The 55030-nt window shown below is 36.2% G+C and carries 73 protein-coding genes and 3 pseudogenes (2 of these 76 running past the window's edge); 27 read left to right on the top strand and 49 right to left on the bottom strand.

Annotation, left to right across the window (positions count from 1 at the left end):
- The 3 genes from A2J09_RS05860 to A2J09_RS05850 form a co-directional block, all read right to left on the bottom strand.
- Nucleotides 1–16: the start of a BrxA/BrxB family bacilliredoxin gene (locus tag A2J09_RS05860; RefSeq protein WP_012294187.1), read on the bottom strand. 416 nt of this gene lie to the left of the window's left edge; only the first 16 of its 432 coding nucleotides appear in the window; its start codon is at nt 14–16; the stop codon falls past the left edge of the window.
- Between the two features lie 611 nt (nt 17–627).
- The gene (locus tag A2J09_RS05855; RefSeq protein ID WP_012294185.1) at nt 628–828 is read right to left on the bottom strand and encodes a DUF6366 family protein; all 201 of its coding nucleotides are present in this window, start codon (nt 826–828) and stop codon (nt 628–630) included.
- Nucleotides 829–1106: 278 nt separating this feature from the next.
- Nucleotides 1107–1436, bottom strand: a complete 330-nt coding sequence (locus A2J09_RS05850) for a hypothetical protein (protein ID WP_036161453.1) — start codon at nt 1434–1436, stop codon at nt 1107–1109.
- 88 nt (nt 1437–1524) lie between these two features.
- On the opposite strand from A2J09_RS05850, the gene A2J09_RS05845 reads away from it, so the two are divergent.
- Nucleotides 1525–1755, top strand: coding sequence for a hypothetical protein (locus A2J09_RS05845; protein WP_036161452.1), 231 nt, complete (start codon nt 1525–1527; stop codon nt 1753–1755).
- A 139-nt stretch (nt 1756–1894) separates the two neighbouring features.
- Here A2J09_RS05845 and A2J09_RS23900 read toward each other — a convergent pair whose 3' ends face one another.
- The 3 genes from A2J09_RS23900 to A2J09_RS05835 form a co-directional block, all read right to left on the bottom strand.
- Nucleotides 1895–2041 carry a hypothetical protein gene (locus A2J09_RS23900; RefSeq protein ID WP_171821088.1) on the bottom strand — a complete coding sequence of 49 codons (147 nt, stop codon included), beginning with the start codon at nt 2039–2041 and terminating at the stop codon, nt 1895–1897.
- Between the two features lie 878 nt (nt 2042–2919).
- Nucleotides 2920–3150 (bottom strand): hypothetical protein, encoded by a 231-nt coding sequence (locus A2J09_RS05840; RefSeq protein ID WP_036161447.1) that lies wholly within the window; start codon nt 3148–3150, stop codon nt 2920–2922.
- 713 nt (nt 3151–3863) lie between these two features.
- Complete coding sequence (locus A2J09_RS05835; protein ID WP_012294178.1) at nt 3864–4910, bottom strand: Ig-like domain-containing protein; 1047 nt, start codon at nt 4908–4910, stop codon at nt 3864–3866.
- A 335-nt stretch (nt 4911–5245) separates the two neighbouring features.
- Here A2J09_RS05835 and A2J09_RS22805 point away from each other — a divergent pair, with 335 nt between their 5' ends.
- Entirely contained in the window at nt 5246–5368 is a 123-nt protein-coding gene (locus A2J09_RS22805) for a YjcZ family sporulation protein (RefSeq protein ID WP_080695187.1), read from the top strand.
- A gap of 238 nt (nt 5369–5606) precedes the next feature.
- On the opposite strand, the gene A2J09_RS05830 is transcribed toward A2J09_RS22805, so the two are convergent.
- The 5 genes and pseudogenes from A2J09_RS05830 to A2J09_RS05815 all read right to left on the bottom strand — a co-directional run bounded on the left by A2J09_RS05830 (nt 5607) and on the right by A2J09_RS05815 (nt 8913).
- Nucleotides 5607–5834 (bottom strand): hypothetical protein, encoded by a 228-nt coding sequence (locus tag A2J09_RS05830; RefSeq protein ID WP_012294177.1) that lies wholly within the window; start codon nt 5832–5834, stop codon nt 5607–5609.
- Nucleotides 5835–6028: 194 nt separating this feature from the next.
- The gene (locus A2J09_RS05825) at nt 6029–6229 is read right to left on the bottom strand and encodes a cold-shock protein (protein ID WP_008175097.1); all 201 of its coding nucleotides are present in this window, start codon (nt 6227–6229) and stop codon (nt 6029–6031) included.
- A 310-nt stretch (nt 6230–6539) separates the two neighbouring features.
- On the bottom strand, nt 6540–7100 hold the full coding sequence (locus A2J09_RS05820; protein WP_012294175.1) for a DUF4256 domain-containing protein: 561 nt from the start codon (nt 7098–7100) through the stop codon (nt 6540–6542).
- A 1-nt stretch (nt 7101) separates the two neighbouring features.
- Nucleotides 7102–7403 (bottom strand): annotated as a pseudogene (locus tag A2J09_RS22800) (RNA polymerase alpha subunit C-terminal domain-containing protein).
- 79 nt (nt 7404–7482) lie between these two features.
- A complete protein-coding gene (locus tag A2J09_RS05815) occupies nt 7483–8913 on the bottom strand; it encodes a DUF4238 domain-containing protein (RefSeq protein WP_012294174.1) in 1431 nt (476 codons plus the stop codon).
- A 366-nt stretch (nt 8914–9279) separates the two neighbouring features.
- Between A2J09_RS05815 and A2J09_RS23895 the strand changes: the two genes are divergently transcribed.
- Entirely contained in the window at nt 9280–9444 is a 165-nt protein-coding gene (locus tag A2J09_RS23895; RefSeq protein WP_193403144.1) for a hypothetical protein, read from the top strand.
- Nucleotides 9445–9578: 134 nt separating this feature from the next.
- Nucleotides 9579–9773: pseudogene (locus tag A2J09_RS24075) on the top strand (oxidoreductase); the annotation flags it as partial.
- Nucleotides 9774–9950: 177 nt separating this feature from the next.
- Here A2J09_RS24075 and A2J09_RS05805 read toward each other — a convergent pair.
- Nucleotides 9951–13169: a collagenase gene (locus tag A2J09_RS05805; protein WP_012294172.1), complete on the bottom strand. Its 3219-nt coding sequence runs from the start codon at nt 13167–13169 to the stop codon at nt 9951–9953.
- A gap of 376 nt (nt 13170–13545) precedes the next feature.
- Here A2J09_RS05805 and A2J09_RS24610 point away from each other — a divergent pair, with 376 nt between their 5' ends.
- Nucleotides 13546–13710 carry a YjcZ family sporulation protein gene (locus A2J09_RS24610; protein WP_012294171.1) on the top strand — a complete coding sequence of 55 codons (165 nt, stop codon included), beginning with the start codon at nt 13546–13548 and terminating at the stop codon, nt 13708–13710.
- An 894-nt stretch (nt 13711–14604) separates the two neighbouring features.
- Here the strand turns inward: A2J09_RS24610 and A2J09_RS05800 are convergent.
- Both A2J09_RS05800 and A2J09_RS22780 read right to left on the bottom strand, forming a co-directional pair.
- Nucleotides 14605–14802 carry a hypothetical protein gene (locus A2J09_RS05800; RefSeq protein WP_012294170.1) on the bottom strand — a complete coding sequence of 66 codons (198 nt, stop codon included), beginning with the start codon at nt 14800–14802 and terminating at the stop codon, nt 14605–14607.
- A 9-nt stretch (nt 14803–14811) separates the two neighbouring features.
- Nucleotides 14812–15507, bottom strand: a complete 696-nt coding sequence (locus A2J09_RS22780; protein ID WP_012294169.1) for a hypothetical protein — start codon at nt 15505–15507, stop codon at nt 14812–14814.
- 955 nt (nt 15508–16462) lie between these two features.
- Here A2J09_RS22780 and A2J09_RS05790 point away from each other — a divergent pair.
- On the top strand, nt 16463–16933 hold the full coding sequence (locus tag A2J09_RS05790; protein ID WP_012294167.1) for a DinB family protein: 471 nt from the start codon (nt 16463–16465) through the stop codon (nt 16931–16933).
- A 38-nt stretch (nt 16934–16971) separates the two neighbouring features.
- Here the strand turns inward: A2J09_RS05790 and A2J09_RS05785 are convergent, their stop codons facing one another.
- Both A2J09_RS05785 and A2J09_RS05780 read right to left on the bottom strand, forming a co-directional pair.
- On the bottom strand, nt 16972–17592 hold the full coding sequence (locus tag A2J09_RS05785; RefSeq protein ID WP_036161444.1) for an HAD family hydrolase: 621 nt from the start codon (nt 17590–17592) through the stop codon (nt 16972–16974).
- A 20-nt stretch (nt 17593–17612) separates the two neighbouring features.
- Nucleotides 17613–18008: a pyrimidine dimer DNA glycosylase/endonuclease V gene (locus tag A2J09_RS05780; RefSeq protein ID WP_031419957.1), complete on the bottom strand. Its 396-nt coding sequence runs from the start codon at nt 18006–18008 to the stop codon at nt 17613–17615.
- A 78-nt stretch (nt 18009–18086) separates the two neighbouring features.
- Here A2J09_RS05780 and A2J09_RS05775 point away from each other — a divergent pair, with 78 nt between their 5' ends.
- The gene (locus A2J09_RS05775) at nt 18087–18548 is read left to right on the top strand and encodes a GNAT family N-acetyltransferase (RefSeq protein ID WP_036161441.1); all 462 of its coding nucleotides are present in this window, start codon (nt 18087–18089) and stop codon (nt 18546–18548) included.
- Between the two features lie 370 nt (nt 18549–18918).
- Here A2J09_RS05775 and A2J09_RS05770 read toward each other — a convergent pair whose 3' ends face one another.
- Together A2J09_RS05770 and A2J09_RS05765 are read right to left on the bottom strand one after the other, a co-directional pair.
- Nucleotides 18919–20691, bottom strand: coding sequence for an oleate hydratase (locus tag A2J09_RS05770; RefSeq protein ID WP_012294163.1), 1773 nt, complete (start codon nt 20689–20691; stop codon nt 18919–18921).
- Nucleotides 20692–20993: 302 nt separating this feature from the next.
- Nucleotides 20994–21248, bottom strand: a complete 255-nt coding sequence (locus tag A2J09_RS05765) for a hypothetical protein (RefSeq protein ID WP_012294162.1) — start codon at nt 21246–21248, stop codon at nt 20994–20996.
- A 150-nt stretch (nt 21249–21398) separates the two neighbouring features.
- Here A2J09_RS05765 and A2J09_RS24505 point away from each other — a divergent pair, with 150 nt between their 5' ends.
- The 3 genes from A2J09_RS24505 to A2J09_RS24070 all read left to right on the top strand — a co-directional run bounded on the left by A2J09_RS24505 (nt 21399) and on the right by A2J09_RS24070 (nt 23042).
- Entirely contained in the window at nt 21399–21851 is a 453-nt protein-coding gene (locus A2J09_RS24505) for a CBO0543 family protein (protein WP_031419950.1), read from the top strand.
- A 387-nt stretch (nt 21852–22238) separates the two neighbouring features.
- A complete protein-coding gene (locus A2J09_RS05755; RefSeq protein ID WP_031419947.1) occupies nt 22239–22433 on the top strand; it encodes a hypothetical protein in 195 nt (64 codons plus the stop codon).
- A gap of 393 nt (nt 22434–22826) precedes the next feature.
- On the top strand, nt 22827–23042 hold the full coding sequence (locus A2J09_RS24070) for a hypothetical protein (RefSeq protein ID WP_031419946.1): 216 nt from the start codon (nt 22827–22829) through the stop codon (nt 23040–23042).
- Between the two features lie 462 nt (nt 23043–23504).
- Here A2J09_RS24070 and A2J09_RS05745 read toward each other — a convergent pair whose 3' ends face one another.
- Entirely contained in the window at nt 23505–23933 is a 429-nt protein-coding gene (locus A2J09_RS05745; protein ID WP_012294160.1) for a HEAT repeat domain-containing protein, read from the bottom strand.
- Nucleotides 23934–24150: 217 nt separating this feature from the next.
- Between A2J09_RS05745 and A2J09_RS05740 the strand changes: the two genes are divergently transcribed.
- From A2J09_RS05740 to A2J09_RS05720, 5 genes are all read left to right on the top strand, one after another.
- Nucleotides 24151–25110, top strand: coding sequence for a bile acid:sodium symporter family protein (locus A2J09_RS05740; protein ID WP_012294159.1), 960 nt, complete (start codon nt 24151–24153; stop codon nt 25108–25110).
- A gap of 184 nt (nt 25111–25294) precedes the next feature.
- Nucleotides 25295–25483: a hypothetical protein gene (locus tag A2J09_RS05735; protein ID WP_031419943.1), complete on the top strand. Its 189-nt coding sequence runs from the start codon at nt 25295–25297 to the stop codon at nt 25481–25483.
- Between the two features lie 203 nt (nt 25484–25686).
- Nucleotides 25687–26559, top strand: coding sequence for a DMT family transporter (locus tag A2J09_RS05730; protein WP_012294158.1), 873 nt, complete (start codon nt 25687–25689; stop codon nt 26557–26559).
- A 133-nt stretch (nt 26560–26692) separates the two neighbouring features.
- Nucleotides 26693–26890, top strand: a complete 198-nt coding sequence (locus tag A2J09_RS05725) for a hypothetical protein (protein WP_227256804.1) — start codon at nt 26693–26695, stop codon at nt 26888–26890.
- A 74-nt stretch (nt 26891–26964) separates the two neighbouring features.
- Nucleotides 26965–27468, top strand: coding sequence for a DinB family protein (locus A2J09_RS05720; protein WP_012294157.1), 504 nt, complete (start codon nt 26965–26967; stop codon nt 27466–27468).
- Nucleotides 27469–27523: 55 nt separating this feature from the next.
- Here A2J09_RS05720 and A2J09_RS05715 read toward each other — a convergent pair whose 3' ends face one another.
- A complete protein-coding gene (locus tag A2J09_RS05715) occupies nt 27524–28327 on the bottom strand; it encodes an SDR family NAD(P)-dependent oxidoreductase (protein ID WP_012294156.1) in 804 nt (267 codons plus the stop codon).
- Nucleotides 28328–28491: 164 nt separating this feature from the next.
- On the opposite strand from A2J09_RS05715, the gene A2J09_RS05710 reads away from it, so the two are divergent.
- The gene (locus A2J09_RS05710) at nt 28492–28692 is read left to right on the top strand and encodes a hypothetical protein (RefSeq protein ID WP_012294155.1); all 201 of its coding nucleotides are present in this window, start codon (nt 28492–28494) and stop codon (nt 28690–28692) included.
- A gap of 463 nt (nt 28693–29155) precedes the next feature.
- Here the strand turns inward: A2J09_RS05710 and A2J09_RS05705 are convergent, their stop codons facing one another.
- The 6 genes from A2J09_RS05705 to A2J09_RS24605 all read right to left on the bottom strand — a co-directional run bounded on the left by A2J09_RS05705 (nt 29156) and on the right by A2J09_RS24605 (nt 32839).
- Nucleotides 29156–29707 carry a DUF1697 domain-containing protein gene (locus A2J09_RS05705; protein ID WP_012294154.1) on the bottom strand — a complete coding sequence of 184 codons (552 nt, stop codon included), beginning with the start codon at nt 29705–29707 and terminating at the stop codon, nt 29156–29158.
- Nucleotides 29708–29801: 94 nt separating this feature from the next.
- Nucleotides 29802–30839 (bottom strand): threonine aldolase family protein, encoded by a 1038-nt coding sequence (locus tag A2J09_RS05700; RefSeq protein WP_036161437.1) that lies wholly within the window; start codon nt 30837–30839, stop codon nt 29802–29804.
- Between the two features lie 342 nt (nt 30840–31181).
- Entirely contained in the window at nt 31182–31397 is a 216-nt protein-coding gene (locus tag A2J09_RS23640) for a hypothetical protein (RefSeq protein WP_051563229.1), read from the bottom strand.
- 241 nt (nt 31398–31638) lie between these two features.
- Nucleotides 31639–31806, bottom strand: coding sequence for a hypothetical protein (locus A2J09_RS23890; protein ID WP_171821087.1), 168 nt, complete (start codon nt 31804–31806; stop codon nt 31639–31641).
- Nucleotides 31807–31887: 81 nt separating this feature from the next.
- A complete protein-coding gene (locus A2J09_RS05690; RefSeq protein ID WP_036161435.1) occupies nt 31888–32445 on the bottom strand; it encodes a hypothetical protein in 558 nt (185 codons plus the stop codon).
- Between the two features lie 190 nt (nt 32446–32635).
- On the bottom strand, nt 32636–32839 hold the full coding sequence (locus A2J09_RS24605) for a KGG domain-containing protein (RefSeq protein WP_036161432.1): 204 nt from the start codon (nt 32837–32839) through the stop codon (nt 32636–32638).
- 225 nt (nt 32840–33064) lie between these two features.
- Between A2J09_RS24605 and A2J09_RS05680 the strand changes: the two genes are divergently transcribed.
- The 3 genes from A2J09_RS05680 to A2J09_RS05670 all read left to right on the top strand — a co-directional run bounded on the left by A2J09_RS05680 (nt 33065) and on the right by A2J09_RS05670 (nt 35614).
- Entirely contained in the window at nt 33065–33685 is a 621-nt protein-coding gene (locus A2J09_RS05680) for a hypothetical protein (protein ID WP_012294147.1), read from the top strand.
- A gap of 149 nt (nt 33686–33834) precedes the next feature.
- The gene (locus A2J09_RS05675) at nt 33835–34542 is read left to right on the top strand and encodes a DNA alkylation repair protein (RefSeq protein WP_036161430.1); all 708 of its coding nucleotides are present in this window, start codon (nt 33835–33837) and stop codon (nt 34540–34542) included.
- A 469-nt stretch (nt 34543–35011) separates the two neighbouring features.
- Nucleotides 35012–35614, top strand: a complete 603-nt coding sequence (locus tag A2J09_RS05670) for a copper amine oxidase N-terminal domain-containing protein (RefSeq protein ID WP_012294145.1) — start codon at nt 35012–35014, stop codon at nt 35612–35614.
- Between the two features lie 42 nt (nt 35615–35656).
- Here the strand turns inward: A2J09_RS05670 and A2J09_RS05665 are convergent, their stop codons facing one another.
- Together A2J09_RS05665 and A2J09_RS05660 are read right to left on the bottom strand one after the other, a co-directional pair.
- The gene (locus tag A2J09_RS05665; RefSeq protein WP_012294144.1) at nt 35657–35941 is read right to left on the bottom strand and encodes a hypothetical protein; all 285 of its coding nucleotides are present in this window, start codon (nt 35939–35941) and stop codon (nt 35657–35659) included.
- A gap of 113 nt (nt 35942–36054) precedes the next feature.
- The gene (locus tag A2J09_RS05660) at nt 36055–36834 is read right to left on the bottom strand and encodes an N-acetylmuramoyl-L-alanine amidase (protein ID WP_036161427.1); all 780 of its coding nucleotides are present in this window, start codon (nt 36832–36834) and stop codon (nt 36055–36057) included.
- Between the two features lie 380 nt (nt 36835–37214).
- Between A2J09_RS05660 and A2J09_RS05655 the strand changes: the two genes are divergently transcribed.
- Nucleotides 37215–38132: a phosphotransferase family protein gene (locus tag A2J09_RS05655; RefSeq protein WP_230586165.1), complete on the top strand. Its 918-nt coding sequence runs from the start codon at nt 37215–37217 to the stop codon at nt 38130–38132.
- Here A2J09_RS05655 and A2J09_RS05650 read toward each other — a convergent pair.
- From A2J09_RS05650 to A2J09_RS05630, 5 genes are all read right to left on the bottom strand, one after another.
- Nucleotides 38129–38926 (bottom strand): DnaD domain protein, encoded by a 798-nt coding sequence (locus A2J09_RS05650; protein ID WP_036161424.1) that lies wholly within the window; start codon nt 38924–38926, stop codon nt 38129–38131. The two genes, A2J09_RS05655 and A2J09_RS05650, sit on opposite strands and share 4 nt — an antisense overlap.
- A 213-nt stretch (nt 38927–39139) precedes the next feature.
- Nucleotides 39140–39559, bottom strand: a complete 420-nt coding sequence (locus A2J09_RS05645) for a hypothetical protein (protein ID WP_031419921.1) — start codon at nt 39557–39559, stop codon at nt 39140–39142.
- A 108-nt stretch (nt 39560–39667) separates the two neighbouring features.
- On the bottom strand, nt 39668–39976 hold the full coding sequence (locus tag A2J09_RS05640) for a hypothetical protein (protein WP_012294139.1): 309 nt from the start codon (nt 39974–39976) through the stop codon (nt 39668–39670).
- 103 nt (nt 39977–40079) lie between these two features.
- A complete protein-coding gene (locus A2J09_RS05635) occupies nt 40080–40289 on the bottom strand; it encodes a hypothetical protein (protein ID WP_231112957.1) in 210 nt (69 codons plus the stop codon).
- A gap of 34 nt (nt 40290–40323) precedes the next feature.
- Entirely contained in the window at nt 40324–40608 is a 285-nt protein-coding gene (locus A2J09_RS05630; RefSeq protein WP_031419919.1) for a DUF5316 domain-containing protein, read from the bottom strand.
- 178 nt (nt 40609–40786) lie between these two features.
- On the opposite strand from A2J09_RS05630, the gene A2J09_RS05625 reads away from it, so the two are divergent.
- The 3 genes from A2J09_RS05625 (at nt 40787) to csaA (ending at nt 42224) form a co-directional block, all read left to right on the top strand.
- On the top strand, nt 40787–41503 hold the full coding sequence (locus A2J09_RS05625; protein ID WP_012294136.1) for a hypothetical protein: 717 nt from the start codon (nt 40787–40789) through the stop codon (nt 41501–41503).
- A gap of 114 nt (nt 41504–41617) precedes the next feature.
- A complete protein-coding gene (locus A2J09_RS05620; RefSeq protein ID WP_008179752.1) occupies nt 41618–41794 on the top strand; it encodes a hypothetical protein in 177 nt (58 codons plus the stop codon).
- A gap of 97 nt (nt 41795–41891) precedes the next feature.
- Nucleotides 41892–42224 (top strand): chaperone CsaA, encoded by a 333-nt coding sequence (gene csaA / locus A2J09_RS05615; protein ID WP_012294135.1) that lies wholly within the window; start codon nt 41892–41894, stop codon nt 42222–42224.
- Between the two features lie 11 nt (nt 42225–42235).
- Here the strand turns inward: csaA and A2J09_RS05610 are convergent, their stop codons facing one another.
- From A2J09_RS05610 to A2J09_RS24060, 3 genes and pseudogenes are all read right to left on the bottom strand, one after another.
- Nucleotides 42236–43123, bottom strand: coding sequence for an AraC family transcriptional regulator (locus A2J09_RS05610; protein ID WP_031419916.1), 888 nt, complete (start codon nt 43121–43123; stop codon nt 42236–42238).
- Nucleotides 43124–43530: 407 nt separating this feature from the next.
- The gene (locus A2J09_RS05605) at nt 43531–44088 is read right to left on the bottom strand and encodes an isochorismatase family protein (protein ID WP_036161419.1); all 558 of its coding nucleotides are present in this window, start codon (nt 44086–44088) and stop codon (nt 43531–43533) included.
- A gap of 102 nt (nt 44089–44190) precedes the next feature.
- Nucleotides 44191–44476: pseudogene (locus A2J09_RS24060) on the bottom strand (O-methyltransferase); the annotation flags it as partial.
- Nucleotides 44477–44565: 89 nt separating this feature from the next.
- On the opposite strand from A2J09_RS24060, the gene A2J09_RS05600 reads away from it, so the two are divergent.
- Nucleotides 44566–44766, top strand: coding sequence for a hypothetical protein (locus tag A2J09_RS05600; protein ID WP_036161417.1), 201 nt, complete (start codon nt 44566–44568; stop codon nt 44764–44766).
- 245 nt (nt 44767–45011) lie between these two features.
- Here the strand turns inward: A2J09_RS05600 and A2J09_RS05595 are convergent, their stop codons facing one another.
- From A2J09_RS05595 to A2J09_RS05580, 6 genes are all read right to left on the bottom strand, one after another.
- Nucleotides 45012–45548, bottom strand: a complete 537-nt coding sequence (locus A2J09_RS05595; protein ID WP_051563225.1) for a CueP family metal-binding protein — start codon at nt 45546–45548, stop codon at nt 45012–45014.
- 265 nt (nt 45549–45813) lie between these two features.
- The gene (locus tag A2J09_RS05590; RefSeq protein WP_012294130.1) at nt 45814–46647 is read right to left on the bottom strand and encodes a GNAT family N-acetyltransferase; all 834 of its coding nucleotides are present in this window, start codon (nt 46645–46647) and stop codon (nt 45814–45816) included.
- A 406-nt stretch (nt 46648–47053) separates the two neighbouring features.
- Nucleotides 47054–47209, bottom strand: coding sequence for a hypothetical protein (locus tag A2J09_RS23885; protein WP_012294129.1), 156 nt, complete (start codon nt 47207–47209; stop codon nt 47054–47056).
- Nucleotides 47210–47366: 157 nt separating this feature from the next.
- Entirely contained in the window at nt 47367–47537 is a 171-nt protein-coding gene (locus A2J09_RS23880; RefSeq protein WP_171821086.1) for a hypothetical protein, read from the bottom strand.
- Between the two features lie 14 nt (nt 47538–47551).
- Entirely contained in the window at nt 47552–48172 is a 621-nt protein-coding gene (locus A2J09_RS05585) for an NAD(P)-dependent oxidoreductase (RefSeq protein ID WP_036161414.1), read from the bottom strand.
- Nucleotides 48173–48252: 80 nt separating this feature from the next.
- A complete protein-coding gene (locus tag A2J09_RS05580) occupies nt 48253–48639 on the bottom strand; it encodes a hypothetical protein (protein ID WP_036161410.1) in 387 nt (128 codons plus the stop codon).
- 199 nt (nt 48640–48838) lie between these two features.
- Between A2J09_RS05580 and A2J09_RS05575 the strand changes: the two genes are divergently transcribed.
- A complete protein-coding gene (locus A2J09_RS05575; RefSeq protein WP_031419906.1) occupies nt 48839–49207 on the top strand; it encodes a hypothetical protein in 369 nt (122 codons plus the stop codon).
- Between the two features lie 89 nt (nt 49208–49296).
- Here the strand turns inward: A2J09_RS05575 and A2J09_RS05570 are convergent, their stop codons facing one another.
- A complete protein-coding gene (locus tag A2J09_RS05570; RefSeq protein WP_012294124.1) occupies nt 49297–49596 on the bottom strand; it encodes a hypothetical protein in 300 nt (99 codons plus the stop codon).
- A gap of 161 nt (nt 49597–49757) precedes the next feature.
- On the bottom strand, nt 49758–49958 hold the full coding sequence (locus tag A2J09_RS05565) for a hypothetical protein (protein ID WP_012294123.1): 201 nt from the start codon (nt 49956–49958) through the stop codon (nt 49758–49760).
- A 75-nt stretch (nt 49959–50033) separates the two neighbouring features.
- Between A2J09_RS05565 and A2J09_RS05560 the strand changes: the two genes are divergently transcribed.
- Complete coding sequence (locus A2J09_RS05560; RefSeq protein WP_031419903.1) at nt 50034–50330, top strand: hypothetical protein; 297 nt, start codon at nt 50034–50036, stop codon at nt 50328–50330.
- Between the two features lie 6 nt (nt 50331–50336).
- Here the strand turns inward: A2J09_RS05560 and A2J09_RS05555 are convergent, their stop codons facing one another.
- Genes A2J09_RS05555 through A2J09_RS05545 form a run of 3 tightly spaced genes read right to left on the bottom strand, consistent with a single transcriptional unit; the run spans nt 50337 to nt 52206 of the window.
- Complete coding sequence (locus A2J09_RS05555; RefSeq protein WP_012294121.1) at nt 50337–51020, bottom strand: DUF1963 domain-containing protein; 684 nt, start codon at nt 51018–51020, stop codon at nt 50337–50339.
- Nucleotides 51010–51585: a DNA-3-methyladenine glycosylase I gene (locus A2J09_RS05550; RefSeq protein WP_031419900.1), complete on the bottom strand. Its 576-nt coding sequence runs from the start codon at nt 51583–51585 to the stop codon at nt 51010–51012. The genes A2J09_RS05555 and A2J09_RS05550 overlap by 11 nt, the downstream gene beginning before the upstream one ends.
- Nucleotides 51586–51609: 24 nt before the next feature.
- The gene (locus tag A2J09_RS05545) at nt 51610–52206 is read right to left on the bottom strand and encodes a class I SAM-dependent methyltransferase (RefSeq protein ID WP_012294119.1); all 597 of its coding nucleotides are present in this window, start codon (nt 52204–52206) and stop codon (nt 51610–51612) included.
- Between the two features lie 167 nt (nt 52207–52373).
- On the opposite strand from A2J09_RS05545, the gene aac(6') reads away from it, so the two are divergent.
- Nucleotides 52374–52808 carry an aminoglycoside 6'-N-acetyltransferase gene (aac(6'), locus tag A2J09_RS05540; protein ID WP_012294118.1) on the top strand — a complete coding sequence of 145 codons (435 nt, stop codon included), beginning with the start codon at nt 52374–52376 and terminating at the stop codon, nt 52806–52808.
- 68 nt (nt 52809–52876) lie between these two features.
- Here the strand turns inward: aac(6') and A2J09_RS05535 are convergent, their stop codons facing one another.
- Entirely contained in the window at nt 52877–53068 is a 192-nt protein-coding gene (locus A2J09_RS05535) for a hypothetical protein (protein ID WP_012294117.1), read from the bottom strand.
- A gap of 451 nt (nt 53069–53519) precedes the next feature.
- Nucleotides 53520–55030: the 3' portion of a right-handed parallel beta-helix repeat-containing protein gene (locus tag A2J09_RS05530; RefSeq protein WP_012294116.1), read on the bottom strand. It continues 49 nt past the right edge of the window; 1511 of the gene's 1560 nt are visible here — the last part of the coding sequence; its start codon lies off the right edge, out of view — the gene reads right to left on this strand; the stop codon is at nt 53520–53522.

Genomic DNA, 55030 nt, shown 5'->3' with positions numbered 1-55030 from the left:
CATCATAAGCGTTCATGCTTTTACCCTCTTTCCTATGTATTCGCAAACCTTATTATAGCAAGGTTTTGTATGAATGTACAAAGACATGCTTTTTGTTTGATTTCGGGGGTTTTCGGGGGGAATGTGACTTTTTGTGTAACGAGGGTTGGTTTGTTAATCGCTTGTTACAACCCCAAAAACGGAATTTATGGGTGGGATTTTAGTTATTGCGGCCATCACTCTAATTTTGAGAGGATTTTATAAGGTACTCACTTTCAATTGAAAAACTATCATTTTCACGATATGTTGCATCGTATCCGTTTCATACATAAAGCGATTAACAAAGATGATACATTGTCAGAACTAAAAGATTTAGCCTTCCGATTATTCTTCAAAATTTTCGGGCCTAAAAATTTTGTTTCGCCTGTTTAATCATTAGTAATACTAACTTTAACGTAAGCTTAAACATTATCTAACTTAGAGCTTAATAAATCCTCACTTGCATGACTTGTACCCGTTGACAAAAATCCGAAAATAGCTAGTGCAAAAATAGAATTTAAGATTTTTTTGAACATATTATTATCACCCTTTCTTTATTTTTTCCATATCAACACATAACAGACTGAAAATAGATAATTTCCTGAAATTTTAACTAAAAAATAATTTATATATGATATATCCGACAAATATCAACAAAATTAACGTAATCGATTCTTTCCAACCCATACCAGTTAAATTCCCGCCAATTCCTCTATTAATGCCATCATTTAAAGAACCAGTAGGATTCTTTTTAAGTTCACTTTGTCTTAAACGTTCTCTTTTTTCTTCTGGTGTTTCCTTTGGATCCATGTGATAAACCTCCTAAAAAATTTTAATTTACTTATTTATAACACATATGGTTTTAATATTTATCAATTGGTCAACTATGGTATTTAATCACCTTTTATGAAATGTTAGATATCCAAAATATATTTTAAAATATATCCAGTATGGATCACCCTGAAGTTAAAACTGAAAATCTCACTATAATGTCCATCGGTGTTATAAATTCACAAAATTCCAACTTTTGTTTCACTAAGGGTGAAACAAAAATAACCTTAAAAAAGCCTTGGTCAATCATTATAATTTTATAAAAAAATAAAAATGTACAATTTGATAGAAAAATATACAGTACAAGCTATGGATACACTGAACATAGCTACTTTTTTTCCAAATGTGAAATCTATTTTTTTCTTAAATAGTAAATACAGTAAAAATGTAAAAATGAATAAAGATACTAGTAATGACGAAGGGAAAAAAATTTGGTAAGCCATTTTTTGTGTAGCTGTTATATCTCCTGGAAAATTTGAGGCTGCATAGCTTCGACTAAGGTCTATATAAACTTGACTTCCTAAAAACCAAAGATAAGTAATACCAACAGATAAAATAGTTAAAACTCCAATCAATATAAAAAACATTTACTATCTCCTACTTTAATTTATCTTATTATCTGAAAATTCATTAACCGATCAGCACTCTATATGTTACAAAAGGATGAATTTTACAATGAAAAAATATCATTTTTCTATGCTATTCATTTTATTGATCAGTGAAGGTACAGTCTTTGCTTTAGATAATTCTTTATCTATCGACGAAGAATTTATAACAAAAAATCCTGCCACAGGGGGTATTCCAAAGATTGGTCTTACTTTGATACTCCAGAAAATTTCTAATTACAAAGAGATGTTCAAAATTATTTGTCTTCTATCCAAGCAATTAGTTTACATGATACTATAGAAATTCAATTAAGTTACATACAAATGATAGATTGTGGATGATTTAAATGAAAGTATAGACGCATTTATAAGTAAATAGATGATGCTGAGTTAGCTGGACATAATTCTATAGCTATTACTCCATTCCATTATGAAGCACCCTAAAATTGATTCTGCAGCAACAAAAATAGTAGAGCAACATCCTCTGTTACTACCTTATAATCCTTGTTTGTTAATTGTAAGCTTGATAAATCTATAATTGGTACATTGTCAGGCTCACGTTTGAATACTATTACTTCACAGTTCATAATACCTACTCCTTTTTACAGATATTTCTACATAATAGGTTAAATACCCTTCTATCTAATTCAATTACCGATTTTTATTTCAATGTACAAAACATGTTAATTTGCCTAAAATGGTAAATGGTGGATAGATATATTGCGGTGGAAATGAATGAATAATTGTCCTAATTGTTTAGCCAATAATTCTTTTACGAAAGTATACAAAGATGGTTTAGTATTAATAAAGTGTGAGTACTGTAATACAGTTATAGAAGATAAAAAAATACCAGAAGATTGTTAATTCAGAAGTCCAGGATGAATTTGAAAATGAATATGGAGGCAATGTTAATGAGGGATATACTCATATTAACGGATGCTTATTTTTGGTACTCTCAGCTATAAGTGTATTTTCGTACATGATTTCTTTAGATAACATCGAAATTATACACTGGCTTATTATGTTTATGATTGGAATAGTAATTCTACCTTTCGTTATTTTTTCCTTTTTTAAGCAATAATTTGTGAAAAAATACCCATTACCAATTTAGGTAACAGGCATTTGTTTTATCGTTGGGAGATTATAATTTTTAATCCCTCAAAATCACCACTTGTCATCGTACCTTGGTCGAATTTATCAAGTAAATGGCAATTTATCATCATCCTTTAGTTGTATTGGCTTGGTATTTCCTATTAGTTGGAATAATTATTTGACCTTCAATTCTGTACCCCTTCGGCATAATCCAAATTGGCTTAACCACAAAATGGGGATGATCAATATTACCTGTCCAATCTTCACCCCATGCCTAGCTTACGTGCAATAGCAACTACTCGACTTACAATTGCATCTGCAACTTATTTGGAAGAAATAACTTTAATAGGAACAAAAAAAATCTCTTTGTTTTTTATTTTTTAGGAAAACTATAAACTAGTGTAATTATTCCTAAAACAAAAAAAAGTGGAACAAATAAATTGTCGGTAAACGAACTCATTTTAATATCCGGAACTTCTCCGGACATATTACCTGCAAAAAATCCAGCTTGAACAATGCTAGTTGATAGCATGGTAAAAGCACGCTCTATTGTGTAAATCAATCCAGCCATAATTAAAAGCGCAACTCCAACTATTCTCAACATAGACACCCCCAATACTTTTTGTGAATATATTACAATTTTTTCTAACAGGACATACTTATTAATTTTACCAAAAAATTATAAAAATACTATTTTACGGTTGCTTTTGATTTGTTTTTCACGCAAAGTATTCAATGTCACTGCTCTTTATTTCCGTTTTTAGCCCCTTCTATTTTAGCTAACCACGTCTTTCCACCTTAAACGACTAAGATGGTTTCCGTACCTTTTCATCAAACATCTTCATTCTTCGAGAGATAGGAAGATTTAAACCAAACACGGCTCAATCTTTGTCTGCTAGACGAATTTCTCAATTAAAATTTGGATAGAGATCTAATGTATGAGTTCAAAAATCAGACGTTGAGCTGTTCATAATAAACGCCCGCCATACGTGATTGTACCGGAAATTCATTATGTCCCATTTCATTTAAGGTGATTTGTTTAGCTTCTGACATGATTATGTAACTACCATAGTACGCATATATAGAGTCTTGAGGATTAAAAGTTGCCGCACAGTTTTGGCAATTTAAAGCTTTAACCATCGTTTCGTTTCATCGCTCGCCATGAATAGTTATGGAATAGCCATCATCCAATTTCATCCTCTGATTTTTTAGACATCACAATTTCAGAAAAAAAATCAGGTACTCCATTAATAATGAGCACCTGTTATTTACAATATCCAACTAAAATTCTATAAATGACTTATTGCAAGTACTATACTATTTATAATTATCAACTGTAAAACTCACAATTTTGTCATACATAATATACTCTGTTCTTGAAATAATATTTCCAGTCGTTACATTTAATTTAAATTTATAGTACGGTTTCCCTTGTCCAACTTCACGACCATCTAACCAATTCATAAACTGATCAATTTCTGATAAAGATAAATCATACTCATGAATATCTTTATTAGTCGTAGTAAGTCTTAAAATGGCTCTATTGCCAATTTCTCCTGTTTCAGCTTCTTTTACTGTAACCATGGCTGTTGCTGTTAAGTTACTTCCATCTGTAGTCGTGGCAGTTATCGTTACTTTACCAGCTTTCTTCCCTATTACATTGCCGTTATCATCCACTGAAGCAATCTCTGAATCGCTGCTTGTCCATATAACGTTTTTGTTTATTGCATTCTCTGGTTCAATCATTGCTATTAAAGTTTCACTAGAACCTATTGTTAGTTCCAGTGTTTCTTTGTTTAGTTTTAAAGATTCAGCAACCACTTCTGTATCTGGGTGAATAAGTGTACCATCAGCATCAAGGTCTATAGCATCCAAACCGAATAAAGACCATCCACTTCTTCCTCCTTTGAAATTATCAATAACTACTTCATGAACTTTGTCATCTAAACCTAATTTCTCGTATGATAGGTTCATATATTGGTTGTTTAATACCATCGAGAAAGATTCTGTAATCCCATCTATAGTAATGTCCACACTACTTGCTCTATAGTCTGGCGCCCCTGTAGGTGTAATAATTCTAAGGTTTTTACCTTTAAATTTAAATCGTACCTCTCCTTGAGTTGAGTAGTTGGCGTTAAAGCTTGTAGTTCCTTTGTAAGCCTGGCTTACTTTGTAACCCAGATGTGGAAAATTGGTATATTTAATTGCAGAATGTGTGTCATCAAATCTCTGCCAGCCTGACTCAGGTTCTTTTAATTGTTCTCCAATAGACGCTGCTTTAGCTTTGTTTCCGTCGATATCGAGAAGTGAGAAACTGAATAATATAGCCATAGCAGCTGATATTATCATTAAAATCTTTTTCATAGTAATCCTCCAATTGAATTTTTAATAGGTTTATAATCCTGTAAAAAAATGAAATAACAGGTATAATTATCATATATATAATGACAAAATACAACAATTTTTTAATCTATTAGACTTTTTTATTCCACAAGTTTTCTTTTATTTGATTTTGATACTAATTAACAATAAGTCCTATCCACACGGCAAAAACTTTGAAGGCTCCCCGCTGATAATACCCATCCTTCTTTTGTAAATCCTAGTGTAAATAAATTTTTTTCTGATGTTCCTATGACATTTATCGCTAATCAACTTGTTAGGCATACATATTATAAAATTACGAAAGGAGGTTTATCATTATGTCTGGATACTATGGTGGTAACGGTGGAGGCTACGGGAATGGTGCAGGATTTGCACTTCTTGTTGTTCTATTCATTCTTCTCATAATCGTTGGAGCTGCTTTCCTGTATAATTCATATTAATATTTTTACAAGGGTTCAACCCATTAATCCGTCCCGTGAAAGCAATAAATCCTCCAATACTGGGAATAACAATCATCCATACACTTATCTTTTTTAGAGTCACTTTCCTTGGGTGACTCTTTTTAATTTTTTCTTCCTTGTCATTAGAGCCAACGACATGATAAAAACCCCCGTAAAAGTTAGATTGATGTCTAACTTTTACGGGGCAGTTCAAAACAGATGTGGCTTTCGTCATACATTAATCAAATTGTATAGTATGTTGTACGATGGATACCTTATAAACATCTTTCGTATTAATTAATATCGATTGAAAATGTTCAGTTTCTGTAAAGGTATACCAAGGTTTCTCGTTGAACCCATTAAACATTTCTTCTGTAAATGTTTCTTGGCCGATATTAGTTTTGATTTTATATTCCTCTTCACGACTTTCGTTGAAGTGGAACTTCACTGTATATTCATAATCCATGAACCAACACCCCCCATCTATCTTTATCATGGGAAAAATGGTGTGGAAGTAATCAAAAGAAATATAAATGTCATAAAACCCCATGCCATTATAAGTGTTCTTATGTAATCATAGAAAACAAACCAGGTACTCATTATAAATGAGCGCCTGGTTTTTTATTAGTACCCGATATGGGTATTGAAAGCATGCAAATATTAAAGTTTTACGATGTTTGCAGCTTGTGGTCCACGTTGACCATCTTCGATTGTGAATTCTACTTTTTGGCCTTCTTCAAGTGATTTGAAACCTTCACCTTGGATAGCTGAGAAGTGTGCGAATACGTCTTGTCCGCCTTCTACTTCGATGAATCCAAAACCTTTTTCTGAGTTAAACCATTTTACTGTACCTTGTGTCATTTGAATGACCTCCATTAATTGTATTAAATAAAATCTTACATCTCTAAAGAAAAAATTCACATATTGCAAAAAGTATCCAAAAAACACGATTACTCTTTGTAATATGTGAATTCATTGTTTCTTTACGACTACGACCGATTTTATTAATATCATTGTATAATAAAAAACCATATTTGTCTAGTACTAAGTAAAAAAATCCATTATCAATTTTTTTTGCTCGTTACATGTTTGCATGTACTTATAAAAAAATCTCAGGCAATCAAGTAATTTGATTACCTAGAGATCATTGTTTTTTCATTATCATTTTTGCTTAAACCTTTAGTGATCCTCGAAAACCTCTAGCAGCATAGTAAGAATCTGCCCCATTATGATATACGAAGATGGTGTCGTAGCGACGATCACAGAAGATGGCACCGCCCAGCTTACGGATTTTTTCAGGGGTTTGAATCCAGCTAGATGTTTTTAGATCGAATTTACCTAGTTGCTGTAACTCCCGATATTGCTCTTCCGTTAAAAGCTCTATTCCCATTTCTGTAGCCATATTCATGGCGGTCGTTTCTGGTTTATGATTTTTTCTTGCTTCCCATGCTTCTCGGTCATAACATACACTTCTGCGACCTTTTGGACTTTCTGCCGAACAATCATAAAAGATATATTCATCTGTCTCTGGATGATAGTGCACGACATCCGGTTCTCCCCCAGTTGCTTCCATTTCATGAAGCGACCACAGTTTGTCCAAATTAGCCTCCAGTTTAGCCTGGACATTTGTCCACTCAAGGTCTTCGTGACGATTCATATTTTTTTCAAATCGAGCTTGCAATGTTTGCAATAGTTCCTCGCGTTGTTCAACGGATAATTCTTTATTTGTCATTTTAGTTTTCTCCCTCACTCGTAAATGATAATCCCTCTTCTTTCAATGAAGCTCTCAACATAGGTACAGACGCTGGTCCAATTCCATGAATTTTTAATAGGTCTTTTTCGGTGTATTTGGATAGTTCATGTAAGGGATCAATCCCCTCGTGAACTAAGGCATTTCTTGCAGGAGCACTCAGCTTTGAAAGGAAGCCACTCGTAGGCTTATTTTCTTATCACAGGTCGGGCAGCTGGGACAGTCCGTGCTTTTGTAAAAACTATGTCCTTTTTCGCAAAACCGTAAACGTTTTTCTGCTTTCACTATCATCCCTCCAGCATACATGCTATTAGTTTATAGTATCATATTTCACTTGTCGGAATGATAAGAAGAACCGTACTATTTAAAACGTTTGTAATTGGTTATCGGTTAAATTTTGTGCTCCCATATATTGAATTTTGGGTTCTCCATCCACATATTTAACTAACGCATATCTTTGTATATCTGGCTTTAGCCATACCCGAGCATCCATTGGCCAACTTGCAATGTCCTTCTTAAACATATCCTCAGAAGTGACCATTACATCTTTTGTTAAGGAGTATTCTAAGTCATTAAATTCAGAGTCAAGAAAGGTTACATAATAGACATCTTTAGATACTTGATAGACATCTTGATAATTACGATGAATGGAATCGAAATAAAAGCCAGTTGGATAGATATAAAACTTACCCAACTCATAAGTTACAATGTCTTGGCTATCTCTCGATGGAAAGTTCATACTATCTATAGCAAGTTTAACACCGAATGCTTCTTTATATTTCGCTTGAACGATAGCTCCATCATAAACCATTTCGCCATTGTCCGAATACTCATGATCAATATTGTACTTCTGGACAACGTCTAACACTAAAGACATGACAATTTTCGGGTCATGATGATTAATGCTTCTCATACTACTAAATTCATCTAATGCTTTAACAATCTCTTTCTTTTTATCCTTCTCAAGTAATTTTTCTTTGCCTACAATAGTATTTACACTCGGTGAAAGAGTTGCAAGGGTTTTTCCAACAATAGTGGCTGGACTAGAAGAATCAAAACCGTAATTTTTCTCAGCAAAATTGCTAATCAGTATGGGACGCTCCTCTCCATCATATCGTGCTAATTCTTCTTCGAACGTAATTCGATCTGTTTCCTCATCATTTAATGTATAAAAGAGATCACCCTCATTATTATGACCGAAATTACCGGACACAACTAATTCCATCTCTGATTTTTTGGAATCCTTTGCGTATACCCATATTTTGTTATTTGCAATACCTTGACTCATTTGATGGGAAAACATTTTAAGGAAAGTACGCCCATCCTTCCCCTTTACTAAAGAAACATTCATGTCACAAGCCGAACATACCAATTTATCAATTTCACTTGAAAAAGATAGCAACGCATTTTCTCCATTTGCATGTCCTGTCCAAATTTCTTGTATATAATTATCTTTATTACGATGAGGATAAGCGGATAGTGGGTAGTCAGCTCCTTTCATGAATGTATAAACCTCGTTAACACCATCATTATCAAAATCGACTAATTCCGCATATAAAACTCCTCGATCATGCTCATTGTCTGCAAAAGTATGCATGTCATATGTAAAACCTAAAGTTTCCACTGCTTCAGATAGTTTTTCATATAATTGACGATTGACCACTTGCTTCTCTTGATCATTTGTTACTATTTTTTCAGCATCCTTAGCTGTAACAGTAGGTGTCTCCTTTACTCCATTAGAACATCCATACATTAATACAACTAAAAATAATAATAATAAATAATTTTTCTTCATTTAAAGCTACAACCTTTCAATACCTTAATAATATCTATATCAATTTCCTATATTTACTACTTTATACCAATATAACGAAGCTGTATCTAGTAAAATTTTGATTTTACTTAAACACTATAAGAAAATAACCAAAAGGATGTTTATAGAAAAGAATGTATGATATAGCCCAATCCTTTCTGATTCATTTATAAAGTACCGTTATTTTGCAAAGTAATGCACACGTTTTAATTCTAAAAATTTGGCGCAATGAGCAAGTTGGTAGTCAGTGTTTGCTAGTTACGTGGCGCGATGAAAAAGATACTATATACTGTTCCGTTTAAACGTAACATCATCTACACAATAAAATGAATAAAGGAGCCTGTTACGTTGATGTTACGTACGTCCACTCGTATGAAAATGCCGTTAGGATTTTGGGAGGGGCTCCGTCAATTAGGGGTAGCCCCTCACGATGTTATTCGAAAAGCACAACTACCTATCGCATTGATGACTGAACCAACTGTTTCTTTAGCACAATATTACGGAATTTGGTAGGCTTTTGCTGATCTTATTGACAACATGGCCGAAGGAATCATTAAACTGGCAACTAGCTTTGATAGCAATCATTTCCCGCCTACTGTTTTAACGGCCTACCATGCTCGTGATTATCGTGATGCTCTTAAGAGAATGCTAATTTAGAGATGAGCTTTCCAGAGAAAGAAAAAAAATTTATGACGACTAATCTCCCTCAATCGGAAATACAGAGATTTATCAAACCAATTGAAATCGGGAGAATTACTACATTTATTTGTAGTCCCTATGCTTCCGCATTCAAAGGCTCTCCAATTCGTATGGATGGAGAGATGATACCGACAATCTTTTAACATTTAGAGCTCGTAAACGTAAGGCCGATGATTGCCACTACAGCGAGTCGAACTGCTTTCCATCTACTTTACCTATCATATTGATAAAAGCCATCAAGAGTGAATCCTCTCGATGGCTATTGTCTACCGCTGAACGGGCATATTTTCTATACTACTATTTGCATTTCCTTCCCTTCATTACTGCACTTGTACTGTATATGTTCCGTTCTCATTCTCAAATTTATAAACATATAAATAGTACTTTCCTGGCTCTGCATGTAATTTACCGTTTATCATGTTTCCCTCTTCCTGTCCAAAAGATGCATAATTTTGACTATCTGATTCATGATAAAGCACCCATGTCATACCAATTCGGTTTTCATTTAAAACAGATATATCTAGTTCTTTTGGAGATGTAACATTGAATTCGTAAACATCCGTATGATCATCATCCATTAATCGACCTTTTAATGGTGTATTAAATGGAAGTATAGTGGCTTCTTCTGGACGATTGTTTGGTTCTATCTCAGCTTTTGTATCATTTTGTACTTGAACGGTATATGTCCCATTTTTATTATCAAATTTATAAACATATAAATAATACTTTCCTGGCTCCGCATTAAACTTACCTTTGATTGTATCTCCATCTTCCTGTCCATATGCTACATAGTTTTGCATATCAGATTCATGATAGAGCACCCATGTCATACCAATTTGATTTTCATTTACAACAGAAATATCTAGTTCTTCTGGAGACGTAATGTCAAATTGATAGACATTTGTATCATTATCAATCAAACTACCTTTTAGTGGTTTATTAAATGGAATGATTGTTGCTTGTTCTTGCTCTGTCTGTCCTCCCTTTCGAACAGTTGCAATTGTTTGCCCCTTACTTGCTAGTCCCTTATTATTTTTCACTGTTAATGTCACATTGTAAGTTCCTTCTTTTTCGTATACATGAGTAGGGTTTGCCACTTCACTTGTTGTGCCATCCCCAAAATTCCAAAGATAAGAAACTATTTCTCCATCCTTATCTTTTGTCCCATCACTTTTAAACTGAATACTTTCATGGGTCATGCCTGTATATGGACCATTTATATTTACAATTGGTGCTTGCGTTTCGCCTTCATCTGTAGAAACGCCGTGGAAAACCACATCATACTCAAACTGGTTAGCCGCATTTACACGATAATTGACAAAATACGCTGTCATTGTTTTATAGCCGCTCCACTCTTTTTTAGATAATTGGTCCAGCACTTGGTTTACTTGCTTACTCATCGTTTTCCAATCCTGAGACTCACCCTGTGTGGCACTACCTACGTATGTCCCTTCGAGTGTAAATGTATTAAAAAATTGAGACTGATGCTTGGTCATTTTTGCATCCTGCAATTGTGCCATATCGACAATTTCTTGCTGAACCTCGTTTAATGCTTTTGGTTCATGCTGCATTAAATAATCCTCTGCTACTTGTGGCACCTCATATTTTTCTTGGTTATCGATCAATTGCTGCATATACGCTTGGAATTCCATATTAAGCTGTGAATCTTTACTTAACGACTCACGATAGTCATCATAATTTTTCACATCGTTCGCGCGAATTAAATCTTGAATTCTATCAAACATATCAAATTGATGAGTATACATATAAGACTGTAATGCAAATGAATAGTTATAGAATTCCCAGGAACCATATTTTGCAAACATTGTTTGTTCAGCTGTATAGCGTTGTGACGGATCATGTGACAGCCCACTAATTATGCTCTTACGTGGCACAACATCATTTGTACGTGTTGACCCAGCAAAAAACTCTGCATTTCCTTCCTGGAACCATGTTAATCGCTCATTTTGGTACATATCACCTGTCCCGAATAGACCAGGCACCTCAAATCTTCCTTGTAAAAAGTGCGTATATTCATGTCGGAACAGTTCTTCCAAACTATAAATGCTTTGCTCAGGTGTACGTTCATATGTAAAGAACGTTCCAGTCTCTTCAATATAAATACCACCATTGTTTGTTTCATATCCGTACAATTGACGGTTTAATCGATATTGATCGGGAGAGTTATAAATGACAACTGTTAAGACATCGTCAGCATTACCAGGCTCCAGTGCTTTATCATTCCCGATTACACGATGATACTGTGCTTTTACCTCTTTTGCAGCCCAGTATAATCTTTGAATTTTATCTTCCGTTACTTGATCTCCCGTTTTGAATACAATCGATCCATCATCAAATGTATATGTTTTCGGTAGATACTGTTTTTTTCCTTCTTCACGTACTTTTTGTAAATCCACCGTATTACCATGTAAGTCACGTCCACCATAATTGGTCGTAATTTGCTCTACTGCCACAAAATAAGCTTCACTTAAATAGGGATACATATGCATCGCCTGTGTCACAACTTCTAAACCTTTATCCGGTTTACTATGGAACTGCCCTAAACGCCCTGCATAATAAATGCCATTATTGATTAACCAACTATTGTTATCCGTCACATTATGTATAAGCGCAATGTTATTAACTTCCTCAATAAAGCCATCAATCTTTCCATACCACATCGTTGTATTAGCCTCTTTACGAGTATCATATAAGTACGACTGTAAATCATAATCAATACCCTGTATTAAATCGTAAATAGCTTGTCCTTTTGAATTTTCGGCTTCATATGTAGAAAGATTGTCGTTATATTGTTTTAAAATTTTCGTAGCATATTGAACGGTTTCCACATCACTAGAAGCATTACTTATTAATTTTCCATAAGAAGATACTACTTTATCCTGCTCATCTGTACCAAGTTTAAAGTTCGGATTATTGGCTATTGCTTTTAATGCTGGTAAACACTTATCATGGAAACTTCTCTCATTTAAATAACCTAGTTCATTATTATAAAACGCTACATAAAAAGCAGAACGGAGTACCTCAACAAATGTTTCAATCCCCTTTGAATCATCTTTTGTAAAAGAGCTTCCTCTATTCCCTAACTCATTGATAATTACTTGCATGCGCTCTTCATTTTGATAAAAGGCTTTTGTGTCATCATTGAATTGAAATAAGTCTGTAATTTGGAACCAACGTATATTTCCAAGCGTATGAATAAGCTCCCGATCGCTCATTTTATTTAGCTCTGCCATCGAGTACTGCTCTTGCAATTGCTGTGTATCCATGCGCTCTAAAGTTGGAGCAGGGCGTTGTGAAAAATCTCCAATTTCCAAACGTTCTTCATAGGATAATGTTTCCTCTGCCATAGTGGAATGCACCATTTCATCTTTCGGCATTTCTATGCCAATAGGTTTCATTTGTAATACATTATACGGTGTTTTTTCTGCTGCGGATGCTTCAGCCTGTAACCCACCTAACGAAATGGCCATTGTACTAACCCCAATTAATAACTGATTGAATGTAAATTTTTTCTTCATGTTATATCCTCCTATAGTCCTATTCAGGTTTTTTGGTAATATATTTAATTTTTAGTACTATATTACCTCTATAAAAATAACATATTATGTAAAAATATCAACATAAAATGTTATATTTAGGAATATTTTCTTTCGAATTTTGAACACTAAGACACATTTAGACGGTTTCTTTATAAAAAAAGAACCCAATAGACAGATTCTTTATCGGAAGGAACGTACCTTTAGGGGGAGACGACCATACTTGCTGAAAGAATAGCCTCTTTTATTTCCCTCTATTTATGCTATTCTTGAAAATAAATAAGCTAGTATAGGGTAAATAACATTTCTCTATCCTCCCCTCCTACATATTATAGGTTGTAGAAAGGAGGGATCTTCAATGGGATACGGATACGGCGGAAATGTAGGTAATATGAACAGTGGCGGTTGTTATTATGGCGGCGACAATGGCGGCAGCTATAACGGTTCATCATTTGTATTAATCGTTGTTCTTTTCATTCTTTTAATTATCGTTGGCGCTAGTTTTATGAGTGGTGGATACTAATACATCCCTTTAGCACCTAGAAATATCCCTTCAATATAATGAAAGGGTCACTTAAACCAGCCTAGTGATCCTTTTACTTTTCAGAAAGGAGCGATTATTTCTGCAACATTATCAACCGAACATCTTTATGAGAGTAATAAAAGGGATCTTTGGCTCTGCATTATTAACAATGGGCCTTATGTTTATCGTTATCACAGTAGACGATAGGCAATTTCTCCAAAACGTATTATTAAGAATCATCGGTGTCAGCAGCATTTTTATAGGCATCCATTTTTTACATAGACAATTTCATCCTCATTCATACAATAAACCAGGTACTCATAAATAATGGGTACCTGGTTTATCTCTTCATATAGCCTATAATTATAAATAGATTTTTTTAAGGGTCGGTACAAGGGTCTACAAAACCAAGTTATCCAATCATATAAATAGTAATGTTAAGCGAAAGTCGTTTAACAAGGCATCTCCTGATTTGTTACTGTGGGGCACTTCCGAGGGGTGTGCCCTTCCCATTTTTCGGTCATTGAATACGAGAGATAAGAACGGTCTACTTCATTCATTTGGTTAATCATTATTAACATTGAAAGTAAGCATAATAATATTGTCTTGCCATAACTAAAAAAAATGAACATAATCAGTTGTAAATATAGTAGGTTTTTTGTTTTTGAACGAATACATGCACTCCTAATATTATCTTGTGATTAGTGTTTAATTTATTATTGATTTTCATTGCTTTTGTTCTTTATTTCCTTCTTCGATATATAAAACTAAATCTCTTCAGATATAAATTTAAAGCCTGTGAATTTTTACTGTTCGTAAAAATTCACAGGCTTTTTAAGTAGAGATTGTTTTTTCCCAACCCCTTTTATTCTCGTTATTAATTTAATAAATATATTACTCTCTATTTGCATCTAATCGCCGACGAAATACTAAAGCTGCAACAGCGAATATAATGAATGCTATTGTTGAAGCAGCTGTAACCATCAGTACCACATTTCCAATTGGAGATTTGAATAACAATGCGACCGAGATGATTAAAACGGCCCCAGTTATACCCATTCCCAAAATCGAAATTGCCAAAACCTTATGCATCTATTCACCTCACAGGTAATTGAAACAAGCTACCGCTCCGGCAATACCACCGGCACCAATAACTGCATATGCACCAATACATGCAGCACATATCGCAGCAGTCACTGGTGTCGGTGTTGCACACGAACCACCACACGCAACTGCAATAATATATGCCGCCGTAGCACCAATACCAAGTACTGCACCAAGACAACTCGCCACTGCTCCTACACCCATCGCTTCCATAACTGGCTCCTCTGCAAGCATCTCTTCATCTGTAATATATGCAAGCTCAGTATCCACAGAATTACTAAGTGATCCATCCAAATACGTCTCAACTCGGAAGTTTCCTAAATCATTCTTGGTAACCAACATTTCATTTGTTTGTAATACAGTATTATCCTCATCGAAGAATACTGTTATATTACTAGGAAGGCTATAATCCCCATGCAAAGGAACTGTAACAACCGTAACTCCACCCCCAACAGTGTACACACTCGAACCTTCCAAATCAAAAGCAGACACAGGAGCTACATTCTCAACTTCACCCTCCTTGACTGCTCGGAGCGTCGAATTTACCAGTTCCTTAGCAAGTTTGCCAGAAACTACAACAACACTCGGAGAATCCTTAGCTTGCACAGACATATCTTGAGCTGGAGAAAAACCTAAACAAAAAATAGTAAAGATCATTAATACTGGCAAAATTATTTTTTTCGCCTTTGACATAATAAAACCTCCTATTTTTGGTATTTTATTACACACTTTATTAATTCAACACTAAATTGGAATATCCCTTCTATAAAATGAAATTTTTTACATTTAATCTTAAAAAGAATTATCTGTTGCTACTCTCAATCCTTAAAGATGTTGGGACAAAAAGAAAAAATGGTAGACCAGGATACAATCGGTCCAACATTTTTTGATTTAGGAAGGCATATTTAACTTCGCGAAGTAAAAAATCTAAAATTCACTTAATAAATGATTTTTGCATGCCTCTTTTACTTTTTATAAGTTATTGATAACTACCCTACACGACTAATAAAATTTCATTTATAAAAAAATTCTTTATATGCTGATATAAAGTTTTTGTCTTTAATTTCTAATATTTCACGGTAAGTTAACCTATCTTCAATAAATCGTGCATCTAAGTTAATTTTCACAACTGCACGTTGGTAACCTTTTTCAACAGTAAAGTAAAAATCGTCACCCCATCCAGTTTCGCATATAATCGAAACTGACGAAGAATGTACTGCGATAAAGAACCCAACCAAAATTGGGAGATACCGTTGCACTTCTCTCGTACCGCAGCAAGTGTCAAAAAGGATTGTATCTCCTGAACACCCAATTTGTTAGCAATTTTAGCCAATGCATTGAATGGTTCTACGACTTTACATACAAGAAAATTCGATCGCAATTTGGAAAGACTACTACAGAATGATTGGTTTGAGGAAATGTACCAAGATGATCGGTACCAAGAATTATTTTTTGCGAATCACCACGTCAGAAAGTATCTTTAACATAATAGACGTGTTATACAAATAGTGAAGAAAAAAGCACAAGCCAAATTTATGATTTTTTATATAAACAATTAAAGAATCATACGCTAAGCTGATAGAAATAGCTCCCCATAAGAACGTACATTCGTGTATAATTTTATTATACTAGCGAATGGAGGAAGAATATGAATTCAATTGATGTACTAGTATTAAATTTTGAAGAAGTACGTAGACGTAGTATAAAACTTTGGACGTCGATCCCCCAAGAAAAATTACTTTGGAAGCCCGACAATGAGGCTATGTCTTGCATCGAAATGGTAAGACATGTTCTTGAAAGTGAGCATTATTACCATCTAGCAATTAAAAATAAAGGTAGTCTAACTGATTATGACTCACCCTTTGAAGACCAAGCATACTCCACTGTTGAAGCAGAATTATTAACGGCAGCGCCCTATAGACTTGAATTTATCGAAACAGTTCAATCATTCACAGATGAGGATTTAACAAGTATTCAAATTGACCGCTCAGATGTAGGATACATAAGAAATTTAGGCGATATGTTGCTGAGGATTGCCTATCATGAGTCCGTTCATACGGGGCAATTACTGGATTATTTGCGAACAGCGAAAGTGACGATACCGAAAATTTGGGATTAATAGTCGAAGGTGTATCACATAATGGATACACCTTCTTTCTATATAAGGGTCAGGATATCCGACGGTTCCTGTAACACATAATCCGCCTCTTCATACCCCTCAGTCGTTTTGGCACCCCACAGGGCAAGGGCAAATTTCGCTCCTGCATCTTTTGCGCATTGTAGATCATATATGGAATCCCCTATATAGATAGCATTTTCAGGGGCTATCTGCAATAATTCCAGACATTTTAAAAGAGGCTCTGGGTGGGGTTTATGTTGCTCCGTATCACTGGCACTAATAATTTGGGTGAAATATTCACTTAACCCAAACGGATCAAATTCATCTATTACTTCTTGTCTAGTTTTCGATGTAACAATGCCGAGCTCTAATGGTTTACTTGCTAAGGATTGGATGACCGCTTCCAGATTAGGGAAGACGGAAACCTCATGAGAAAAATCAAGAACAGCTGCAGACCACTTTTGATGAACCGCCTCTATATCCTCAACGTTTAAACGCTGTAATGTGTCCTTCCCTGGAATACCTAGGGCAAATCGTAATTCCTCACAAGCATATTCTTTTTGCGTTTCCTCACGCAATGTCCTTTGCAGCGACTGTAAAATCGCTTTTTCTGTATCCAACATCGTCCCATCTACATCAAAAATAATAGCCTGTAGCATGGCCAACCCCACCTTCCCTATCAATGATTGCTATTTACAAACATACATAATTGTTGATACATGTCCTCATCATAATCTTTCTGACCGCGAATAAATTTCTCTTTTAAATTATAATAACAAATTTCAAGATATTCCCTATTATGATGTTGCTTAAAAGGTGTTTTTGCCTCGACAGGCCCTAAATCCTCAAAGTATTTATTCATTTTTTCATAGGCTCTAATTTGATAGCCACGCTTCTTCATTTCAGCAATGACCATTTCCGTATAAATAAACAAGTCGTCTTTAGGATATTCATAAATATAATTAATGAGTATATGCTTATCTTCCTTGGCAAATATACTGTTTAATTCTCGCCATTGTGAAAGTAGCTGCCCTTTTGGTAGGAAGCCTATTACATCCACATGCCATAATCTCATGCTCTCCCCCCTTTCTATTATTCATCCAATCATGTAAAATATTCCATATTAGTAAAACATAAATGGAGGTATATGACGATGGAAATAAAAATTGCCACACTTGATGCCATTCCACAGATCGAGGTGTTATACCAAGAGCTCTTTTTAGAAATGTCTATTCTACAACCTAAATATATCAGACCTGCTAAACAAGATGTTAATTTTATTCGATATACCATTATCGAGGATGATTCGGATATTTTAATCGCTGAAAAAGATCATGAAATCCTAGGATTTTTATTAATAAAGGAGATGACGACTCCTCGCTATACATGCATGGTCGAATACACTTACGCCTTTATTATTGATGTCATTGTTGGAAAGCGATACCAAAGTAAAGGAATCGGGTCTGCCTTACTGTTAGAAGCGAAGAAATGGGCTGATACTCGCAAATTAAATTACTTGGAGTTGAACGTTCTGTCTGGAAATAAAGGAGCTATAGCCTTATATGAAAAACTTGGGTTTAAGGATATAAACCATACGATGCGCTTTGAATTATAGTATAGTTTCTCCCTCGCTATAGAGCAATTTTATAAAAATGTTTGCGCTCCAATCTTCAAATGAATAGCATCAAAAAGTCGCCTATATAGGGGCGACTTTTTGATGTTTATTTCGTTTTATGGCAGCGGCTCATACATATTTTCGCTCAAAGAACCTATTACTCATTGATTATTTCTTCGTTAATAAAATCTGCTGAGAAACGTAATTCGATTGATTCGGTATCCGCTCGCTACGATAGACTAAATTTAATAGTTTCATTACATTCCGTTCATTCTTTCTAGGATGAAGATGTATGTTCGTCATAAAAATAGACAAAGTCCCTTTAAGGGCTTTGTCTATTGAGTAAGCTGATTCCGCTAATTACCCATGTCTATATTAATTTACTTTCTTTCAATAAGTCATAAATAATCGTATCTTTTGTTTTGTGAATACCTAATTTACCAATTTGTTTTAAGATAAATGGGGCATCAATATCTGTTAATTGTTTGCCATCTAATAAGCGAGCAGTTGAAGCTAATAAAGTGCGAACATCAAAAGAAGATGCAAATACTTCTGGAACTCCACGATCAATATTTAATAGTTGATAGACTGCCTCCATCGCAGTTCTTACTGAATATTCAGTTGTAAAAACTGTATCTCTTGCTGTTTCACTAAAGTTACCAATGAAGGCTAAATTAGCAGAGCCTTCTGGTACAACTAGTGGACGATCCCCCATGGCTCTTGGCATGAAATAAGAGGTGATATAAGGCATATAGCACGGAATAGTATTACAAGAATTTTGGGCGATGTCAGGAATTTCATCAACCGGTACACCCATATGGTATAACCACTCTTGTGCTATCTCAATACCAGTACATTCCGTAATACTTTTTTTAATAAAATCACCTGGTTTATTTGATAGTAAACCATAAATCCAAACGACTAATTGGTCTTTTGGTTGTTGTTTAAAGTGAGGTTGTCGGTTTAACGTATAGCTTAGCATCCAATTAGAATCTGTAGCTGTGACAATGCCTCCAGTCACTACTTTACCTGCATAAGGGTCCCTTTTACTAATTTTCTCAATATAGGGAGCCACACGATCATCTAATGTCGTTAGAGTGGCGGAAACAAACCAGCTTTCTTCTGGAAGATGATCACAGAACTTTTCTGGTCGTCCAAAGTCTGTATCTTGGGCAGCCATGTTTTTCCACAGTGACCAGCTTCCACCTAAATCTTTATTGATAGGGGCTGGTGTATAGTTATCTCCGTATGTTGTACTCTCCGTGATACTACCATTTGTCACAAACACCAATTCATTTTCTGTTAGCTCAATATTCTTTTTCACGCCATTTTTTCTTAAAACTAACGTATGAGCTACTTTTTTGTCACCCACTTTATCGACCAAAACATTCTCTACTACCGTATTATATTGAAAATCAACATCATGGCTTTCTAAATATTTTATCATCGGTAATACTAATGATTCATATTGGTTATATTTCGTAAATTTCAATGCTGATAGGTCTGGTAATCCACCAATGTGGTGAATGAAACGCATAATATAACGGCGCATTTCCATAGCTGAATGCCATTTTTCAAATGCAAACATCGTAGACCAATATAGCCAAAAGTTCGATTCAAAAAATTCTTCAGAGAAAACATCTGTGATTTTTTTATCCTCTAGCTTTTCCTCAGGCGTAAAGAATAATTTAATCATTTCCTCAGATGACTGATCCGATAAGGTAAACTTGCCATCATCTTCAAGTCTTTGACCTCTATTTTTTATTAATCGGCATTTTGAATAATTGGGGTCTTCTTTGTTTAACCAATAAAATTCATCTAAAACAGAAGCATTGTCTACCTCTAATGAAGGAATGGAACGGAATAAATCCCATAAGCATTCAAAATGGTCCTCCATTTCTCGACCACCGCGAATAATAAACCCTCTCGTCGGATTAAGTATGCCATCCAGACTACCTCCTGAAATATCTAACTCTTCAAGAATATGAATGTTCTCACCTTTCATTTGGCCATCCCGAATTAAAAAACATGCTGCTGACAGCGAGGCTAGACCCGAACCAATTAGATAAGCAGATTTTTCATCTACCCCCTCAGGTTTTTTAGGACGTGCGAAAGCTTCATAGTTACCATTGCTGTAATACATATTAACGCCTCCCTATTTATTATTCCAATATAGAATAACACGTATTTCCACAGAAATGGTAAAACGAGCGAATGATTAACAAAATATTCAAATTCAAAAGAAAGTACGCCATTAGAAGTCCCCTATAATTGGACATAACAATCATTTGTATTTTTATAAGTGGATGATGAGGTATAAAAAATCACGATCCGCACCTAGCTCAATGCCTTAAAAAGGAAAATTAAATACAATAATTGGATGTATAAATTGCATAAATATTATACCGAAAAATCATTCATCACATAAATTTTGATTCTCCATAGCTAAACCTTTCTTTTTTGTTTCCCTAATTTTTCATTACCTCTTTTAAAATTGCCCGTCATTTTCGCTAATAATAATTGAACTTCTATTGTCTGTTGTTCCGCTTCATGGATTTTTGCTAAAAGACGCTCTGCCTCGTTTTCCTTAACCACTTTAATTTGTTTCCCCTCGTAATAAATAGCGACATTCCCGTTTTTCGTAATTTCATACGTAAATGGCTCCTCGCTTAATCGATTACGTTTATCAATTCCACTCACTTTATTCAACTCCCGTCCTCATTATTGTCCACATCAATTAAAATATTTTTGACGTATTGTTATATTCCACATCACCAACATCTGTATGTTTCTACGGTTCTGCAGTAATACTAATAAAGATTAGATTAGTTAGTAATGAAAGGGTAAAAGATGATTTTACATTTATTTTTAGTTTTTCTCATTCCTTGGGTGATTTGTCTCATGCATCTATACAAAAAAGAAAAAATATTGCTTTTTTTAGTGGCTCCATTTTTTAGTGTCGTTGCTTATCTCATGAATGCTCTCGGCTTTTATTTCGATTTTTGGGAGGTGCTACCTTTTCCCGAACAAAAAAGTTTTGCTTCACTACCTTTTGATGTTGGCATATACCCTGTCTTATCCTGCTACTGTATCTATTTCATAAAAAAAACGAACAAACCTTTTTTGGTTCTATTTTTAATGACTTTGCTCACCACTTTTTTAGAAGGGATATTTGTTTTCTTTGAAAGGGTCATCTACCAAAACGGATGGAATATTTATTTTACCTTTTTCTCCTATTTGCTCCCTTATTTATGTTTGTATGGGTATTATAGATTTTTACTGAAAATACGCGTCCTCCGATAACTATTTTTTTGCTAAAAAAATAATTTTTCTTCAATATAGTTTTAATTTCTACTGAAGAGGCCATCAACTAGATATACGAAGTGAACTCATCATATATATAGTAATAGTTAAGCTAAACTAGTTTAACAACCTCCTGATTTGTTACTTAGGGTCACTTCTAACCAAAGTGACCCTTCATATGTTTTACATGACTTACATAAGTTATTAGGAAGGTTTAGTAAACATAAATTTTATAATATATTGAAACTATTCAATGATTAGTATGCTAAATATGGGCATCCTTATCTTTGGATCAATAGCAATTATCGTTACCCACTTCTAGTCTTTTAGGTACTTAGCAACATTATAGATTGATGATAAGTACATTATTTTAAAAGGAGGAAGGAAATGTCGAAAATACCCATTTATATAAAATTGCTCATTGGGATTGGGATGATTATTATACTAACCTCACTGTTTCTGTTAAAGGATCATCCCTATTATGTCTGGCTAAGATGGACAGGTAATATTTTATTGATCGTTGGTATTGTACGGATTCCTTTTTCGAAGGAAACTGATAAAAGACAAGTCAAAATTCGATAAATCCCTTGGACTTGAGGGTAATTTCAGCCCCCACGAACAGCCCCTTTCATTTTGAAGGGGCTGTTTTACTATAATGGAGACAAATATCAAATAATCAATAAAGAAACTATGAAATGATGCAAATGAGACAAGCAAATTGATCAATAAAGTTTGATTAAAAATCCTTTGTTGATGTGCAAAATCTATTCATCTACAATCAGGTCAGATTGAAAGAAAAGATTCCAAACATAGCTTTTGGAACTTTAAGTTTCAGCATGTGTTTATCTATTATTTTCACAGGGTATTTTAAATACTAAATTGCACTTGAATGATCACAAGGTTTATTGTTTTCCTTGTAGAATCTAATTACTATAATAAATTGGAGTGACTTTCAATTATAAAGGGCGTGTAAAAATGGACCTATTACTTTGGATAACTATTGGCTTCATAATAATTGGATTTATTGTTCTCACTTCCATGAAAAAAGGGATGGAAAGTAAGGTTGCTTTTATAAACGAGGAAAATTCATTCAAAGCTAAATCCGTAATTTGGTGGCTATGGAGTTCCACTGCTTGGGGGATAGTGAGTATGTTTCTTGTTATTTGGTGTTTTCATCATTATCGTGGATAACTAATGTTTTGTATTCATTTTCTGATGTATTACTGCAATGACTATTCTTGATTAATAAATACTTTATAGATTATAAATTCAATAAACGTTCCCACACGAAAGCTTGGAAACACACTAAAAGGCAGGAATGTTGCTAAGTCAATGTTGGTGCTCTTTTAGCTATATATACATAGCTACGATAGGACTTTTCGAGATTCTTCAACGTGTGTTATCTGAATAAAAACCTGTAGTTAGCATACCAGCATTTTTTTATCATTCCTCTACGACATCTGATGCTTTCCTTATTTCGTAAAAAGTGCCGGTTAATTAAAGATCGTTATGTAAAGTATGCGTCGTTCCCTGATGCAAAGTAAAAAAGTAATACATTTTATTATTTGTTGAACCGCAGCTTTAGATAAGAAAAAGCCATTCTCTCTACATTGGGAGAGAATAACTTTCCTTCATAAATCGGTATACAATTGATTACAGTTTTGCCCAACGTTCCTCTAACCAGTTCATAAATTGTACACCTTTGTCGCCTTCATACGCATCAAAGACATCTAAACGCATACGTTTTAGTTTATCTGCAAAGTCTGCCACTGTATGGTCCTTCGGCAAGCTTTTTTTAACCCGCAGGAAAATTTTGTCTGTTCCCTTGATAATATCAAAACGTGCAGGTGATGGTTTCTCTACGTCCTCGCCAAGCGCCACAAGTGCTTCATAGGCTGCTACCTGCACCTTGTAGACAGTATCATGCTGCATACGATTTAATAATAAATCTATGATTTTGTCATGTTGATAAGCCGATAACTTTTCGACTGCGTCTAAACGCTCTCGCCAGCTAGATGTATAATTGGCCTGTTTTTTTAATGTTTCATACTGCTCAGGTAATGCTGTTTCAAACTGTTTCAAGTAATTGCACCTCTTTTTTTGACTAGAGGAAAAATAAATTCTTTTTCTTCTGCTTCACTTATTATACGTTGTCTTGGTGAAAATAGCGATAAATCACTGGTAAGCCTATTAGACCGGATGCTATCGAACCTTCTGCTTTTTTATTTGCCTATCCCCCTATTCTTCCTGTTATTATTATAATTAAGGTATAAAATCAGATGAAAAAGAAGGTCTTTTGATGTTAGAAAAATTAAATGTATTTCTCCAAAAATACATTGCCATCTTGACACCATTAAGTTTAATTTTAGGTGTATTAGTTGAAGGCTGGGGACAAAATTTAGTATTTCTCGTGTCCTGGCTATTTGCATTCATGACATTCTCAGGAAGCTTACATATGAAATTTAAAGATGTAAAAATCTTTATGAAGCATCCAGGACTTATTATCTTCTCCATTATTTTTCTTCACCTATTCATGCCGTTATGGGCGTATTTTTTATCCACTGTGATCTTTGACGACCATTTATTAACGGTCGGCTTTGTTTTAGCGGTTGCAATTCCAACAGGGGTTACAAGTGTTATCTGGATCAATATTTGCAAAGGAAACTTACCATTAGGCTTATCCATAATTTTAATCGATACGCTACTTTCTCCATTCATTCTCCCTTTCATTCTCTTCTTTGTGTCGGGTGAAAAAATTGAATTAGACGTTCTATCGCTTGTATTTAACTTAGTTTTAATGATTGTCTTGCCGACGATTGTCGGTATATTGGTGAATGAATGGTCAAAGGGAGAAATACCCAAGAAAATTGGAAAGAAGCTTGCACCTTTTTCAAAGCTATGTTTATTTACTGTCATTTTAATTAATAGCAGTGCGATCGCTCCATACTTGAAGGATTTTAATCTACACCTATTGTTCGTTATATTATTAGTGTTTTTAATTGCTGTATCCGGCTATGTTTTCGCCTTTTACATAGGTCGCTATTTGCTAAAAGACTATTCACATATGGCTACCTTTGTTTATACTGGCGGTATGAGAAATATTGCCGTTGGGGTCATTGTTGCTACTACATACTTCCCGGGTAAAGTAGCAATGCCTGTCGTGTTTGGCATGTTATTTCAGCAAGTGCTTGCATCAATTTTTAGTAAACTGGTGATAAAAAGAACCACTTTGATGGATGAAAATCAAGTTTCACATTAGGTGGTGTTTTCATGACAAAGGACATGATTACAGTTATTTCTGTTTATGGAGTAGGAGCTATTTAGTTTTATTGGTGTCCCTCCTCTTTTATAGGTTTTTTAGGCTGACTATTCCCTAAAAGAGCAAAAAAAGAAGTGGCATGTATCAAGCTTCATTCGCCAATCTAATTTTCAGGGGGGATGTGATGACTGTTAAGAGTAGGATTTTCATCTGTTTAGTTAGCGGCTTAGCATTATTTTTAGTAGGAGCCTATAAAATCTTTACCAATCACTTGGAAGCTATGTCCCAGCTTGTAGCTTATATGTTCTTCGTTTGTGGATTTATAGGCTTTGTTTTTAGTAGTGTATCGTTGTTTAGAACAGCTCGAAACTAGTATTGCTATTCAATCTGAATCGCCTTGCTGAAATCAATGACGTTTCCCTTGTACTTATAAAAATATATGAATAGGATGGTGTGATCTAAATGATGTATGCTCCATTGTTTGAACAGGACGTTCCAGCACTTCTTCTTCCTTAACGGTAGAAGCGCTTTTTCTCCGTTAAGGACATAGGTATCTATGAAAACGGAGGAAAAAACATGAGAATTAAAATTATCGGTGCCCTCTTTTTATCGCTTGCGGCGAGCATTTGGGGCGCTATGTATGTAGTTGTTAAAGTAGTGGTGGAAGTCGTGCCACCGTTGGAGCTTGTTTGGATTCGTTATTTGATTGCCGTATTAGCGCTTGGTTTAATTGGCATTATGATGAAGCAATCTTGGAAAATCGCCAAAAAAGATAGGCTCCTTATTATTCTTGTCGGCCTCATTGGGAATACAATTTCGATAGTTACCCAAGAAATGGGCACTATGCTTTCCACTGCCCAAATGGGTGCGATTATTACGGCTACAACACCTGCTTTTATGGTGGTCTTTGCTCGTATCATATTGAAGGAAAACATAACGCCGAAAAAAGGATTGTCCATTATTCTTGCCACAATTGGCGTTGGTGCTATTGTAGGCCATGGCGGAATTAATTTAACCCAACAATTAGGTGGACTCTACTTATTGGTTGCTGCATTAACATGGGCATTAATGTCAGTACTAGTAAAAAAGGTTCCAAGTCATTACTCTCAAATTGTTGTAACAACCTACTCTTCTTTGATTGCCGTCATACTACTAACGCCTTTTGTCATTCCAAGGCTAAAAGATTTGAATTTATCCGTTGTTTTACAGCCTACAATTTCAGGCGGCTTGTTATACTTAGGTATTGTTTCAACTGCTGGAGGTTTTTTATTGTGGAATAAAGGGCTTCAACTAATGAATGCTTCTAGTGGGGGCTTATTTTTCTTCCTTCAGCCCGTTGTAGGCACAATTTTAGGCTGGCTTCTTTTAGGTGAAGCGATTGGTCTTTCGTTTTGGTTGGGCTCCCTATTTATTTTTAGTGGAGTATTTATGGTCATTCGCGAAGAGTAACAGTATGTGCGTTTCTATCTTGTATAGAGGCGCGCTTTTTTCTTAAACCAGCTACTGGCGGATATCACGTATTTTGTTGTCATGTTCATACAGCTCGGCTCATATATTGCAACAGCCTAAAGGAGATGATGATTTGATTACCTTATTAGATTCCTTAAAGGAGCTATCCTTTATACTCATACTTATTTCTACTATGGTGTATCGTCGACATCTTAAATTAACGAGATGGAAAAGAAAACTAACGATGGGTGAATGGATAATGTATATCGTTACGTCCACTGCCCTTCCTGTTTATGCCGTACTTTATATGGTTTTTCTTTTGGGAACTTAATTTGTGGAAAATAATCCTATTCACTATTAATAAATATATAATTGAATGGAAGATTTCATTTTAGGAGGTTTTTTATGTTTCAAACAGTAGAGCATTTTTTACAATCCTGGACATTTGAGGCCACTGCTACGCAAAAACTATTACAACAGCTTACTGATGAATCGCTTCATCAAGCCATTACTGCTGAACATTGGACTTTAGGCCGTATAGCTTGGCATACGGTCACAGCCATTCGAATTATTTCTGCGAATACCCATCTAACATTCGAGGCACCAGCAGAGGATTTTCCTGTTCCTACTTCAGCACAATTGATTGCAGATAGCTATTACCAAGCGAGTAATGCCTTTATGGAAGCTTTAAAAACACAATGGACAGACAAGACCATGAATGAAACAATTGAATTTATTGGCCAAACCATCCCTAACGGCTCCCTCTTATTATTTTTATTGCAACATCAAAGTCATCATCGTGGACAAATGACTGTGCTAATGCGTCAAGCAGGCTTACCTGTTCCAGGCATTTATGGTCCAGCCAAAGAGGAATGGGCACAGTTCGGGTTACAAGCTCCCAACATGTAAATCAAACAATTAAATCGAGGTTGCCTATTAAGGGACAACCTCTTTTATGGAGAACTTAGTTAAGAGTAGCTAACCCGTTATTCGTGTCTGCAATGGTTGGGTTTGCTAAATAATGCCCACCTTCAATTTGCAATGTTTGACCTGTCATAAATTTCGATTCGTCAGAGGCTAAAAATACCACTGCATGACCAATATCATCTGCTTCACCATGATACGGTAGAGCATTAAATTTAGAATAGATTGCTAGCATTTCTTCTGGCATATTATTTTTCGCTGCTGGTGTTAAAATGAGACCTGGTGCGACCGCATTACAGCGAATTTTATCTTTACCATATTGTGTGGCAATGTTCTTCGTCATATTGACCACGCCTGCTTTTGTAGCCCCATAAGCTGTACGGATTTGATCACTAGCGAATGCGGCCATGGAAGCTGTGTTAATAATAGAACCCCCTCCTGCCTTTTGCATATGTGGAATCGCAAAACGGCTACCGAGTAAAATGGATTTTAAGTTCACATTGACTAAACGATCCCATTCATCTAAGTCTATATTGACAACATCTAAATCCTTCTGCAAGTTCGTTAGACCCACATTATTAAATAGTACTGTGAATGTGCCGTATTGTTCCACCGTGAAGTTCACCGCTGCCTCTATAGAAGAGGCATCTCCTGCATCAAGGAAAATAGCTGAAGCTTCGTATCCTTCTTTCACTAAAGAACTGGCCGCTTCTTTAGCACCCTCTACATTGAAATCGGCAATAACAACTTTTGCGCCTTCCTGTGCTAATAAGGTCGCTGCTGATAAACCAATCCCTGATGCGCCACCTGTTACTAATGCTACTTTATTTTGTACACGATTCATTTACAATTCCTCCTTATAACTAAAAAGAGCAACCAACTCTTTCTTCCTGAAAGGTAGTTTAACATTAAACTATTTATTTTTAAACTAAAAAGACTAGCTTATCGATTACCTACGCTCTCTTTTTTATGTTAAAATTTACATATATTACATAAAGAGGTGTTCATATGGAAAGCAATAAATTGAATTGTAAAGCATGTGGAAACGATGCCTTTGCTTCAGGACAAATTGGCAGTTTCACCAGTGAAGGAAATATATGGCCGATCGGCTCCATTATGGCTACTGGATCTCCCCTCATCTTAACGTTTTGTACAAAATGTGGGGAAGCTTCATCCATCAAAGTGGCTAAGCCGGAGAAATTTAAATAAGGCGCATGGGTATTGTCAAGACAAACGTCGATGTACTGGCTTAAGCTATCGTTTTCTTTTTCAGCTCATCCGTTGACAGTGCGTGTTTTTTCAAGTCACCAACTACTAGAAAGTGCAATGTTCAAGGGTTAATTTAGTGTGACCATACACCTAATTCCTACCCTTCTATACAAGAACTAAATAATTATGCTATAATACATTGGAAATCCTCAGAGGGTCAACCAATTCTTGGCTGTAGCGAATAATCTCGCTACAGCCCTTTTTATTATCTATTTAAAAAAACGAAAGCATCCTTAGTTGCTCCCGTTTTTATGCTTCCCCTATTATTTTTCTTCCCCATTGATACAGTTTTTTCGCCCAATTCCACATCAAAATAAAGAGATAGATGATGAGCATTTTTGATGAATCGTTTTTACAATGAAATAACTAATAGGTTAAATGAGTAAACTTAATGGAGCTCGCGTCATGAATCAAACATGGTTGTAAGCTTCATGATAGTTTTCCAATTACGAACCGTTGCGGGCACCTCGAGCTTGGGCAATTGTTGACTAAGCTTAGCGTTGCGAATGCTATTGTAAAATAAAAGATAAACCTCTCTGCCGATGATGACACAACGCTCTTGCTCATTCACATATGATAAATATTTATTACTATTTTCTTCCGTAGGGGCAGCAGGTAATAAGGCGACATGAAGGCATTCCCCTATTGCCGCGGCACTAGCGTCAGCCATGTCTTGCTGAGAAAATGGGCAATTGTTGACGATATGCTGAAGTTCCTCAGCGGTTCTAATGATGACTGTACTTGTAATATCAAAGTTTATTTGGATTGTTTCATGAATTATCTTCTGCAAAACTTCCTCTGATTCGGTGGATTCAAAAAGAATATTCCCGCTTTGTATATAGGTACGAATATTTTGCAATCCAAGTGGTATAAGAGCTTCCCTTAAGTCAGCCATTTTTATTTTATTATGTCCACCTACATTAATGCCTCTCAGTAATGCTACGTAGTTAATCATACACCCCCACCTTTCTTCCTAATTGCATTATAGCAATATTTAGGGAATAATAGGAAAAAAACTGCACTCGGGAAGTCCAAGTGCAGTTGAATAATTATGCTAGTCGCTCGATGTCCTTTATTAAACGCTCCACATTTTCTTTTTTTGTCGCCCAGCTTGTGCAAAAACGAACAACCGTATGGGTATCATCGAAGGGTTCCCAAACAGAGAAGGAGTATTTTTCGCCTAATTTCTTAAGTAAATCGTTCGGCAAAATGGGGAATTGCTGATTGGTTTTTGAATTATAGCGTAAGGCGAATCCTTTTTGGATAAACGCCTGCTGAATGAGCATTGCCATCTCTACCGCATGATGGGCAATATCCAAATAAAGATGATTCTCCAATAATGTTTCAAATTGAAGACCTAGTAATCTGCCTTTTGCGAGTAGCCCACCTCTTTGTTTGATCATATAGCGAAAATCTCGTTGGTAAGCTGGATTCACAATTACGACCGCTTCGCCAAATAAGGCGCCCATTTTTGTTCCACCTATATAAAATACATCGCAAAGCTGAGCAATATCTTTTAACGATAAATCATTACCGTCTGCTACTAAACCATAGCCTAAACGAGCACCGTCTAGAAACAATGGCAATCCACAATCCCGGCAAACTTTACTTATTGCACTTAGCTCTGCTTTACTATATGTTGTTCCATTTTCTGTTGGATGAGATATGTACACTAAGCCTGGCTGTACCATATGTTCATGTGTGCTGTCTTGCCAGTGGGCGTCATAGCATGCCTTTACCTGTGCGGCCGTTATTTTACCATCATCGCTAGGCAAAGTGAGCACTTTATGACCGGTCGCTTCAATTGCCCCTGTCTCATGGACAGCAATATGGCCTGTAGTTGCCGCAATGACTCCTTGATGAGGACGTAGGATGGAGGCGATGACAGTTGTATTCGTTTGCGTGCCACCAACTAAAAAGTGAACGTCTGCCTGCTCAGCCGCTATCTCTTTTTTGACATAGGCTTTAGCTCTTTCCGAATGCTCGTCCATCCCATAACCTGGAGATTGCTCCTCATTGGTTTCCACTAATTTTTGCAAAATTTGTGGATGGGCACCTTCTGCATAATCATTTTCAAATCGTATCATATCTTTTCCCTCCAATTTCTCTCTGTATCTATAGCTTATTTTACAACCTTAGGATGGTAATAATCTATGGTTAGTTGGTGGTCTAAAAGACTTATTCGCTATTACAAGGAACGCTTCGGGCTGAGATACTAATTATAGGAATGATTATCATTTTAAAAATCATTCTCTCCCCCCTTTAAAGGAGGCTTTATTTCATTGTTATAAATCTAGTATGTCATCTGTAAATCATACTTTTAGCCATAATTTCTATTTACGATGAAAAAACTACAATCTTTCTATAAATTTGCCTAATGATAAATAATAATCATTAGGCTTTCTTACTAAATTAGATTTCCTCATTGCTCAATCTCCTGAAGGACCACATGACGAATCACTAGTTGTTGAGCTATCAGCACAATGATGGTTCTCGTGAGTAGTAGTATGCAAATGATGACCATTCCAATCGTTTGTTGAATGTAAATCATGTATCTCCTCATTGGATTGATTAGATTTTTGGCTAAAGCTACTAAGGATACTGACGACTATGATGATGCCAATAAACATAATAAAAAATTCCACTATTTCCATCCCTCCTCTTTCATTATGTATGATTATAGCATGCAAAAAATGGAATCTGTTCTCTTTATACCCATAGTTTTTATATAAATCTGGTAATTGATAGGAATGGATGTTAATTTGGTATCTGTTTATGCATTGTATGTACGGATTCAAACCATCTTCTCTGCTTTAGTCTACTCATAGGTGAAATTACGGACAAAATAATACCACAATCGTATGGATTGTGGTGTGTGAATTATGATTAAGATTTACATGATGATGATTCATTCGCACGATTCGTATCGTTTGAATTTTTCTTTTGTTCTTTTGTTAAAGAATTATCTTCACGCACATCTAAATCATCTGGACTTAAATCTGTCGCTAATTCCGCCAACTCTGACTGACGTTTATATTGCTTGCCCTTTGTCAAAATGATCACCTCCAAGTAGTATTACATTGCCCTAATTGGTTCGATCTCATTCTTGGAAAGGTATGAAATAATCATTTCTAGCTATGCTAATTGAGGTACAAGCTGGTTCAAAAGATGGTGATATGCTTGTAAATCTTGGTCATATAATTTTTTATAGGTCGCTAGGCTATAATGCTTTATATAATCAAAATCCTCATCACTTACTAAGTGATGTTTATGATTGAGAGCCCAAGCATTTTCCCATGCAGTTTGCTCAAATTGAATATTCATATGATGTTCTTCCAGCAACATAGATAACAGATGCTCATGAAGATAAATTTCCTGTAAGCTATGTTGTTTTTTCATTGTAAAAATTTCAATGGTACGCGGAAGCGATGATTGTAATGCTTCACGATCCACCGCATGACCCAGCTCATGTAAGGTCATTGTTTTTACATACACTTCAATTGAAGGTGGATGTGGCAGCTCATTCTTTGCCTCGATTAATCGCTCGGCATCAAAGCCTACATAATGCCCAATAAAGTTATAGCTCATATTAATTCCTGAATGGTCCTGCTTTATAGTCATCCGCATGCCAACAGCCTGCACAACGGAGTTGATGATATCATATAGTTCTTTTTCATTATGTTGTTTTGTCATGATCCGTCCTCATTTCCTCTGCAAACAATCTCATGTAACTATAATGGAAACGGATTAAATATATACTACAATTCATATAAATTCAACAAATAAATCCTATAGATCTTGAGGAAATGCTCCACAAAAAAGGCGCTTGTAGTAAAAACTACAAACGCCCCGTGTGTGAAGGGTCTTATCTTATTTAAAGGGATTAGTTATTATTGTTAGTTCTTCGATTTTGGTTAGTGTTATTACTACGCTGTTTGCTGCGAGCCTCGCCGCCTTTACGTCCTATTTCTTCATAAAAATCACGATCATGATTTCTGGAGGTAGCTTCTCCGCCTTTACGTCCCGCTTCTTCGACAGTCATGTTTTCATTGTTGTTTCTGTTGCGATTGTTTTGCTTGTTAGCCATTTTCTATTCCTCCTAATTTTTTTTGAGCTATTGACTAGCTCGCTATTTATATTCCCAGCTACATCCTATCTAAACATCCTTTTTTCAAAAAATTGATTTTTCTATAGTAGTAGAACCTTGCCATCCCAGCTCTCTTCAGTCTTCGAGCAATCATATAAATTTACTCGTACCAATATAATACTAATCTATAACATTGTAATTTTATGAAGGAAGGGTGATGTGAAAATGACAATTTTGACAAAGCCATCAATTGGCTTAACACAATTTACGGACTTCACGATGAAGGGAAGTGCCGCCAAGACGAAATTTGTGAAAGATATTAAATATCAGGGCGATTATCATCCAATTAAGGATTATTGGAAAGCATTACGCGAAGGGTTAAAAAAATACCATGAACATCATTTTAATGACTCTTACCTTCTCGATCTTGTAGACAATGCCCTCCCTGCTCGTCAGAAAAATTATCAAGAAGCTATAAAAGCCTATTTAAAATTTTTTAAAAACAAAAATGTGCAATGGTTTGAACCCGGTAAATCTAATTGGGTTTGTGATGACTTAATCGTCCGTTCAAATCCAGAGCTTGGTTTAATCGTTGATGACATCCCCTACCTTATAAAACTATATTTCAAAGGAAAAAATGAACGCATTGATAAACATAAATGTCGATCTGCCCTTACCCTCCTAAAGGATTCTCACTATTCCGTTGAACATCCTGCTTCTGTTAAACATGCCATTTTAAATGTTCAAAAAGGTCGCTTAATTACAGAGGATGAATCGACCGAGTATCACCAACTAGCCCTTGAAGCGGATGCTGCACAATTTATGTTTATTTGGAATAGGCTTTAATCGTGAACAACTATATTTGAATAGCGTATTTTTTATTCGAATAAGATGGAAGCATTTCTAGACGAAACTAGTTCAATCATGACAAAAGGGCATGCCCTATAGGATAATAGTAAAGAGCGTTGAAATCAGATAATAAAGGAAGTGCTTCTATGAATGCAGAAATGGTGATGCAGGAGCTGAAGGAGCTAGGCAAAGAACGGACGAAAAAAATGTATATGTCGAATGGGGCACATGAGCCGGTTTTTGGTGTGGCAACAGGAGCCATGAAGCCGATTGCCAAGAAAATTAAAATCGATCAGGCATTGGCAGAAGAGCTTTATGCGACTGGCAACTATGATGCTATGTATTTTGCAGGTGTCATTGCAGATCCAAAAATGATGACGGCGGCTGATTTTGATCGATGGATGGATTCGGCTTACTTTTATATGCTGGCTGATTATGTAGTGGCAGTCACTTTAGCGGAATCACCTATTGCACAAGAGGTGGCGGATGCATGGATGGCGAGTGGTGAGGAACTGAAAATGTCAGCAGGCTGGAGCTGCTATTGCTGGCTTTTAGGAAATCGTAAAGATAACGAATTTTCTGAAAGCAAATTAGCAAGCATGCTAGAGGTTGTGAAAAAAACAATTCATACTGCGCCTGAACGAACAAAATCTGCGATGAATAATTTTCTTTACACAGTGGCGATTTCCTATGTACCCCTCCACGAAAAAGCTGTGGCAATAGCACAGGCAGTTGGTCCTGTGGAAATGAAGCGTGACAATAAAAAAAGCACGACACTGAATGCCTATGAAACTATTCAAAAGGAACTTGATCGAGGAAGGCTTGGTTTTAAACGTAAATATGTAAGATGTTAATGAATCAATCTAACAAGCATTGATCCCATTCGGATGAATGCTTTTTTTGTTATCGCATAAAAAATATTGGTTTTCATTATTTTTTTAATTTCCTATATTTTATTTTAGAATTCATGCGTTTATGTAACGACAACAAAGAACAACCGAACAAGCATTGTACTATAGTCATCATTTTCTTTATCCTAACAGGGTACTGTCTATGATACTTCTTTATAGGCAAGAAGATATGACCGGTAGTATTATGAGGGCAATGAGTCTTATGTTTGCATCAAGTACCATAGCAACTTTTGCAGCTGTCCTCATCGCCTCTTGCAAAAACCGAAAAGAATTAACCGTTTTCTGTTAGTGCCTTCCATTTTGGATATGTAATAGCTTCCCTATATTTCACTACTATTTTACTATAAAAACATACCAAATTTTACTTTTTGATAGTATAATAATTACATATTTTGATAATAGGAGGATATATATGAAAAAATTAGTCTTATTTTTAGCGATGATTACCCTATTCTTCACCACTACCACGATTGCTGATGCACATCCAGGGCGTCTCGATAGCAATGGTGGTCATAATTGTTCAGACAAGTCAAAGGCAAAAGGTCTTTGTACAGGCTATCATTATCATAATGGGAATAGCGACAGTGGTTCCTCCTCAGGTGGTCAAAGCAGCTATACACAGCCCACAACAGCAATTCAGGCTCCAGCATTGACAAAAGTAGCCGTTTATTTGAATAATGTAAAACAAAGTTATACGCCAAGCGCCTACATGAAAAATGGCACAACATTGGTACCGATGAAACCAATTTTTGAAGCTCTTGGAGCAACTGTTTCTTATGATAATGCCACTAAAAAAGTAACTGCGACGAAGGTCGGGAAGAAAATTGTTATCGGGGTTGGCAACAAAACAGCTTATGTTGATGCAAATGGAACGACATCTACAATTAGCCTTAGCCACCCTGCCGAAGTTTATCAAGGAACGACAATGGTGCCTTTACGCTTTGTTAGTCAAGCCCTTGGCGCAGAGGTAACATTTGATGAAGCCAAATTAACCGTCTATATTACAACAAAATAATGGACAAACAAAAAGCAGCTTCCTTGGAAGGATGCTGCTTTTTTAGTGTTGTTCTAACTCGAACTGATATTTTTTATTAATTTTATTAGCTATTTTCTCTAAAAATGCAGCAACTGTCATATTTTCAACTTCATTTGTATACCATGCCAATTTGGCGCCATAATTTTTTTTATTATAATTTACTTCTAATGGCCAGAAATTTTTAGTCTTATAGGTATAATCAAATTTTATATATAGTTGTTTTCCCTCTGGACACTCCATGACCACGTTATATAACGGATTTTTTCTTTCCTGCTCAAATTTTACTTTTCTTATTTTCGTTAACATCCTAACCCCCGCCTCTCTTCTTTTTATTTCGACAAAAGTTCTAAAGATCTTTAAAAAAAAAAGATAAAGCACGCTGTTTCAACGAACTTTATCCTTTCTTTATTATAGCATAGTTATTTATTATCGACAAATTTATCGTAATAACGTTTGAGCATAGTAGCCATTTGCTCACGTGTGAGAACCCCTGCCGGATTCATATTTTTACTGCCATCGCCTCGGATAATGCCTTCTCTAATAGCCCATTCCCACGCTTCTTTATGAGATGCGGCTACTTCTCGATCGTATAGTAAACTAGCTTTTGTAGCTAATACGCTTTTTAAAGCTTCTATTTCCTGCTTCAACTCATTATATTGTGACATTGTTAACCCCTCCTCCAGGCCATTTTTTAAATCTTGCTGGAACTGTGCTTCGCTAATACCCATACTTATTAAATAGGCAAACGGATCTTTGTGTGTGGTGCCGCCCAAATTATCAGCTATCCAACGATGGGATTTGATGCCGTTGCCAGTACCATCTAAAATAGTGGGAATCCCTGCCTCTATAGCCATTTTGCGCAATAACCAAATATATGCTGCGTAATCCTTTTTAAATTGTTCCTTATCAGAAGTCCGCGCTAGCTCTACTTGGGCATAGCTATATGGATTCCCTTTAGGGCCACAACCATATTGAACGCGATTAACTGGTGCTATTTGCACAATGCGTCCGCCACCCCCTACCCAGTGAGAAACGAATGCATTGGCTTTATTTTTATTCATATAGGCAATTTCATTTTCTAATGCATTTGGACCAGTGTTAGTGCTATTACCCGATTCATGTGCTACCACGTACTTAATGGCGGTGAGCGGTTGATTAGGTAATCCTGACATCATCTGCAATTCAATCACATAACTCATTATGCACCATCCTTTCCTATCATTTCTTTGCGAATGACCACCATGCTATTCATCAATAGTTCTGACGATTATAGGGGTGAATGGACAACTAGTTTTATTGCGACAGGCTAGCTATTTGCCATGGTTGACTGATGGGCTGAATGGATGACTGCTCTATTTCACCTTTTTTGCTGCTACACATGTATAGTGAATGAAGGAAAAGAGTGACATTCACTTATTCTAGTAAATGCAAGCTATACCATTTTTTCTAGTTAGTTGTGCTCATGACTATTATTTAAAATGATGAATAAATGATCATTTCACTTCAACAGGTGCATTGACAAAGGACGGCTCCATATAGTATTTTGTATCTTCTAAACTGAATGAAGGAGAGAGATAAAGTGATTGTAGAAAATATCATGAATCGATTAACTAGCCTACACGGTTACACGGCTATTAAAAAAATCGACAAAGGCTATTCCTCTGATACCAAATATGTCGTAACCGTTAATGATACGCCTTATTTTGTACGCCTCTCCGATCTCGCACACCAAGAGAAAAGATGGATTGAATTTACTTTGCTACAGGACTTAGAGCTCCAGGGAGTTCAAACACATAAGGCCATTGAATATATGGTCCTCCCGGACGACCATCTTTCAGCGATGGTGATGAGCTATTTAATAGGCTCCCCTGCGGATGAAATCATTCTTCAGCTTTCGGACACAGAGCAGTATCATCTCGGTCTAATGGCTGGGAAAGAATTAAGAAAAATTCATCAGGTGAAATCACCAAAAACTATCCATTGGGAGACGTTACAAAAAGAGAAATTTACTAATTATTTACAAGCCTATCAGCAGGATTCTTATCAAATTCCGCAAGAGGCTAAATTATTGTACTTTATAGAAGAACATTGGCCGCTATTAAGACAACGCCCAACTACCCTTCTTCATGATGATTACCACCTTGGGCACATTATTTGCCACCAAAATAGTTTTAATGGGGTTATTGATTTTAATGGCTATGATGTAGGTGATCCCTATCATGATTTTTATAATCTAGCCCTGTTTAGTAGACGGCATAGTGTCCCCTATTGCATCGGGCAAATAAATGGGTATTTCACCCAGCCACCAGATGATGAGTTTTGGCGACTATATGCCTTATATGCTGCCATAAATGTCATTTCAACCATTGCCTGGACACGCCAATATGATCCGCAATCATTTGACGATGCGTTAGCCAGAATTCAGCTAATTTTACAGGATCATGCTTACTTTTCCTCCGTGAGGCCTTTATGGTATCCCGATCAGCAGGTCGTTTAGCCACTTTCGAGCAGCGCTAATATTTTTTGCCGCTCTGCTTCAAAATTAATGGCTGGCTGCTGTGGCCGTTCCTCTTCATGACGATGGTGAAACCACTGTGGAATAATCTCTTGACGTCTCTTGGCTGGCATGTCCGTCACTTTTTTCTTCTGGGCATGAAAGCGCATTTGGTCTGAAGCAATATCTGCCATGGTCTTTAGTTGTTTATGATGCCAATTTTGCAATATCTTCTCAACATACCGCCAGCACAATACATTGTGCTCCACAGCTAGCTTCATCGCATGGATGACTATTTCCTCTGAAAAAATGTTTAGCCAGGAATGAATTTTTGCAGTCATATACGCCGACAGAGAGCCAAAGCCTTGTTGTTCGAAAAAGTAGTAGGCTGTCTGTGATTGTTGATTATCATCTTTATTGTTTAGTAATTGGTTATTTAGTAATTTATTATTTAGTTGTGTGGGCTTTTCCGTTTGTGGTGCGGCCGTTGACGGCTGGGCAGCACGGTTAGAGACTTCAAAAACGACAAACTCCACCTTGCTGAATTTTCCATCCTTTGCTCGCTCCTGTACCTTTTGAAGATAACCTTCCCGAATCAGTTCATTAACAATGCTAGCAGTCCCGTCACGTCCACATTTACTACGTGTCGCCAAATCTGTCAGACAAAAATCCCAATCATCTGGCAATGACAGCATATAGGCAAGCAATCCCTTTGCCTTCCAACTTAATTGGTCATTATTTAAAAAGCCCTTGTCCAATACCACAAAGTTATCGTTCTTCACTACTCTGTAGATCATGGCTATCCCCCTCCTCCACAATTACTCTCTGTACTATCTATATAAAAGTTTATGCTATAAAAAGGGACAATTTTTTCTAATTTTTTATTTCGCTAGAATTTATGGTCCTTTTTTTGAGGGTGTTCTTCTGAATACATGGACAAAAAAAGACACTTACCATTTCGTAAGTGCCTCTGCTGCAACGCTCACTGCCAATGTTGAGTGTGCCTTGTTTTATTCGTATAGTTCTTTATAGATAATAACTTTTAATGCAGCTATTTCTTCATCTGATAATTTGCCTTCTACCTGTTGTAATGCCTCTTCCTTCGTCATGGAGCCGTCCTGTAATTTCACACGAATATCATTTAGCTCTGTAATGCCTACTTTTTGAATGATTACTTTAGTAGCCTCTTCTTTCGACGTAAAAGGTAACGTACTACTATCTACCGTTTTCGCCTCTTCCATATAGGCTTTTAACTCCGGATCGTTTTCAATTGTATTTTTGATTTCTTCCTTTTGTCCACTATTCTCTAATTCTGTTGAGAGTGTATTGACAATTTTTTCTGACGCAAATTTCGTGCCAAAATGTAATACACCATAGCCAACTATACCAATGAAAATAATAAAAACAACTAACCATTTCATGAATCTCAAAATCGCTTCACTCCTTTATCCACGTTCATCATACTATATGGAGTGGGTGATTGAGAAACAATTCTCCCTAGAAATTATGTAAAAAAACCCCATCCGATGATGAGGCTTTTATTTGACGTATTTCAAATACTTGCGGACAAATTCTACAATATAAAGTACTTCTTCATCAGTCATACTTAAAAGATTGCAAACACGTTGCAGTCTTGCTGGTGAAGTTAATTGTTGACGAACTTGATGGATATACATGTATTTGCATTTACGTGGATTAACCTTATCCCGTATTTGCTTGTATCGAAGGTATGCGTAGCGAGCAAATGCATTAAGCATCTCCCGCTCCTGCTCATCACGTTCTTTTTTTCTAGCAGCTTCATCAATTATGTCCGTTTCAAATGTCCGTGTACCATCTGTTAATTGCATAGTACCACCTCTCTATTGCAAATGTACTCTTAACTATTAAATGCAACAAAAAAAGCCACACCTAGGGTAGATGTGACACTTTTATTGATTACCTATGTAAAGATTATTGAGAGTGCTTTCTTCTTTGATCTCGCTTCTTCAAAATATATCGTGTAATGCCAAGGGTGATAACAATTTCGTTTATTAATAAAAATTGAAAACCATTGGGAGTTGCATGTCGCCAATCATAGATGCCCCAAATAATAAGTGTGAAGAGAACAACTGCAAGTGTATGTCTAGAAGCCTCTGAATAATAATCTTTTTCTTTATCCAAAATCTGCAACATCCTTTCTATTGAGACGGTTTTTTCACATATAATACGCAAAGATAGCGACAATAATATTCGGTAATGCTAACCATAAAGCGTTATTCATGATGTGATTACGTTCATCCCTATCTTCTTTGGTTTCTGTTGCAAAATTGGCCCGCATTCGATCCCCACTCCCCATTGATCCAGACATTAACAAAGCGAAAATAATGAGTATTCCACCTACAAGCCCCGAAAGGAAATGGGCTTTTTCTGTACCCCATATTAGGATTGAAAATACAACACCTAGGATGGACATGATCGTTCCGATGCCTACATATTTCATTTCCACACACCCCTTCTGTAGTATACGGTGGAAGCTTCATTTTCGTTTCAAAAAAACCAAAATTTTCATATTCATTACAGCCACTATATAATATAATGAGGAATTTTCTTTATTTATAAATCGTTGCGATGAGCAAAGTCGACGGTTTTCCAAAGAATACAGAAGGAGTAGATACAAATTGAAAAAAGAAATGGGTGCGTTGCTATTGTTGAGTGCTATTCTGTTTTCAGGTTGCCATTCAGATCAAAAAGAAAATCCCACAGAAGAAAAAACTTTTAAAAAAGCTTATAGTCCAACACATGCTGATGCCACATTAATGGGTTCCTCTGCCAATAAAGAAGTAAAACTGTATAAGAAAGGAGATGGCGTAAAACTGGAGTTTAATGGGAAAATGAAGGACTTTAATTGGAACAACCCTGATGATACACGAACCGAGTCTCAAGTGTTTTACATAGATATGACAGATGACGGCGATGAGGAAGCTGTTATTATCCTTCAGACTGGTAGAGGAACGGGGCTAGATAATTATGATATTCATGTAGTAGATCAGGACTTACAAGAAATAAAGGTTCCTCATTATGAGGAAATTGTTGCTCAACATATGGAGTCAAACGTTGTGAAAAAAGACTTTGAAACATTAAATATTACGGGTCGAGCATTTGGCAAGGAATATCACTTTGACTATAAAATCGATCCAGAGCTAGAAATACAGCAGGATCAGCTAGGTTTTGGTGCAATAACGATTTATTATATAGAAAACCAACGAATAAAATTGACCCTTGCAGCTAGCGTATTTCCTATAAATGTGGCTGATTTCCATATTACCTATACATTCGATCATACGAAGAACGAATTTATGGTCGATCAAATAGAAGTAGAACCGATTCAACAATAAATAACAAACGAGTATTTTTCCTCTACTATTTATTCGTATAGGATAAGCTCCAAACGTTCATAGTAAGTATGGTATGAAACTCATACCGAATCATACGACGGAGGGATCAATTTTATGAATAATGTTCGTGAAGGTTTAATCCCAACTATTCTCGGGTCGGCTGTCACAGCGGCAGGATATGCCATGAAGCAAAAGCATGGTTCTAATAAAATGGTGGCCAACACCATTTTTGGCTTTGGTTTAGCTCATATTGTGTTAGGAGCTATTGACCTGGTGGAGCATCGTCGTTAAGAAAAGAAGGGCACTCTATGTGCTCTTCTTTTTATTTTGAATAATTTCCCATACAATGTTAGCATGATAATATAGTTAAATGAAGGAGAGTTGTCTATTGGCCACATTTGAAGATTTTACAGCGCTTGATCTACGAGTTGGTACAGTTTTGCAGGCACAGGAGCTACCAAAAGCGCGTGTTCCTGCTATTAAAATGAACATCGATTTTGGGGAGGAGATCGGCATTAAACAGTCTTCCGCCCAAATTACAAAACGGTATACGCCAGAGGCAATGGTCGGAAAGCAAGTTGTAGCCATTGTTAATTTTCCTCCACGCCGAGTTGCCGGTTTTAAGTCAGAGGTGTTAGTGATTGGTGGAGTGCCCGAAGAGGGAGACGTTATCCTGTTAACACCTGATCAGCACGTACCAAATGGCACAAAAATACATTAAAGAGCCGTGCATTATGCAAGAGGCTCTTTTTTGTGAATGGGTATCCATATTTCACTTGTAAAGGTTGGTGAGGAGAAATCAGTGCTCGCATGACTGACAATTTCAGGGCCAGCCACCTGATTATAGCCAGAAGACGGAAACCATTCGGCATAAATACGGCCCCACGATTCCTGAAGTGTTTGCGGGAATGGTCCTACCACTGTAAAGACTACCCATGTATTCGCAGGGACAGCAAGCTGACAAAAGTACCCAGGGTTTGTTGCTTCTGTAGTAGCTACTCCAATATAATGATCGAGTTCTCCCTTCTCCTCCATTCGCCCCTCTGAAAAATTTGTAGAGGCTTGGATGATGCCCTTAGGTTCCACATTGGACAGCTTTTTAAGCTGCTCAATATCTGTAATTGTTAGAGATTGCGCCATTTTCACAATGTCCGGATTTTCTCCCTGAAAAATAATCGGTACACGTTTCATCAAGCCAACAATGTGAAAGGCTTCTTTTTGCTCGAGTCGGTAATTCATTTCTTTTCCTCCTTGGATGGTAAGTTGGAAGGTCATCCGTGGGAAAGCTTTAAATGTTTGACCAGTTTGCCTTGCCTCTGAGGGTGTCATTCCATGTAAGTGCTGAAAAGCTCGTGTAAAAGCATCTGCTGAGCTATAGCCGTACATAACAGCTATATCAAGGATTCTCAAAGAGGCGTTCGACAAATCAAGAGCAGCCAGTGTCAAACGTCGCCGACGAATGTATTCAGATAGTGAGATACCAGCTAGAAATGAAAACATTCTTTTAAAGTGATACTCTGAACAATACGCTTTTCTTGCTACTTCCCTCATGTCAATATCGTTTGTCAAATTGGCCTCAATATAGGCAATTGCTTCATTCAATCGTGTGCATGAATCCACTTGAATAACCTCCCTTTACACAACAATAGCAAGAATAGAATGATGTCATCCGACATATTGTGCCCTAATTAGTCGCCTTTCAAAAAATAATCTATCGAACAGGCAGATCACTAACTTTCAAAGCTACTTTCACATATATATAATAGTGTAAAGCTAATTTTAGCCTTACACCTCCTGACTTGATACTTAGGGTCACTGGTCGTACAGTGGCCCTATGAAGAAGAAGGTTTCCATATAACTTGTATCCCATTTTTACTATATCCAATAAGTTACCTGTTCCATTTCTAAAAAAACTCTATCCTTTTGGACAAGCTTTTGCTATAGCATAACGTCTTTCATGTAGTAGATTGGATGTTTTAGAAAGTAAAAGGAATGACCAAGAACTAAAATTCTTGGTCATTCTTATGTTAGCGATAGGTTGAATGGCTCGGCTCAAATAAATCTTCGTCGGAATGACGCACAAGGGAGAAATGGTCAACATTGTAATGACCATGTAATAAGTCATTATGATGTGCGATCATTGCACCTGGTTCTAAAACCTTGGAGCCGTTCGTCGAATGTCCATCACCGACAACTGTGACATCAAAGCCTTGAACAGTGGCAGTTCTGACGGCGGTATCTACACAGTGCTCGGTTTTACACCCCATCATTACCAAGTGCTTCACATCATGAACCTTTAAATAGTCCAGCAAACCCGTGTTGTAGAATGCATTGGTAGCAAGTTTATCAAAAAAGACAGCTGATGTGGGAACATGGATTTTTTTATGTACTTGAAAGCCAGCTCCCTCCCCACCAGCTACATCTTGATCACGAACAAAAATAATTTGAGCATTTTCTTCGATTGCCTTGTTAATCACCTTATTGATGGTCTCTACTAATTCGTCTTTACGATAAACAGCTTGTTCCTCCTGATTACCTTCCATTAGTTCTTGCTGTGCATCAATCACAATTAACGCTTGTTTCAAAAGCATCTCTCCTTTTTGGGTTACTAACCATACTTTACCATAAAGGAGGTTTTACCTTTATTATTTTTTTACTTTAGAAACGGTTATGTCATCCCCAATTGGTCAAAGGATAGACTCCAGTTGCGGGTGGACTGCCACCAGCTCATTAAATTTCTTCATGATGGCTGTATAGCGTTTTGGTGTTATCTCTGGATCAGCAACACTACCCGACTATCCGTGACCATTAACGCACCAGTATTTTCTATTTTTATACAGTACGCTAAATATGGCTCATCATTTTCCTTGTGCATATTTTTCCTCTAACTCTAGTGAGGTTAATGTGCCCCACATCTTCAATCCCTCTCGCCAGGCAGATGCCACTATAGCCACCTAATGCTCCAATTTCTAATTTGTATACATCATGTCAATAAACATATTGCTTTCATCGTTCAACATATACTGGGGATAGCGATTACTTTTGAAATGGAGGTACGTGTATTGAAAAGAGTCATAAAATATGTTTTGGGGATTGGCACATTATTGATACTGTCAGGCATCTTTTTAATTGGTGCGCAATCTCACTATAATCAGAAGGAAATTAAAATTGCGAGTAAAATTTGTCTTGAAAATGGCGGACATCCTAAAATCATTCGTGATTATTTGGCTCTTAACTACTCTTTTTCCTGTCAAAAGGACTGAGGTTTTACATAAGATGGTGAATTAAATCATAAAGATATTTCTTATCAATCAAAGATGAAATGGATCCATTAACTAAATCGTTTGAGTTGCATTTAACTATTCGAATATGCTAAAAACACCGTATCTTTTTTATAAACATCGCAACCTTATTGCAAAACTAAACCTAGCATTATAAAAATATAAAAAGTAAAGGGTTGCCACAAATAATCAGCTTTCACTGACTTTTTGGACAACCCTACTTTTTTCTATTTTAATTGCATTGTTGTAATGCAAGTGCCATCGCTTTCATAAGTAGAAAATATCGATTCTACCGTTTTGCCTTTGTGCTCCATTTTTATGTTATACGTTTGGTCACGAGGTAGCCATAAATCAATAAATCCATTTGCTAGAGTTTTCATGGTTTCGTCCACTAGCACATTACCTTTTGAGTCTTCAATATAGACAGCTATATCCTTATTAGCCAGTTCTCCTTGGCACCCCGTCAAGCTATGGTTAGTACAAGGGTGAGTTTCATTTATGTAAGGAGCTACAGAAACAAAAAATTCGTCTTCTGGCAAAGCATATGCTGACTCAATTCCTTCTTTATCAGTTACAATCAGCTGGTTTGATGTGATTGAAGCAGATTCGTCTTTAGTTTTGTCCCCGCTATATTCATTCACCAACTCCTTAATATTTTGCATCTCCACTTCTTTTCTAGGATTATCGTCATTAGTACTCTCTCCATTGCAAGCACCTAGGACAACCGTAGTAAGTAAAGTTACAGCAAAAGCTTTTAATTTCATTTTATTCACCTCTAATTTCTTCATTCTTTCTACTTTGTAAAACGCTGACGATTTATACTATAAACTATAAATAAGAAGAAATTGTGCAGAGGAAAAATACATACATTACAAACAGATTTTATTTATTTGAGTATTGGTGACTGCAATCCATTCCAATGAAATAAACGTGATCATGTTGCTGATTATAGGATAGTTTTTTCAAAGTTACAGCAGAAAAAATTTTCTAAATTTTTAATATTATATACTTTTAAAGAGTATCTCATAATCATTTCCATTCAAACTCCAATGTTTTTAGTTTTGACTCAAATTCAAAGCCCAATTTTTTTGCTAAACGTTTAGATTCAAGGTTTGTTTCCATCGTTGACCATTGGGGTACTAGTCCATTTTTTATACAATCATCTAAATATGCTGAACATACTAAAGTTGCTAATCCTTTATTCATGTGTTTCTCGTCGTATGTTTCAACACTAATTTCATGCTTATTCTCGTGTACACAGCAAGAAAAACATGCACTTACTATTTTATTATCCCTTAGGATACAATATCCCAGTCCATGAGTATTAAAGTCTTCAATTGAATACCAAACCTCTTCTAATACGTCAGAAAGAATTCCATCTGGATCGTTCTTAATGACTTCGGTATCAATTTTTTTTATTAGATAATTATCCGGTAAAGGTTTGTATTGCTCTTTTAAGGAAACGAAAGCCTTAGGATTGAATTGATAATACAACTCATAATCTGGTTCGTATTCTTTATTAGCAATAACATTTTCTACTACTTGTTCCCATATCTCATCTTTTATGACTGCAATAAACCAGGTTCCACCACACGATTCATAAGTATCCATTTTTAATTCATTATCAAGAAAATCTCGTAAAGAATCAATAAACTGTTGATTAGTCGCATTCCCAATAAAAATACTGCTTATTCCTGTTACATCTATTAGTGCTGTATTGGGTTCTTGCAGATTGTCTACATAAATTGTCCCTCTGTTCATACCATTAATTATGGAATTTAATGTTAAATCATTCTTCTGATCAGGTGTTTGTAGTAACCTTTTTATTTTGTAGTAGTCTCTTTTATCCAATTTATAAATCATAAAACAGCTCAGCTCCTTTCATAATCCGATAAAATATTTGTTTGTATTTAAATTCCTATAGTTTTTTTAGAAAAAACTGCTTTATACAGGCAGCTATGAAATGGCGTAGCGATGATGCATTTTCAATCTTACTGATTTTATTTTTTTATCTGTACGAAAGAACTATAGGGTAAAATCCTTAATCAAATAATTATCCAGCATGAAATAGCCCCTTCTAGCTCTTTTCATTTTAAACGTTCTGATGTAATATTTAATATTTTACCATTTTATAACTTTTTATAAAGTAAAGCTAATAACTGCACGTTTTGATTCACCAATAAATGAGGGAACTTTTTCCTGAATTGATTACTTCGGGGCAGGACTAAGCTTTACTATTAATGATGCAAACCCATAATAAAAAAAGACGTCAGGTAGACGCCCTTAAAGTTTGATCGATATCCTCTATCAACCTATCCACTTGTTCCTTTGTTATCTTTATGACATATAGCTCTGTCTTTTCGTTTCCATCTTGATTGGTTAGGTGTTCAGGATATTGATAGTGGTTTGATATCTCTTTGCCCATACAATCACCTCTTTAATGATATATATTCGACATAAAGTATAGCAAACCTTCAATAAAAAGGAAAATATCCATTTACTTTCTCACCCTATAAGCATAAGTATCCGCTATTCCTATTAAAACCCTGTCCATTGAAGGAATCCATTACTTAACAAAGCTATTACTTCCCCATTTTCGCAATTTTTTTTAGATAAAACACCCCAATAGACAGAAGAAGGATACCATATACTTTTACCATCATATTTCGAATGGCAGCATCCATCGTTGTATTTAGCAGAGCAAGCCCAATACATGTAATGAGCAGGCCAATGAGCATGTGAATGATTCTCATTTTTTACCCTCCTTTTAATAGGCGAGCCCTACTCGCGTTTTAACGAATTCCTTACTAAAGATTTGTTGGTAGGCAAAGTAGGCTGTATCGGCTACTGATATTTCACTACCGCCTTCAGGTAAAAAATTACGCTCCACTCGATAGGTTCCTGTAAATGATCCATCTGGTAAATAGGTTGGACAAACAATCGTCCAATCGACATTGGAAACGTGTAATTGTTCAAAAACGTACTGATGCTCCTTAGCAGCAAACGTAGATTTTCGTTTGGATTCCGTTGATTGATAACGAAGAATTGTTGGCGACACTCGACTTTGTAAAATACCCGCAGTGCCAATCGTAATAATTCTCTTTATCTTTTGTTGCTCCATAACCTCAAGTATGAGCGAAATACTAGTAGATAAAGTATCATTCCCATCTGTATTTAATGCACTTACTACTACATCCACATTCACCATAGCCTGTTCGAGATCTTTCTTATTTAAGACATTTCCCTGAAAGATATGTAATTTCTTATTGTCCATCTGTAATTTATGGGGATCACGGACAAATGTCGTTACTTCGTGTTGATCTTTTAACGCGAACTCAACAATTTGTCTTCCTACACGTCCAGTTGCACCCAAAACTAATATTTTCATAGACCTTCACCTCTTCATTCCATTATAACATGCCCCTTCTATGCAAAAGAGACACATGCAATATGTGTCTCCCGCTTTCCTTATTTTGTTTCTAATAGCTGAACATTCACTATAAATGCTCCCATATTCTCTTCTTTGGCCAGCTCATGGATAATCGTTTGAATCTCACTTTCTGTGCTTTTTTCTATTTCATTACCATCGTGTAATTGGATGGTGATGATTTGATGGTTAGGGGAATCTACCAAATAGCCTACTGTACTATCTGGTGAATAACCTGCCTTTCGTACTGCTTGTATAATCTTTTGTGTAAAATTAGTCTCTTGTAATTTTTCACTAAACTCTTCCGCATAGGTCGGAGTAGGAGAGAAACTTACGGCTATTGGTGAAGGCTGTTTTTCTACAATCAGCCATGATATCACTACTATAGCGAACATCAGTAAAAAGAAACCTTGTAGTATTCTCTTCATACACTCGCTCCCTTTCACCTTTATATTAACAGGCAGAAATCTAGTATTCCCCCCTAAAAACGGTTAGTTATGTACGACAAAGTTTCCATTTTTCTATTCCAAGGGCAAATTACCAAGAACTCTACTTAATTTTTCATAGATTAGATGTGTAAGGGTTGCGCGACCAATACTAAAAATTAACCATAAAGGAGATTAAAAGATGCAAGATTGTAGATTTAATCATTATATGAATTGGGGTCAACAAAAAGACGAAGCAAAAAAGTGCTGTGAGAAAAAATGTAAGCATACGTGTAAATGCGAACACAAGGAAGAAAAATGCCCTGAGAAAGATTGCTGTGAGAAAAACGAATGTAAAGGCTGTATTTGCCATCAATTAGAATGTCTGCCTATTGGCACACTTGTAGACGTCGTGTTAGCAGGTGGTTTTAGCTTAGCTGATGTCTTTTTCATTAGCCTAGATCCTAAAACGTGCTGTGCTACATTCTTAGAAGTAGCAGATGTAGGAGCTTCTCCGATTATCATAGATTGCCAACAAATTATTCTAATACGAAGAAGCACAATTGCTTAAAGAATTCTGGAATTGATATTTTCCAATATATGTAAACGGACTATTTATTTGATCTTCTGCCAGGTTGAATCCTGGCAGAATTTATAGGCTTATTCATTAATAATTACTTTCACAATGGGCTCAAGTTTTCCTCGATAAACATCGCCCAAATAATCCACTTCCACTACGACTACTCTCGGCTCAAAACGCTGGATACACTCAATCAAACGTTTGGTGTTCATTTTTTTCATACGTTGGAAGAGTTTACGAATATCTGACCGAATGCTCCATTCCCGTTGCGGGCAAGAGACCGTAAACGTCGATAAAATAAATGCTACATTTTGTAAAATACCTTCCACTCCCGTAGCTTTTCCATTCACATTACTTAATGCCGTTACTTGATGTGTCATGCTATCAACCTTTCTTCTACGTTCATACTGAAGTTTGTTCTCTTGAAAAAGAGCACTTTGTTATTTATGCTTGTTAGTCAATATTTATGAACATTACTTTGTTTGTACCCCAAAAACTTTTGGAATAAACAAATACTTAGCTGATAGGTATGCTTTAAAGTTTAGCGAGTAAATGCATAATAGAGGACGTAGAGCCAGCTAAAGCATCCATGGATGATTGCCCATATGATGGAATGATGGACACTCCATGAAATCGTAATCGCTAAAACAGAACCAAAGCCTATGCCATTCTTGACGACTGTTTTATGCTCCATTTTCTTCACCTTCTTTATTTTTTTCATCTCCCCATCTTGCCATCTCACCTTATTCCCCTCCTCTATATCTTTGGTTTATGTACCAGCTAACAAGGGCATCCTGAGAAAAAAGGATGTGTGTGGATGAACGTCTTCATAATGGTTACTATCATTGTCATACCTGCTCTCATGGTCTATCTTCAGCAAAAAAGTGATAAAATGCGCCTTGTTTTCAATGCGTTAGGTGTCGTATCAGCTATTCTTTTTGGCTATATTGCCGCTACTTCTATAGCGCAGATTATTCGTGAGGATGTGGTCTTTATGACAACGATTCACGCTGTTTTCTTAAATCCTATTTTTCTAATGTCAGGCGCGTATCTAGGCTTATTTTTCATTCAATACATGATTGCTATCACAATACATTTTTGGGCTAAGCCTTAAAGAATGTTAATAAAAATCACAATAGACGCGCCATGTCTGTTCGTTTGGATTATAAAAGAAATAAAAATTGCCATTATCCACAATATTCAGTTGTGCCTTGGCATCTGAGGCAATCTGAAAGACAAAAGGTGTGTCTTCTCCAAAATCATAACCACTTTGACAAAAGGTCGGGTAGCCACCAATTTTGTGTTGCGGATACAGATCTTCGAGGATATCGTCAAAATAATTGAGACCCTTTTCATGCTCCAATCTTAGTATGTCCTCTTCAATTTGTGCAGGAATACCCCCGCCATCCCATACTGGATAATCATTGTGAATAAACTCTGCCTGCAGAGGAAAGGCTCGAATACGCTCATGCTGCCAGTCCCGCTGTACTAGGTTTTCTAAAGTGGTGTAGGCTCTTATTTTAAAAAAGTTGCTCAAATCATCCTCCATGAGATGTTCGAAAATATTCTCATGGACAAATAGCGTTACCAATTGAAATGGCTGTAAAGCAGGAGGAACATAGGGCAAATCTTTCAAAAATAATGTAGCAAGCGGTTGAAAATTGGAGGGTCGATCCTCCTCTAGTAAAGACCATCCCACATAGCCAATCCAACTTTCTAAAAGCTCATGGGTTGGACGGAAGCCACCCGTCTGGAATATGGTCGCTTGCTTGGCTAGCTGAGATTGGATATGTTTAATGCTCATGCGCAAGCTCCTGTTGTCGACAGCAGCAATCCGTTATATGATCATTGACCATACCAACTGCCTGCATAAATGAATAACAAATAGTACTTCCTACAAATTTAAAGCCGTCCTTCTTCAATTGCTTACTCATCCGATCACTACGATCTGTTGTCACTGGTACCTCTGCCATAGATGGCCATTCATTTACAATTGGTTGGTGATCGACAAATCCCCAAATATATTCAGAAAACGAGCCATATTTTTCTTGTATTTGTAGAAAAGCTTTAGCATTCGTCACAACGCTAGCGATTTTTAATTTATTGCGCACAATACGTGTGTCTTGCTGTAATGCCAAAAGCTTGTCCTCTGAATAAAGGATAATTTTTTTAGCCTCGAATTGATCAAATGCCTCTCGATAGCCCTCTCGCTTTTGTAAAATGGTCCACCAGCTAAGTCCTGCCTGTGCCCCCTCCAAACAAAGCATTTCGAATAAATGCTGATCATCATAGACGGGTACTCCCCATTCTTTGTCATGATAATCTACATACAACGGCTGATCTAGCTTGACCCACGAACATCTTTTCATCGAAAAACCTCCTATGCTTATGTATTATTTTATGGCCGTAATACATAGCCATCCTTTACTTGTCTTTTCACTTATATATACCGTTTGGAAACCGGTTTTTTTCAATAAATCCTTCATAGCTGCTGGTGTTTGGAATGCTTCCATATGGTAATTCATTTTGTAGAGCTCCGCAATGACAATAAATTTTCCTCCATTTTTTAATACCCTCCATACTTCCCCAACATCGTGCTCCAATGATGGCCAAAAATAATGGGTTTGAAAAGCTGTAATTGCATCAAAGAATTGGTCCTCATATGGAATTTGAGACACACTTGCCTCCTTAACAATGATGCTGCCACTTGCGACATTCGCTTCATTCATTTTGATGGATTCCTTTACTGCCTGTGCAGAAATATCAATCCCATAAATTATACCATTGGGATTCAATTTCGATAAAATTCCGAGTGTTTTCCCTCCGCCACAGCCAATATCTAACACACGGTCCCCATCATTGATGGCACCTTGCCGGATAAACCAACTATTCATGCCACGATGAGTGATATTCATGATACGTAGCATCCATGAACCCATCCATCCTTTTGGATTTTTTGCCTGTTCAATTAACGATTGTAATAATGACATATCAGTTCCCCTCTCATCAAAATCGATGTGGATTTTATCCTTTTTTTACATGTATACCCTGTATATAATGATAGAAAGCACATCAACGACAGAAACTCTTACTAGTTTGTACGTACAAAAAAGATTTTTGTTTCGTTTTCGGAATGAATAGGATGGAGGAACTTTGAATGATTCAACAAGCAGAGCAACAGGATGCCCTGGCAGCTGCGACATTAGCTTTATTGCTGTGGCCTAATCATACAGTAGAGGAATTTACTGAAAGCATGACACATTTATTGAAGGATGACAATGCAGCTATTTTCTTAGCCTACGACCATGACAAGGCGATTGGCTTTGCCCAATGTCAGCTGAGAACAGATTATGTAGAGGGTACGGACTCTAGTCCAGTCGGCTATTTAGAAGGATTATTCGTCATGGATAATTATCGACAGCAAGGCTATGCTAGACAGCTTGTAGCACATTGTGAACAATGGGCCAAGCATATGGGATGCTCAGAATTTGCAAGTGATTGTGAATGGGACAATACCGAAAGTTTACAAGTACATTTACAGCTCGGGTTTACGGAAGCGAATCGAATCATTTGTTTTACAAAAAAATTATAAAAAATGTGATAAAAAAATCACAAGTGCTTCGAATCCTGCACTTGTGATTTTTGCATCTATATATATGGTTAATTTAAATATGTATGGTTAGAAATATTACGTTCGCGCTCATCGATTATTAAATGGATCAGTAATGCAAGCTGTTGTTCTATGCGCATATTGTTTAGTTGTAAGATATCAGCAATCGCACTTTTATGCTTCTCTGCTAATTCAATTTCCTCTAACTTTAAAAGAATTTCCTCTTTTGTCAGCCCAAACATCTCTTATCACCCCCACTCCTTTTTATTATTATTTTAAACAAATTACACACACTTCACAAATAACATATAATCATCTTATATATGAACCATTTTTACTAATTATAGGCTAATTCACCGAAATTAATCAATCTATTATCTAAAATTTCTTACTATTTTTTTTACATCAATTCCAAACTTTATTATTCAAAAAATAACATTTACAAGAAAATATACCATTTTACTTCTTAATTTTTTGGAAAATTGCAGTAATTGAAAAGAAGTTGTCTATACCATTATAAAAATAATCAGTCAGTTTGTCGAATTATAGAGTTTTCGCTGCCTATTTATCTCATCGTTTTTGACCCAAACACATTACTTTACCCATAAATATAAAGTTGAAACCTTCTGATGCCTACCGCAAAAAAAGTAATTTCAAAATTGAAACTACTTGTCTTAGTTGTATAATCGGTTATTAAATTATTTTTTTAATATCATGTTTCAGCATTTTTATATGGTTCTCTTCATTTGTTTGAACCATCTCTATTTGTGATACTCTTGAAGCTGTGTCTCGATGCCAAGTTGTTGTCTGAACATGCTTTTGCACATATAACTGACTGTTTTCCTGTACCACCGCTGGAGCCTTCACTGCACTTAAATCTGTATCACGTATTTCTAATAAAGATTGATTGGACAGAGCTAAAAATGGGCGTGCTGCTTCGCCTACTTTGCAATGTTCAATACGTCCCATTGAACGATCAGACCATATCATCGCATACGTGCTATCCTGGCAGTCTTTGAAATGGCTGTTGGCTACTTCAAAAATGGCGTCAATACACGTAATCCCGTTATTTTGCATTTGTTCAAACGTACAATGCTGTGTAAACAAACGGGCATTGTTCAAATATACATGTTGCTTTTCCAGCTCTCGAATGTTTGTATGGTGAAGCATAATTTTGGCATGCTCATTGCCATAAATACCACCTGATTGCCCAAATTGAATAGTCGTTTGATGGAGCTGTAGCCCACTTGCATCCACAATGATATGAAATTGCTGATGGTTTTGGATTTGACATTCGGTCATCGAAACATCAGCTTCATCTACGATGGTCATACCAACAGCCATTCCATTACGTACATGGCATTTGCGAAACTCTGCCTTGCTATTCTCTATCAGCATTTGTGCTTTTACATGACGGTTAAACTGACAATCGTAGAATTGAGCTTCAGTTTTTTCTCCCAGGTACAGCCCGAGTCCTTGGCCATCTGAAAATATAGAATCAGATACCATTACCTCACTACGGTGGACAATCATATTCGTGTCATGATGATTCTTAATCTCACAGCCATCCATACGTAAAATCGTATCATCAAATAGCTGTATACCAACCCCCTGTCCTTGGTGAATAAGGCAATTGGTGATTGCCAGCTCACTAGACGCCGCTACAATTTGCTCCTTTTCATGACCATGAACTTCACAATCCTCCATTACCATCTTCACATGGCGAATCGCAAAAATACCATGTTTTTTCCCTTCGAGTAGCAGACAATTGCTTAATGTCATTTCACAATTTTGTGCAATAATTTGAGCTTTCACATGATGCTCAAGTGTTGTATCAACGAGAATAACACTGGAACCATTAGCAACACGCAGACCAAAATGATTGAGCGATGTAGCAAGCACAGCACAATTTTTCATCAGTAAACTACCATAGCTGACCATAATCTGTGTGCGAATCAATTGCTCCTCTATAATACAATTTTCTAACTGAAGATCTCCTTTCACATAGAGCCCCTGTCCTTGACGAAAACGTAAATTGCGCATATCTACATGAGTCTGGTAGCGAATAAAAACACCACCTTTAATTGTAACATTGCCAACTCCATACAATGTCAGCCGCTTGGAAATATCCAAGCTTTCCTCATAAATACCATCTCGAATTTCTATCATATCCCCAGGCATAGCCTCTTCAATTGCCTGCCCAA

Origin of the sequence: Lysinibacillus sphaericus (assembly GCF_001629735.1) — a bacterium.
Taxonomy (GTDB): domain Bacteria; phylum Bacillota; class Bacilli; order Bacillales_A; family Planococcaceae; genus Lysinibacillus; species Lysinibacillus pinottii.
The sequence above is the reverse complement of the archived record's forward strand: the minus strand, read 5'-3'. Positions and strand labels throughout refer to the sequence as shown.

Bases quoted from the DNA above. Each gene is read 5' to 3' on its own strand.
- A2J09_RS05855 (WP_012294185.1), bottom strand. From the start codon at position 828: ATGGATCCAAAGGAAACACCAGAAGAAAAAAGAGAACGTTTAAGACAA.
- A2J09_RS05850 (WP_036161453.1), bottom strand. From the start codon at position 1,436: ATGTTTTTTATATTGATTGGAGTTTTAACTATTTTATCTGTTGGTATT.
- A2J09_RS05845 (WP_036161452.1), top strand. From the start codon at position 1,525: ATGAAAAAATATCATTTTTCTATGCTATTCATTTTATTGATCAGTGAA.
- A2J09_RS23900 (WP_171821088.1), bottom strand. From the start codon at position 2,041: ATGAACTGTGAAGTAATAGTATTCAAACGTGAGCCTGACAATGTACCA.
- A2J09_RS05840 (WP_036161447.1), bottom strand. From the start codon at position 3,150: ATGTTGAGAATAGTTGGAGTTGCGCTTTTAATTATGGCTGGATTGATT.
- A2J09_RS05835 (WP_012294178.1), bottom strand. From the start codon at position 4,910: ATGAAAAAGATTTTAATGATAATATCAGCTGCTATGGCTATATTATTC.
- A2J09_RS22805 (WP_080695187.1), top strand. From the start codon at position 5,246: ATGTCTGGATACTATGGTGGTAACGGTGGAGGCTACGGGAATGGTGCA.
- A2J09_RS05830 (WP_012294177.1), bottom strand. From the start codon at position 5,834: ATGGATTATGAATATACAGTGAAGTTCCACTTCAACGAAAGTCGTGAA.
- A2J09_RS05825 (WP_008175097.1), bottom strand. From the start codon at position 6,229: ATGACACAAGGTACAGTAAAATGGTTTAACTCAGAAAAAGGTTTTGGA.
- A2J09_RS05820 (WP_012294175.1), bottom strand. From the start codon at position 7,100: ATGACAAATAAAGAATTATCCGTTGAACAACGCGAGGAACTATTGCAA.
- A2J09_RS05815 (WP_012294174.1), bottom strand. From the start codon at position 8,913: ATGAAGAAAAATTATTTATTATTATTATTTTTAGTTGTATTAATGTAT.
- A2J09_RS05805 (WP_012294172.1), bottom strand. From the start codon at position 13,169: ATGAAGAAAAAATTTACATTCAATCAGTTATTAATTGGGGTTAGTACA.
- A2J09_RS24610 (WP_012294171.1), top strand. From the start codon at position 13,546: ATGGGATACGGATACGGCGGAAATGTAGGTAATATGAACAGTGGCGGT.
- A2J09_RS05800 (WP_012294170.1), bottom strand. From the start codon at position 14,802: ATGCATAAGGTTTTGGCAATTTCGATTTTGGGAATGGGTATAACTGGG.
- A2J09_RS22780 (WP_012294169.1), bottom strand. From the start codon at position 15,507: ATGTCAAAGGCGAAAAAAATAATTTTGCCAGTATTAATGATCTTTACT.
- A2J09_RS05790 (WP_012294167.1), top strand. From the start codon at position 16,463: ATGAATTCAATTGATGTACTAGTATTAAATTTTGAAGAAGTACGTAGA.
- A2J09_RS05785 (WP_036161444.1), bottom strand. From the start codon at position 17,592: ATGCTACAGGCTATTATTTTTGATGTAGATGGGACGATGTTGGATACA.
- A2J09_RS05780 (WP_031419957.1), bottom strand. From the start codon at position 18,008: ATGAGATTATGGCATGTGGATGTAATAGGCTTCCTACCAAAAGGGCAG.
- A2J09_RS05775 (WP_036161441.1), top strand. From the start codon at position 18,087: ATGGAAATAAAAATTGCCACACTTGATGCCATTCCACAGATCGAGGTG.
- A2J09_RS05770 (WP_012294163.1), bottom strand. From the start codon at position 20,691: ATGTATTACAGCAATGGTAACTATGAAGCTTTCGCACGTCCTAAAAAA.
- A2J09_RS24505 (WP_031419950.1), top strand. From the start codon at position 21,399: ATGATTTTACATTTATTTTTAGTTTTTCTCATTCCTTGGGTGATTTGT.
- A2J09_RS05755 (WP_031419947.1), top strand. From the start codon at position 22,239: ATGTCGAAAATACCCATTTATATAAAATTGCTCATTGGGATTGGGATG.
- A2J09_RS24070 (WP_031419946.1), top strand. From the start codon at position 22,827: ATGGACCTATTACTTTGGATAACTATTGGCTTCATAATAATTGGATTT.
- A2J09_RS05740 (WP_012294159.1), top strand. From the start codon at position 24,151: ATGTTAGAAAAATTAAATGTATTTCTCCAAAAATACATTGCCATCTTG.
- A2J09_RS05735 (WP_031419943.1), top strand. From the start codon at position 25,295: ATGACTGTTAAGAGTAGGATTTTCATCTGTTTAGTTAGCGGCTTAGCA.
- A2J09_RS05730 (WP_012294158.1), top strand. From the start codon at position 25,687: ATGAGAATTAAAATTATCGGTGCCCTCTTTTTATCGCTTGCGGCGAGC.
- A2J09_RS05720 (WP_012294157.1), top strand. From the start codon at position 26,965: ATGTTTCAAACAGTAGAGCATTTTTTACAATCCTGGACATTTGAGGCC.
- A2J09_RS05715 (WP_012294156.1), bottom strand. From the start codon at position 28,327: ATGAATCGTGTACAAAATAAAGTAGCATTAGTAACAGGTGGCGCATCA.
- A2J09_RS05710 (WP_012294155.1), top strand. From the start codon at position 28,492: ATGGAAAGCAATAAATTGAATTGTAAAGCATGTGGAAACGATGCCTTT.
- A2J09_RS05705 (WP_012294154.1), bottom strand. From the start codon at position 29,707: ATGATTAACTACGTAGCATTACTGAGAGGCATTAATGTAGGTGGACAT.
- A2J09_RS05700 (WP_036161437.1), bottom strand. From the start codon at position 30,839: ATGATACGATTTGAAAATGATTATGCAGAAGGTGCCCATCCACAAATT.
- A2J09_RS05690 (WP_036161435.1), bottom strand. From the start codon at position 32,445: ATGACAAAACAACATAATGAAAAAGAACTATATGATATCATCAACTCC.
- A2J09_RS24605 (WP_036161432.1), bottom strand. From the start codon at position 32,839: ATGGCTAACAAGCAAAACAATCGCAACAGAAACAACAATGAAAACATG.
- A2J09_RS05680 (WP_012294147.1), top strand. From the start codon at position 33,065: ATGACAATTTTGACAAAGCCATCAATTGGCTTAACACAATTTACGGAC.
- A2J09_RS05675 (WP_036161430.1), top strand. From the start codon at position 33,835: ATGAATGCAGAAATGGTGATGCAGGAGCTGAAGGAGCTAGGCAAAGAA.
- A2J09_RS05670 (WP_012294145.1), top strand. From the start codon at position 35,012: ATGAAAAAATTAGTCTTATTTTTAGCGATGATTACCCTATTCTTCACC.
- A2J09_RS05665 (WP_012294144.1), bottom strand. From the start codon at position 35,941: ATGTTAACGAAAATAAGAAAAGTAAAATTTGAGCAGGAAAGAAAAAAT.
- A2J09_RS05660 (WP_036161427.1), bottom strand. From the start codon at position 36,834: ATGAGTTATGTGATTGAATTGCAGATGATGTCAGGATTACCTAATCAA.
- A2J09_RS05650 (WP_036161424.1), bottom strand. From the start codon at position 38,926: ATGATCTACAGAGTAGTGAAGAACGATAACTTTGTGGTATTGGACAAG.
- A2J09_RS05640 (WP_012294139.1), bottom strand. From the start codon at position 39,976: ATGCAATTAACAGATGGTACACGGACATTTGAAACGGACATAATTGAT.
- A2J09_RS05630 (WP_031419919.1), bottom strand. From the start codon at position 40,608: ATGAAATATGTAGGCATCGGAACGATCATGTCCATCCTAGGTGTTGTA.
- A2J09_RS05620 (WP_008179752.1), top strand. From the start codon at position 41,618: ATGAATAATGTTCGTGAAGGTTTAATCCCAACTATTCTCGGGTCGGCT.
- A2J09_RS05595 (WP_051563225.1), bottom strand. From the start codon at position 45,548: ATGAAATTAAAAGCTTTTGCTGTAACTTTACTTACTACGGTTGTCCTA.
- A2J09_RS05590 (WP_012294130.1), bottom strand. From the start codon at position 46,647: ATGATTTATAAATTGGATAAAAGAGACTACTACAAAATAAAAAGGTTA.
- A2J09_RS23885 (WP_012294129.1), bottom strand. From the start codon at position 47,209: ATGGGCAAAGAGATATCAAACCACTATCAATATCCTGAACACCTAACC.
- A2J09_RS23880 (WP_171821086.1), bottom strand. From the start codon at position 47,537: ATGAGAATCATTCACATGCTCATTGGCCTGCTCATTACATGTATTGGG.
- A2J09_RS05585 (WP_036161414.1), bottom strand. From the start codon at position 48,172: ATGAAAATATTAGTTTTGGGTGCAACTGGACGTGTAGGAAGACAAATT.
- A2J09_RS05580 (WP_036161410.1), bottom strand. From the start codon at position 48,639: ATGAAGAGAATACTACAAGGTTTCTTTTTACTGATGTTCGCTATAGTA.
- A2J09_RS05575 (WP_031419906.1), top strand. From the start codon at position 48,839: ATGCAAGATTGTAGATTTAATCATTATATGAATTGGGGTCAACAAAAA.
- A2J09_RS05570 (WP_012294124.1), bottom strand. From the start codon at position 49,596: ATGACACATCAAGTAACGGCATTAAGTAATGTGAATGGAAAAGCTACG.
- A2J09_RS05560 (WP_031419903.1), top strand. From the start codon at position 50,034: ATGAACGTCTTCATAATGGTTACTATCATTGTCATACCTGCTCTCATG.
- A2J09_RS05555 (WP_012294121.1), bottom strand. From the start codon at position 51,020: ATGAGCATTAAACATATCCAATCTCAGCTAGCCAAGCAAGCGACCATA.
- A2J09_RS05550 (WP_031419900.1), bottom strand. From the start codon at position 51,585: ATGAAAAGATGTTCGTGGGTCAAGCTAGATCAGCCGTTGTATGTAGAT.
- A2J09_RS05545 (WP_012294119.1), bottom strand. From the start codon at position 52,206: ATGTCATTATTACAATCGTTAATTGAACAGGCAAAAAATCCAAAAGGA.
- A2J09_RS05535 (WP_012294117.1), bottom strand. From the start codon at position 53,068: ATGTTTGGGCTGACAAAAGAGGAAATTCTTTTAAAGTTAGAGGAAATT.